General features: G+C 70.6%; 63 protein-coding genes and 1 pseudogene (2 of these 64 cut by a window edge). 57 read left to right on the top strand and 7 right to left on the bottom strand.

Features of this window, described 5'->3' with window-relative positions:
• A protein-coding gene (locus OG896_RS24735) for a hypothetical protein (RefSeq protein WP_329368811.1) crosses the window boundary here: on the bottom strand, positions 1 to 267 show its 5' portion. It extends 249 nt beyond the left edge of the window; 267 of the gene's 516 nt are visible here — the first part of the coding sequence; the start codon lies at positions 265 to 267; its stop codon lies off the left edge, out of view.
• 149 nt (positions 268 to 416) lie between these two features.
• On the opposite strand from OG896_RS24735, the gene OG896_RS24730 reads away from it, so the two are divergent.
• From OG896_RS24730 to OG896_RS24710, 5 genes are all read left to right on the top strand, one after another.
• On the top strand, positions 417 to 1,562 hold the full coding sequence (locus OG896_RS24730; RefSeq protein WP_329368810.1) for a hypothetical protein: 1,146 nt from the start codon (positions 417 to 419) through the stop codon (positions 1,560 to 1,562).
• Positions 1,563 to 1,762: 200 nt separating this feature from the next.
• On the top strand, positions 1,763 to 2,134 hold the full coding sequence (locus OG896_RS24725; RefSeq protein ID WP_329368808.1) for a hypothetical protein: 372 nt from the start codon (positions 1,763 to 1,765) through the stop codon (positions 2,132 to 2,134).
• Positions 2,135 to 2,198: 64 nt separating this feature from the next.
• On the top strand, positions 2,199 to 2,414 hold the full coding sequence (locus OG896_RS24720) for a hypothetical protein (protein WP_329368806.1): 216 nt from the start codon (positions 2,199 to 2,201) through the stop codon (positions 2,412 to 2,414).
• Positions 2,415 to 2,605: 191 nt separating this feature from the next.
• Positions 2,606 to 3,352, top strand: a complete 747-nt coding sequence (locus OG896_RS24715; RefSeq protein WP_329368804.1) for a PP2C family protein-serine/threonine phosphatase — start codon at positions 2,606 to 2,608, stop codon at positions 3,350 to 3,352.
• Positions 3,353 to 3,459: 107 nt separating this feature from the next.
• On the top strand, positions 3,460 to 4,170 hold the full coding sequence (locus tag OG896_RS24710) for an HNH endonuclease family protein (RefSeq protein ID WP_329368803.1): 711 nt from the start codon (positions 3,460 to 3,462) through the stop codon (positions 4,168 to 4,170).
• Positions 4,171 to 4,431: 261 nt separating this feature from the next.
• On the opposite strand, the gene OG896_RS24705 is transcribed toward OG896_RS24710, so the two are convergent.
• A complete protein-coding gene (locus OG896_RS24705) occupies positions 4,432 to 4,719 on the bottom strand; it encodes a hypothetical protein (protein WP_329368800.1) in 288 nt (95 codons plus the stop codon).
• 378 nt (positions 4,720 to 5,097) lie between these two features.
• Between OG896_RS24705 and OG896_RS24700 the strand changes: the two genes are divergently transcribed.
• Positions 5,098 to 5,403 carry a hypothetical protein gene (locus OG896_RS24700; protein WP_329368798.1) on the top strand — a complete coding sequence of 102 codons (306 nt, stop codon included), beginning with the start codon at positions 5,098 to 5,100 and terminating at the stop codon, positions 5,401 to 5,403.
• 198 nt (positions 5,404 to 5,601) lie between these two features.
• Here the strand turns inward: OG896_RS24700 and OG896_RS24695 are convergent, their stop codons facing one another.
• Positions 5,602 to 6,747, bottom strand: coding sequence for a hypothetical protein (locus tag OG896_RS24695; RefSeq protein WP_329368796.1), 1,146 nt, complete (start codon positions 6,745 to 6,747; stop codon positions 5,602 to 5,604).
• 110 nt (positions 6,748 to 6,857) lie between these two features.
• Positions 6,858 to 7,337 (bottom strand): GIY-YIG nuclease family protein, encoded by a 480-nt coding sequence (locus OG896_RS24690; RefSeq protein WP_329368794.1) that lies wholly within the window; start codon positions 7,335 to 7,337, stop codon positions 6,858 to 6,860.
• A gap of 931 nt (positions 7,338 to 8,268) precedes the next feature.
• On the opposite strand from OG896_RS24690, the gene OG896_RS24685 reads away from it, so the two are divergent.
• The 18 genes from OG896_RS24685 to OG896_RS24600 all read left to right on the top strand — a co-directional run bounded on the left by OG896_RS24685 (position 8,269) and on the right by OG896_RS24600 (position 22,211).
• A complete protein-coding gene (locus OG896_RS24685; protein WP_329368792.1) occupies positions 8,269 to 8,409 on the top strand; it encodes a hypothetical protein in 141 nt (46 codons plus the stop codon).
• Positions 8,409 to 8,543: a hypothetical protein gene (locus tag OG896_RS24680; protein ID WP_329368790.1), complete on the top strand. Its 135-nt coding sequence runs from the start codon at positions 8,409 to 8,411 to the stop codon at positions 8,541 to 8,543. Before OG896_RS24685 ends, OG896_RS24680 begins: the two co-directional genes overlap by 1 nt.
• 141 nt (positions 8,544 to 8,684) lie before the next feature.
• Complete coding sequence (locus OG896_RS24675) at positions 8,685 to 9,692, top strand: protein transporter Sec31 (protein ID WP_329368787.1); 1,008 nt, start codon at positions 8,685 to 8,687, stop codon at positions 9,690 to 9,692.
• Positions 9,689 to 9,832 carry a hypothetical protein gene (locus OG896_RS24670; RefSeq protein WP_329368785.1) on the top strand — a complete coding sequence of 48 codons (144 nt, stop codon included), beginning with the start codon at positions 9,689 to 9,691 and terminating at the stop codon, positions 9,830 to 9,832. The genes OG896_RS24675 and OG896_RS24670 overlap by 4 nt, the downstream gene beginning before the upstream one ends.
• Complete coding sequence (locus tag OG896_RS24665; protein WP_329368784.1) at positions 9,832 to 10,509, top strand: nuclease-related domain-containing protein; 678 nt, start codon at positions 9,832 to 9,834, stop codon at positions 10,507 to 10,509. Before OG896_RS24670 ends, OG896_RS24665 begins: the two co-directional genes overlap by 1 nt.
• Positions 10,510 to 10,562: 53 nt before the next feature.
• Positions 10,563 to 11,588, top strand: a complete 1,026-nt coding sequence (locus OG896_RS24660) for a hypothetical protein (RefSeq protein ID WP_329368782.1) — start codon at positions 10,563 to 10,565, stop codon at positions 11,586 to 11,588.
• A complete protein-coding gene (locus OG896_RS24655; protein ID WP_329368780.1) occupies positions 11,585 to 12,061 on the top strand; it encodes a hypothetical protein in 477 nt (158 codons plus the stop codon). The genes OG896_RS24660 and OG896_RS24655 overlap by 4 nt, the downstream gene beginning before the upstream one ends.
• Positions 12,061 to 12,966: a hypothetical protein gene (locus tag OG896_RS24650; RefSeq protein ID WP_329368778.1), complete on the top strand. Its 906-nt coding sequence runs from the start codon at positions 12,061 to 12,063 to the stop codon at positions 12,964 to 12,966. The genes OG896_RS24655 and OG896_RS24650 overlap by 1 nt, the downstream gene beginning before the upstream one ends.
• A 102-nt stretch (positions 12,967 to 13,068) precedes the next feature.
• The gene (locus OG896_RS24645) at positions 13,069 to 13,197 is read left to right on the top strand and encodes a hypothetical protein (RefSeq protein WP_329368776.1); all 129 of its coding nucleotides are present in this window, start codon (positions 13,069 to 13,071) and stop codon (positions 13,195 to 13,197) included.
• A gap of 273 nt (positions 13,198 to 13,470) precedes the next feature.
• Positions 13,471 to 14,394: a ParB/RepB/Spo0J family partition protein gene (locus OG896_RS24640; RefSeq protein WP_329368774.1), complete on the top strand. Its 924-nt coding sequence runs from the start codon at positions 13,471 to 13,473 to the stop codon at positions 14,392 to 14,394.
• Positions 14,391 to 15,206 carry a phosphoadenosine phosphosulfate reductase domain-containing protein gene (locus OG896_RS24635; RefSeq protein WP_329368773.1) on the top strand — a complete coding sequence of 272 codons (816 nt, stop codon included), beginning with the start codon at positions 14,391 to 14,393 and terminating at the stop codon, positions 15,204 to 15,206. Before OG896_RS24640 ends, OG896_RS24635 begins: the two co-directional genes overlap by 4 nt.
• 4 nt (positions 15,207 to 15,210) lie before the next feature.
• Positions 15,211 to 15,801 carry a hypothetical protein gene (locus tag OG896_RS24630; RefSeq protein ID WP_329368771.1) on the top strand — a complete coding sequence of 197 codons (591 nt, stop codon included), beginning with the start codon at positions 15,211 to 15,213 and terminating at the stop codon, positions 15,799 to 15,801.
• The gene (locus tag OG896_RS24625) at positions 15,798 to 17,123 is read left to right on the top strand and encodes a DUF3440 domain-containing protein (protein WP_329368769.1); all 1,326 of its coding nucleotides are present in this window, start codon (positions 15,798 to 15,800) and stop codon (positions 17,121 to 17,123) included. Before OG896_RS24630 ends, OG896_RS24625 begins: the two co-directional genes overlap by 4 nt.
• 59 nt (positions 17,124 to 17,182) lie before the next feature.
• A complete protein-coding gene (locus tag OG896_RS24620) occupies positions 17,183 to 17,698 on the top strand; it encodes a hypothetical protein (RefSeq protein WP_329368767.1) in 516 nt (171 codons plus the stop codon).
• Entirely contained in the window at positions 17,607 to 18,158 is a 552-nt protein-coding gene (locus OG896_RS24615) for a ParB N-terminal domain-containing protein (protein WP_329368765.1), read from the top strand. Before OG896_RS24620 ends, OG896_RS24615 begins: the two co-directional genes overlap by 92 nt.
• The gene (locus tag OG896_RS24610) at positions 18,155 to 18,991 is read left to right on the top strand and encodes a hypothetical protein (RefSeq protein WP_329368763.1); all 837 of its coding nucleotides are present in this window, start codon (positions 18,155 to 18,157) and stop codon (positions 18,989 to 18,991) included. Before OG896_RS24615 ends, OG896_RS24610 begins: the two co-directional genes overlap by 4 nt.
• A gap of 96 nt (positions 18,992 to 19,087) precedes the next feature.
• The gene (locus OG896_RS24605) at positions 19,088 to 19,510 is read left to right on the top strand and encodes a hypothetical protein (RefSeq protein WP_329368761.1); all 423 of its coding nucleotides are present in this window, start codon (positions 19,088 to 19,090) and stop codon (positions 19,508 to 19,510) included.
• Positions 19,488 to 22,211, top strand: a complete 2,724-nt coding sequence (locus OG896_RS24600) for an LAGLIDADG family homing endonuclease (protein WP_329368759.1) — start codon at positions 19,488 to 19,490, stop codon at positions 22,209 to 22,211. The genes OG896_RS24605 and OG896_RS24600 overlap by 23 nt, the downstream gene beginning before the upstream one ends.
• Positions 22,212 to 22,326: 115 nt before the next feature.
• Here the strand turns inward: OG896_RS24600 and OG896_RS24595 are convergent, their stop codons facing one another.
• Together OG896_RS24595 and OG896_RS24590 are read right to left on the bottom strand one after the other, a co-directional pair.
• Positions 22,327 to 22,965, bottom strand: a complete 639-nt coding sequence (locus OG896_RS24595) for a hypothetical protein (protein WP_329368757.1) — start codon at positions 22,963 to 22,965, stop codon at positions 22,327 to 22,329.
• A gap of 225 nt (positions 22,966 to 23,190) precedes the next feature.
• Positions 23,191 to 23,751 carry a hypothetical protein gene (locus OG896_RS24590; protein ID WP_329368756.1) on the bottom strand — a complete coding sequence of 187 codons (561 nt, stop codon included), beginning with the start codon at positions 23,749 to 23,751 and terminating at the stop codon, positions 23,191 to 23,193.
• A gap of 395 nt (positions 23,752 to 24,146) precedes the next feature.
• Between OG896_RS24590 and OG896_RS24585 the strand changes: the two genes are divergently transcribed.
• From OG896_RS24585 to OG896_RS24480, 22 genes are all read left to right on the top strand, one after another.
• Positions 24,147 to 24,386 (top strand): hypothetical protein, encoded by a 240-nt coding sequence (locus OG896_RS24585; protein WP_329368754.1) that lies wholly within the window; start codon positions 24,147 to 24,149, stop codon positions 24,384 to 24,386.
• A gap of 75 nt (positions 24,387 to 24,461) precedes the next feature.
• The gene (locus tag OG896_RS24580) at positions 24,462 to 25,181 is read left to right on the top strand and encodes a hypothetical protein (RefSeq protein ID WP_329368752.1); all 720 of its coding nucleotides are present in this window, start codon (positions 24,462 to 24,464) and stop codon (positions 25,179 to 25,181) included.
• 220 nt (positions 25,182 to 25,401) lie between these two features.
• On the top strand, positions 25,402 to 25,743 hold the full coding sequence (locus tag OG896_RS24575) for a DUF1360 domain-containing protein (RefSeq protein ID WP_329368750.1): 342 nt from the start codon (positions 25,402 to 25,404) through the stop codon (positions 25,741 to 25,743).
• On the top strand, positions 25,740 to 25,889 hold the full coding sequence (locus OG896_RS24570; RefSeq protein WP_329368748.1) for a hypothetical protein: 150 nt from the start codon (positions 25,740 to 25,742) through the stop codon (positions 25,887 to 25,889). Before OG896_RS24575 ends, OG896_RS24570 begins: the two co-directional genes overlap by 4 nt.
• On the top strand, positions 25,886 to 27,631 hold the full coding sequence (locus tag OG896_RS24565) for a hypothetical protein (protein WP_329368746.1): 1,746 nt from the start codon (positions 25,886 to 25,888) through the stop codon (positions 27,629 to 27,631). The genes OG896_RS24570 and OG896_RS24565 overlap by 4 nt, the downstream gene beginning before the upstream one ends.
• The gene (locus OG896_RS24560; protein WP_329368744.1) at positions 27,628 to 28,014 is read left to right on the top strand and encodes a hypothetical protein; all 387 of its coding nucleotides are present in this window, start codon (positions 27,628 to 27,630) and stop codon (positions 28,012 to 28,014) included. Before OG896_RS24565 ends, OG896_RS24560 begins: the two co-directional genes overlap by 4 nt.
• The gene (locus OG896_RS24555) at positions 28,007 to 28,216 is read left to right on the top strand and encodes a hypothetical protein (protein WP_329368743.1); all 210 of its coding nucleotides are present in this window, start codon (positions 28,007 to 28,009) and stop codon (positions 28,214 to 28,216) included. The genes OG896_RS24560 and OG896_RS24555 overlap by 8 nt, the downstream gene beginning before the upstream one ends.
• Complete coding sequence (locus OG896_RS24550; protein WP_329368741.1) at positions 28,209 to 32,225, top strand: phage minor head protein; 4,017 nt, start codon at positions 28,209 to 28,211, stop codon at positions 32,223 to 32,225. Before OG896_RS24555 ends, OG896_RS24550 begins: the two co-directional genes overlap by 8 nt.
• Positions 32,226 to 32,240: 15 nt before the next feature.
• Entirely contained in the window at positions 32,241 to 32,417 is a 177-nt protein-coding gene (locus OG896_RS24545; RefSeq protein ID WP_329368739.1) for a hypothetical protein, read from the top strand.
• Positions 32,418 to 32,486: 69 nt separating this feature from the next.
• A complete protein-coding gene (locus OG896_RS24540) occupies positions 32,487 to 32,876 on the top strand; it encodes a hypothetical protein (RefSeq protein WP_329368736.1) in 390 nt (129 codons plus the stop codon).
• 152 nt (positions 32,877 to 33,028) lie between these two features.
• Positions 33,029 to 34,660, top strand: a complete 1,632-nt coding sequence (locus tag OG896_RS24535) for a major capsid protein (RefSeq protein WP_329368734.1) — start codon at positions 33,029 to 33,031, stop codon at positions 34,658 to 34,660.
• Between the two features lie 78 nt (positions 34,661 to 34,738).
• The gene (locus OG896_RS24530; RefSeq protein ID WP_329368732.1) at positions 34,739 to 35,581 is read left to right on the top strand and encodes a cupin; all 843 of its coding nucleotides are present in this window, start codon (positions 34,739 to 34,741) and stop codon (positions 35,579 to 35,581) included.
• Positions 35,578 to 36,120, top strand: a complete 543-nt coding sequence (locus OG896_RS24525) for a hypothetical protein (RefSeq protein WP_329368729.1) — start codon at positions 35,578 to 35,580, stop codon at positions 36,118 to 36,120. The genes OG896_RS24530 and OG896_RS24525 overlap by 4 nt, the downstream gene beginning before the upstream one ends.
• A 4-nt stretch (positions 36,121 to 36,124) precedes the next feature.
• Positions 36,125 to 36,862 carry a hypothetical protein gene (locus OG896_RS24520; protein ID WP_329368727.1) on the top strand — a complete coding sequence of 246 codons (738 nt, stop codon included), beginning with the start codon at positions 36,125 to 36,127 and terminating at the stop codon, positions 36,860 to 36,862.
• Positions 36,863 to 36,912: 50 nt separating this feature from the next.
• On the top strand, positions 36,913 to 37,641 hold the full coding sequence (locus OG896_RS24515) for a hypothetical protein (RefSeq protein WP_329368724.1): 729 nt from the start codon (positions 36,913 to 36,915) through the stop codon (positions 37,639 to 37,641).
• A gap of 90 nt (positions 37,642 to 37,731) precedes the next feature.
• Positions 37,732 to 38,178 (top strand): hypothetical protein, encoded by a 447-nt coding sequence (locus OG896_RS24510; protein WP_329368722.1) that lies wholly within the window; start codon positions 37,732 to 37,734, stop codon positions 38,176 to 38,178.
• On the top strand, positions 38,175 to 38,633 hold the full coding sequence (locus tag OG896_RS24505) for a hypothetical protein (RefSeq protein WP_329368720.1): 459 nt from the start codon (positions 38,175 to 38,177) through the stop codon (positions 38,631 to 38,633). The genes OG896_RS24510 and OG896_RS24505 overlap by 4 nt, the downstream gene beginning before the upstream one ends.
• 179 nt (positions 38,634 to 38,812) lie before the next feature.
• Positions 38,813 to 44,521 carry a hypothetical protein gene (locus OG896_RS24500; protein ID WP_329368719.1) on the top strand — a complete coding sequence of 1,903 codons (5,709 nt, stop codon included), beginning with the start codon at positions 38,813 to 38,815 and terminating at the stop codon, positions 44,519 to 44,521.
• On the top strand, positions 44,518 to 44,889 hold the full coding sequence (locus OG896_RS24495; RefSeq protein WP_329368717.1) for a hypothetical protein: 372 nt from the start codon (positions 44,518 to 44,520) through the stop codon (positions 44,887 to 44,889). Before OG896_RS24500 ends, OG896_RS24495 begins: the two co-directional genes overlap by 4 nt.
• Entirely contained in the window at positions 44,886 to 45,962 is a 1,077-nt protein-coding gene (locus tag OG896_RS24490; protein ID WP_329368715.1) for a hypothetical protein, read from the top strand. The genes OG896_RS24495 and OG896_RS24490 overlap by 4 nt, the downstream gene beginning before the upstream one ends.
• Before the next feature lie 10 nt (positions 45,963 to 45,972).
• Positions 45,973 to 46,185, top strand: a complete 213-nt coding sequence (locus OG896_RS24485; RefSeq protein ID WP_329368713.1) for a hypothetical protein — start codon at positions 45,973 to 45,975, stop codon at positions 46,183 to 46,185.
• A 122-nt stretch (positions 46,186 to 46,307) separates the two neighbouring features.
• Positions 46,308 to 46,844 (top strand): hypothetical protein, encoded by a 537-nt coding sequence (locus OG896_RS24480; protein ID WP_329368711.1) that lies wholly within the window; start codon positions 46,308 to 46,310, stop codon positions 46,842 to 46,844.
• 69 nt (positions 46,845 to 46,913) lie between these two features.
• Here OG896_RS24480 and OG896_RS24475 read toward each other — a convergent pair whose 3' ends face one another.
• A complete protein-coding gene (locus OG896_RS24475) occupies positions 46,914 to 47,657 on the bottom strand; it encodes a hypothetical protein (protein ID WP_329368710.1) in 744 nt (247 codons plus the stop codon).
• Between the two features lie 172 nt (positions 47,658 to 47,829).
• On the opposite strand from OG896_RS24475, the gene OG896_RS24470 reads away from it, so the two are divergent.
• From OG896_RS24470 to OG896_RS24425, 11 genes and pseudogenes are all read left to right on the top strand, one after another.
• The gene (locus OG896_RS24470; protein WP_329368709.1) at positions 47,830 to 48,534 is read left to right on the top strand and encodes a hypothetical protein; all 705 of its coding nucleotides are present in this window, start codon (positions 47,830 to 47,832) and stop codon (positions 48,532 to 48,534) included.
• Between the two features lie 2 nt (positions 48,535 to 48,536).
• Positions 48,537 to 49,247, top strand: a complete 711-nt coding sequence (locus OG896_RS24465) for a hypothetical protein (RefSeq protein ID WP_329368707.1) — start codon at positions 48,537 to 48,539, stop codon at positions 49,245 to 49,247.
• Positions 49,244 to 50,086: a hypothetical protein gene (locus OG896_RS24460; protein ID WP_329368705.1), complete on the top strand. Its 843-nt coding sequence runs from the start codon at positions 49,244 to 49,246 to the stop codon at positions 50,084 to 50,086. Before OG896_RS24465 ends, OG896_RS24460 begins: the two co-directional genes overlap by 4 nt.
• Positions 50,077 to 50,661 carry a hypothetical protein gene (locus tag OG896_RS24455; RefSeq protein WP_329368703.1) on the top strand — a complete coding sequence of 195 codons (585 nt, stop codon included), beginning with the start codon at positions 50,077 to 50,079 and terminating at the stop codon, positions 50,659 to 50,661. Before OG896_RS24460 ends, OG896_RS24455 begins: the two co-directional genes overlap by 10 nt.
• A complete protein-coding gene (locus OG896_RS24450; RefSeq protein WP_329368700.1) occupies positions 50,658 to 51,035 on the top strand; it encodes a hypothetical protein in 378 nt (125 codons plus the stop codon). Before OG896_RS24455 ends, OG896_RS24450 begins: the two co-directional genes overlap by 4 nt.
• Before the next feature lie 358 nt (positions 51,036 to 51,393).
• Complete coding sequence (locus OG896_RS24445; RefSeq protein WP_329368698.1) at positions 51,394 to 51,768, top strand: hypothetical protein; 375 nt, start codon at positions 51,394 to 51,396, stop codon at positions 51,766 to 51,768.
• A complete protein-coding gene (locus tag OG896_RS40470; protein ID WP_443057149.1) occupies positions 51,761 to 52,126 on the top strand; it encodes a DUF2335 domain-containing protein in 366 nt (121 codons plus the stop codon). The genes OG896_RS24445 and OG896_RS40470 overlap by 8 nt, the downstream gene beginning before the upstream one ends.
• A 96-nt stretch (positions 52,127 to 52,222) precedes the next feature.
• Positions 52,223 to 53,181 (top strand): annotated as a pseudogene (locus OG896_RS24440) (ATP-dependent DNA ligase).
• 125 nt (positions 53,182 to 53,306) lie between these two features.
• Entirely contained in the window at positions 53,307 to 53,747 is a 441-nt protein-coding gene (locus OG896_RS24435; protein WP_329368696.1) for a hypothetical protein, read from the top strand.
• Positions 53,748 to 53,776: 29 nt separating this feature from the next.
• Positions 53,777 to 53,968: a hypothetical protein gene (locus tag OG896_RS24430; protein WP_329368694.1), complete on the top strand. Its 192-nt coding sequence runs from the start codon at positions 53,777 to 53,779 to the stop codon at positions 53,966 to 53,968.
• Positions 53,969 to 54,053: 85 nt separating this feature from the next.
• Positions 54,054 to 56,921, top strand: the 5' portion of a protein-coding gene (locus OG896_RS24425) for a hypothetical protein (protein ID WP_329368692.1). 1,236 nt of this gene lie beyond the right edge of the window; only the first 2,868 of its 4,104 coding nucleotides appear in the window; its start codon is at positions 54,054 to 54,056; its stop codon lies beyond the right edge, outside the window.

Raw genomic sequence — 56,921 nt, 5'->3', positions numbered from 1 at the left:
GTCGTAGACCGGCGGCGGACCGGCGGCGCCCTTGCCCTTGACGGGCGGAACACCCGCCGCTCTCCCCAGCGCGCCGACGTGATTCCGGTCGTACGGGGTGTGCTCGGCGATCACGCCGGGGCGAGCGCTGCGCTCACGCAGATGCCGGACGATCGCCTCGTGCAGAGGCCCGCGGGCTTTCTCGACTCGGTCCTGTGCGGTGTTGAAGGCTCTGGTCAGGCGGTCGAGTTCGGCCAGGGCCTGGGCAGTGGGGTCAGTGGTCGCCATCGCGCCAGTGTGACATATCGGTTTGCAATCAGACACCACGGCGACACGACCGCAACCCAGCCCCACATTGAAACTTGACTATGCAATCTCGTATTGCAAACATGAGTTGCAGATTGGGCGTAGCGCCCAACCCCGTCGAACGGAGACCCATGCCCGAGCACTTCATCGTCGACGCCCAGACGCGCCTCGCATCCCCCGGCTACCACGAGGACCGCCTCACCATCCGGCGCGCCGGCGACGCGTCCACGCTCCAGTACGTCGCGCTCCCGCACGACGCCCACCACAGCCTGAGCGCCGCACTCGGCGCACTCGGCTGGCAGCTCGTCACCGAACTGGAGTACTTCGCCCGCTCCAACGTGGAGCGGGCCCGAGTCGAACCGGTCGCACCCGAGACCACCCCCGAAGCCGACGCCATCCGCTCAGCGATTGTCCGCGAGGCCACCGCCCGACTCGTCGCCGACCGCCACGGCGTCCACTTCCACCCGGTACTCCCGGCCGACAGCCCATACCCGATCGGCTGGACCTACCGGACCGCACACGCGCCGTCGTGCCAGTACTCCTGGGTGACGGGACAAGGGCACGCCGCCGCCCGCCCCGGCTACACCACGCGCGAGGAAGCCGAACACGCGCTGCGCGAGAGCGCGCAGAACACGTCCGAGGCCCGCGCGCCCCACGGAGCAGTCGAGGCATTCTCAGCCGCCGAGCTCGGCACGCTGTCCGCCACCCTGCGCCAGACCGACCCGTCCTCCGCCCTCCCCCTGACCGACGACCACGCCCTCGAACTCCTCTCCTGCCACTGGGCGGGAGTGCAGGAGGTGCAGCCGGCGCGGGCGGCCGATCGGCTCCTCGGCTGGACTTTCCGGATCGACACCGGCTCCTCGGCTCAATACGGATGGATCACCTCCCGGGGCACGCGCGCCCGGGCGCTGGAGGACCAGCGGAGTGCGGCCAGTGCCACGCTCGCGTACGCCGTGCGCGACGAGGACCTCGCCGCCGGACGCCCCGTCGACGCCGACGCGGACACGGCTGCGATCGCGGCCACAGAGTCGATCAAGGACGCGCCCACGCCGCAGTGGCGCACGCTCAAGGGGCTGGCCACACCGTTCCTGCTGTGGGGCAGGGAGGACGGGGACCGGTTCCGCCCGGCACGGGACCGCAAGCAGGTGTCGGGCACGCCGGTGACGGTCGTTCGGACGTGGATGAGCGGCTCGATCCGGTACGGCGAGGACGAGAGCGGCCGCGAGATCCACCTGTGGGGGGCTGCCGCGAAGCACTGGGCGGCACCGAGCTCCTGAGTCGCATTTCCACAGGTCACAACCCCGCCTCACGCAACGCGAGGCGGGGTTTCGTACCGTCCGCGCCGGGGACCCCGTTCGGCCATTCGAGCCCATTCGACACGCACTTTCTCTTTGCAACTCGACATTGCAATGTGAGGATGCAATATTGGTCATGTCGAAACGGGCACCAGCCCGGACCAACCGGAGGGACGGACGCCATGAACACCACCACCCACACCGCGAAGGCCGCCGCGAAGCCCGTCATCGGCCACTGCCTCCGGTGCCGCCGGGCGCTCACCAACCCGTCCCCCGACGGCTACGGCCCCAAGTGCCGCACCATGATCCGCCGCGCCGCCCGCGCCGAGGTCGTCGCCCAGTACAAGCCCCACCAGATCGAGAAGGCGCAGGAGCTGATCGAGCAAGGCGGCCTGATCCCGCTCCGCGCGAACCGAGTCTTCCTCGCCGCCTCCTCCGACGGCTCGACCGCCTACCGCACCCACCGCGCCGCCTGCACCTGCCCCGCCGGAATCCGGGGCCTCCACCCCTGCAAGCACCGCATCGCCGCCCACCTGCTCTCGATCGCCGCCTGACCCTCCCCACCCCGGCCGGGCGCACCACCAGCGCCCGGCCCCGCCCCCCACGAACGGAGCAGCCATGATCGACCTCCCGCGCGCCGCCGACCTCGCCATCGGCGACGTCGTCGAACTGGCCGGCCGCCCGGAAACCATCGCGCACGTCGAGCTGGCGGCCAGCTGCGACGGTCGCGGCGCTTCGGTGCCGCTGGTCCACCTCTACGTGGAGAGCGAGCCCAGGAACGACCCGTTCGTCCTGCACCCCGACGACGCAGTCCGCCTGCTCAACCGCCCCTGATACTCCCGCGCGGCGCGCCGTCTGCCACCGACGGCGCCGCCCGCACCCAACGGCCGGGCCAGCACGCCACGACACACCCCTTATTGCAACTTGATATTGCAATGCGAGATTGCAACTATGGGGGTGTCGGGAGGTCGCCACGCCCCACCGGGCGACCACCCACCCCACCCCCACATCGAACGGAGACCACCGTGCGCACCTACGCCACCGCCCAGCTCATCGGCACCCGCAGCACCCAGTGCGACGCCACCGCCGTCTACACCACCCCCACTGGCGCCCGTGCGTACGCCCTCCTCGACGGCATCGGCAGCGACAAAAGCATTCGCGAGTGGACCCGCACCGCCGCTCGGCGCCTGGCCCGAACCGCCGCCCGCTGCGGCAACGCCGAAACCGGCCTCCGCCGCGTCTACGACCACTACGCCGCCGACCCGGAGCGCCAGGACGAATACATGCGCCAATACATGCCCTCCGCGGCCGCCGTCGTCGCAGTGACCGCGCCCGGCCAGCCGCTCACCCTGGCCTGGAGCGGCGACTCCCGCGCCTACCTCCTGGACCGCGGTATCGCCGCACGACTCACCGACGACCACAACCTCCGTCGGATCTTCCCCCCGACCGCAACCAACCCGCACAGCGGCAACCGCAACGTCATCACGTCGTACCTCGGCAACACCTTCACCGACGAGGAGGCCACGAACCACTACAACCACCCCGCGATCGAGACCAAAACGGTGCGGATCAAGCGGCCCGTCCGGCTTCTCCTCGCCTCCGACGGCGCCTACGAACCGCACGAGGACGCCAGGCACGACCTGTACGCCGAACTCGACCTGGACTCACCGGCCGAGGCCGCCCGCGACTTCGTCCGCCTGGCCGTCGACACCTCCCTCGACCTGGACGGCCGAGCCGACAACGCCACCGTTCTCCTCGCCGACCTCCACTGACCGCAGCCGCCCCGGGTGGCCGGAACACCATCACCGGCCCCGGGGCGGCGCCACCCTCCCCCCACCCCGCCCGTTGAACAACACCCCACCTCCCAAGAGGAGTTCCGATGCCCAACCGCCTCGCCGCCGTCGCCGCACTCGCCCTGGCCGCCGCGCTCGCCTCCTGCACTCCGACCACCACACCGGCCACGACCACCACCACGACCGCCCAGCACGCCGAAGGACCCGCCGCCGACACCACCACCGGAGCTGGCACCCCCCTCTCCGACGCCATCAACAGCATCCCCACCGCCGCCGAACACCGCACCGGCTACACCCGCGACGCATTCCATCTCTGGATCGACGCCGACCACAACGGGTGCAACACCCGCCAGGAAGTCCTCATCGCCCAAGCCGTCACTGCCCCCACCGTCGGCCCCCGCTGCTCCCTCACCGGCGGCAGCTGGCGCTCCTACTACGACGACACCACCGTCACCAGCGCGCACCAGCTCGACATCGACCACGTCGTGCCGCTCGCCGAAGCCTGGGACTCCGGGGCCTGGACGTGGACCGCCGACCGCCGCGAGCGGTACGCCAACGACCTCGCCGGCGGCCGATCCCTCATCGCCGTCACTGCCCACGCGAACCGCTCCAAGGGCGACGACGACCCCGCCGAGTGGATGCCGCCGGCCGCCGACGCGCAGTGCACCTACGCCGCCGACTGGGTCCGCATGAAGCTCCGCTGGAACCTCACCGCCGACACCGCCGAGAAGACCGCGCTCGCCCGGATCGCCGCGTCCTGCTCGACCACCACGGTCGCCTACACGCCCGCAAGCTGACCAACGCCCCCAACACGGCAGCGCCCCGCCCGGACAACTGGCGGACGGGGCGCTGCTTCGTGCACGCGTCACCCGCGCTGGCGACCCTCCCGCGCTCGGATCCGCGCGACCTCCACCCGCATCTTCGCCAAGATCCCCACCACGAGCACCACCGCCGACGCGAGCAGCACCCACACGAACGCCGTCGTTCCCGCCATCATTGACCACCTCCACCAAGATCAACGACGACGCGACCGGCCGGCCACGACCCCGGTCACCCCGTCACGCCGACGGCGTGCGATCCACCTCGGAGACCCGCACCGACGCGATATCGGCAATGGTCCCGTTCTCGATCTCCGCAGACAGGGGAGCGGTGTCGCCGGTCTTGGTCTTCCCGACGCCGAGCTGGTCGGCCGTGACCCCCGTCGCGCCGAGGTGATCACCGTCCGAGTCGAGGAACTCCAGCTGAGCAAAGTAGTCCGCCGCGGTGGACCCGTGGTTGGTGATCACGTAGTGCACGACGTACGCGCTCGGCCCCCACACCGGATCATCCGCCGTACCGGCCTTCACGATCCGCACGTCGCCCTTCCCGGCCGCAGCCGTCGACTCCCGGGGCGACGCCGGCACCGGAGCAGCAGTCGACGCCTGCGACGCCGTCCGACCCGCCTTAGCGTCCGACGACCCACCGGACGAACACCCGGTCAACGCGACCATCCCGGCAGCAGCCACCACGAGAGCAGCACGGGTACAGCTAAGCAACGAGTCCTCCAGATGCAGATATGAGCAACAGGACGACAGACCGTACGGCAACTCCCCCACCCGCAAAGCCACTTCACAAGCACTGCGCCCCCTCCCACGCCGGGGGCGCACAACCACCAACCACCGCACTACCACCACTAATCGCACAAAAAGCACAACAGGGCCCTGGCAACCACTACGCTGACGCCCGTGCGATACACCTACCGCTGCGACAACTGCCGCGCCTCCGCACCCGCCCGCCGGGACCGCCGCGAGTCCACCGGCGACCGCGCCGACCACCGACGCCGCGCACACCACGGCCTCGCACCAGCCGACCGCATCATGCCCATCCCCGGCCCCCTCGCCCAGCTCGCCCGCAACGCACGAGCCTCCTACGCCACCCAGCGCCCCGCCGGCACCCGACCCGGGCCACGCCAGATGACCCCCGCCGAACGCGTCGCCACGCTCCTCCTCCCCGTGCTGCTTCTCGTGCTGGGCATCCTCGCCCTGCACTGAACCCGCGACAGGCAGAGGCCCCGCCCGCGGCACCTTCGCCGACCTCGCGGCCGCCGGCCAGCGCCGCCACCCCACCAAGGCCCGCGCCACCTCGGCCGCCAACGCCCGAGCCGAGCGCCTCGCCACCATCGGCTTCTTCGTCGTGCTGGTCGTCTGCCTACTCGTCATCACCAAGTAGCCGCACCGCGCGCCCGCTGATCAGGTCGGGTCTGACTTCGGCACCGATCTCCACCAATTGAGAATTGCGCTTTGGGCGATGTGGGCGAAAGTCCAAAGGTGCATCGGCAAATCCTGCGGCGACCATCCCGCTGAGCCGGTGAGGTGAACCGTATCGCCGGGCTGCTCAGCCCATGCACCGTTGTCGAATCTTTCGGGTATTCCCGCCACCAGCATCGGAGGGAACGGGTGCCCTTCGTGCAGGAGCTTGGACCGGTGATCGTAGATCTTTTTCAACCTCGGCCCCAAGTTGTCGAAATCAACCTGGAACTCGACTGGTGGTCGCGGGTCATAGGCCCCTGGGGCGAAGCGCGTCGTGAACTCAGTGAACCGGGCGCCGGCGCCCAGCAGATTGTCGAACTCGCTCAGGACCTTGGGAGGGATCTCCCCATCGGCACCTTGTACGGCGTCAGCGGTGTGCGGGAACTGCTTTCGTATGAGATCAGGCAGCAGATTCGCCTCCGCCTGTACGTGCACAGCGACGCCTTCAAGGGCGGTCACGAGACGTAGCCACGCCAACTGCGGATCGCTGTCGACGACCCACAAGGCTTCGGCGTACTGGATCGCGGCACGGACCAACACGAACGCCTCGGTGGCCGAAACACGGGGAACCTCTTGGACCAATTTCCACGCCAGGGCGAAGGGTGTCTCGATCCCGCGGATGAAGTGGATCTGCACCAGGTGATCCGGTACGGCAGGCAGCACCGGCACGAGGTGGTTATGCCACTCAGGCGACCCCGCCGGATCTCCGCCAGCCGTGAACCGCCGGGTGATGCTCCCCGACCGCATACGGATGCCCATCCCCAGGCTCAGGAGCGCGGCCACCTCTTCATCGACGGCTTCACCCAGCCACCACTGCGCGGACTTCTGCATCACCGCGAGGAACTGCCGCTCACCGCCTTCGGTGAATGCCTCGCTCGCCCCAGGGTCGTCCACCGGGCTGGCCGGCCAAGCACGCAACACCAGCCGGGCGCCGAAGCCAAGGCCAGCGTCCGGCCCCGTGCTCCAAACCGTCAACGGACCTGCAGCGTGGGGTTCTCCGGGAGCAAGCAGCGGAACCGAGTCGCTGTAGAGGACGAACTCGAAGCCGTCGGCCTCCGCGTCAGGCTGCCGGAACAACTGCCACACCTGGGGCGCCTGGTACGGCGACGCCTCCTGCCGCCGTCTTCTGCGAGAACCCATCGGCTTACCCCCTCCGCGCGCGACGCTGCACATCCTTCCGCAGACGGCCCCGCCCGTCAGTCCGTCTTTGGCTCCTCGGCCTGCCGGTCGAAGTAGGGCACGATCACGACCTGCGGCACCCCGTAGCGGGTGACCACGACCGGCTGTTGCGTCTCCGCGATCTGGTCGAAGCACGCCTGCGGGTCCATCTTGAAGTCGCTCGTGTGCATCACACGGGCCGGAGCCTCGCCGAGCCGGTGGTGCGGCCACTGCACGCCTGCGTCGTTGTGGCGAGGCAGCTCCCGGATGATCGCCTGGGACTCGACGCGGAGCGCCTCCTCACGGGTGTCGAACCACTCGATCTCGCGCGTTGACACGCGCGGCCACCACGGCTTGTCGCGGGCGTGCTGCCGGAATCGCGCCTTCGGGTCGTTCGTGACCCCGACGTACAGCAGCTGGGCGTCCTCGTCGTGCAGTCGGTATAGGGCCGTTCGTTCGGATTTCCGCTCGGCGTCAGCCGGTCGGCGCGTCTCCACCACCGGGATCGTGCTGCTCATCGCTGGTTGCCTCCTGGGCCTGTCGCTTCAGGTCGGTCCGTTGGCCGGGGTGGAGCTCACGCCCTTCGTAGTAAGCACGTACAGCATTCAGGTCCCACACCTCCCGCGTGCTTCCCGTCAAGCGCTCCGACTGGGGGAAGTTGGGGTCTTTCACCCGCAGGGCGTGGAGCCATTGCCGTGTGACTCCTAGCGCACTGGCGAGCCCGGACATGTTCAACAGCTCTCGCCCTCCTTCCTCCCTCGACGGCTCGTTCCGCTCCGGCATGACACACCATCCTGCCTTACCTAATTGACACTGTAAAGTAGGTGACTTACAGTGCTCACATCAGCACAAAGCCCCGGCTTCGTGGTTGCACGCGAAGTCGGGGCTGCTGAGAACGACGCCGCCCGGTGGTTGCACACCGGGCGGCGCCTCAACCCCGGCATTCGTGGTTGCACACGAGGCCGGGTCAGCCAGTCACCTGCTACAGACAGGAGCCTGACCATGAAGCATCTTTCCACCTCGACGTCGCCGCAGTCCGGCGACTCCTCGCGTCGGACCGTGGCGATCGGCTCGGTCCTGCCGACGAGGAACGGTCGGCGGGTCGTCACGACGGTTACCGCGGCCGGTGCGTCCGGCCGTGTGATCACGAGCGGTGGTGCTCGATGAGTGCCGCGCCGCACGACCCGAAGACGTGCCGGTCGTGCTCGCAGCTGCGGCACCCGTCGCACGCCAGCGTCCGCGCGGGCCTCGTTGCCCATCCGCTGCCCGTGCAGAAGACGGGTGGCCGCTGATGTGGGGCGATGACGCCAACGACCGGGTGATCCCGATCATCCCGGGACCTCGTGCCGACTCCGACACGCCGAAGTGCTGCGGGCGTCCGATGCAGCGTGAAGGCGACCAGTTCGTTTGCTCGAAGTGCCGCGGCTTCTACCAGCCGGGGAGGTCCGCGTGAGCGCCCAGAACGAGCAGGACAAGGCCAAGGACGCGTACCGCGCTGGGGCTTCGCAGCGCACCGACGCGGCGCGGCCGGCGTCGGGCGCGGCTGCCGGAGCAGCGGAGTCCGCGCAGACGGATCGGAGGCGCAGCTGATGTTCCGTACCCGGCTCCGCGTCCAGCGGGTGCTGCTCGCCGCGACGACCCGCATGGCGCAGTGGCAGTGCAGCCAGTGCTCCGCCTGGTTCGAGTCCGACACGCCGTCGCAGACGTGCCCCGGCTGTTCCTGACCATCCCCTGACCGGCCGGGCCCGCACCCCTCCCGCGGGCCCGGCCACCTTCGGCCGCGCCACGGCGTGATGCCGCCGGATCGACTCCGGCCTCGGCCGCTCCCCAACCCACACCCCACTCCGTCGTCGGAGGACTTCGACATGACCGGATTCCCGGACACCCCGGCTCCTCAGCCCCAGATCCCCGGTGTCCGTTACCGCACCGAGCAGCGGGAACGCCGTGTGCCCATCACGGTGGGCGGCGAGACCCGGATGGTGCCCGAGACGTACACCGTCACGGTGCCCGTCCCGCCGAGGGACTGGGACCGTGCCGTGCTCCGGGGCGTCACCGCTGCGGCCTGCGTCGGCACGGGCCTGTCCGTCGCCTGGACCACGACCGGGATCGGCGCGCTCCTGGCCGCCACGGTGCCCGCCCCCGTCGCCTACGGAGTCGCCTCGATCTTCGACACCACCTGGTTGGCGTGCCTCGGCCTGGAGTGGCTGGAGCGCCACGACCCGGAGCGCGCGACCGCCGCCCGGGTCGGCGGGTGGATCGCTCTCACGATCGCCGTCACCGCGGTGGTCGTGCACGGCTACGTCACCGGGGCGATCTGGGCCGGCGGGGTCGGCGCTGCGGTGTCCGTGCTCGCCAAGGGCTTGTGGGTGATCGTGCTGCGCTACTACGCGGTTCCGCTCGGGCCGCGTATCGGCGGCTGGGTCATCGAGCGGCGCCGGGAGGTGGCCGCGGAGCGCGTGCTGGCGGCTGAGCTGCGGCGGGCGGACGGTCAAGAAGCGTACGCGGCCGCAGTGTACGGCCCTAGTGCTGCGCAGGCCCGCGCGGCAGTCTTCACTGCCAAGGCGGAGCTGCCCGACCCGGCCGAGCGGCCTCGGCCGGCTCCGGCCAACCCGTCGGCGCCCGCCCCCGCCGAGGCGTCGGTGCCCGACCCGGCCGACCCCGAACCCCCCGATGCCGCTGCCGCTGCCCAGGTGCACTCGCTGGACACCGACCAGCCGTCGATCGCGTCGACGATCCGCGACTGCCGCAGCCGAGGGATCACCGACCTCGCCGACATCGTCGACCGATGCCGTGACGTGCACGGCGACCGCCCGACGCTCGCGGCCACCGTCGCGCGCACCCTCCGGCGCGAGGAGAGGAGGACCGCGTCATGACCGCCGGTCTCTACGCACTGGTGGCGATCGGCGTCCTCGGCGCTGGCCTCACCTTCGCGAGCATCGCCCGCCGCATCCCCCTGTTCGTGATGTTCCTCGCGGGAATGACCGCGGGCGTAATCCTCCGGGAGCTCCTGTGATGCTCGCCCTCGTCCTGGTCGCCGCCGCCATCGCGGCATGGCTCTACCACCGCCGCACCACCCGGCCCGGCCCTGGCGCTTCGGCTGCCGCCCGCGCGCGGCAGCTCCGCACCCCGACCGTACGAATCGCGACTGCGCTCGGCATCCCCACCCAGCGCGGCCGCGAAGCCGACCGTTCCGAGGCCGGCGCCGTGGGCGAACAGCGAACCGCTGCTCGCCTGGCCCCCCTCGCCCGCGAGGGCTGGATCATCCTCCACGACCGTGCACTCCCGCACGGCCGAGCGAACGTCGACCACCTGGTGGTCTCGCCCACCGGCATCGTGATCATGCCGGACTCGAAACTGTGGACGTCGCGGTACCAGCTGCGCCTGGTGAACGGCCGCCTCCTGCACGGCACCTGGGACGTGACGCGCCGTCTGGACAGCGCCCGGTACGAAGCAGCCGCAGTGTCAGACGCGCTCGGCGTGCCCGTCATCCCGCTCATCTCCATGGACGGCCCGCCGATCCCGGCCGGCGAGCTGGTCGTCGACGGGCTCCTCATCGTCCCCGCCGACCGGCTGTGCGTGGTGCTCCGTGACCTCAACCGCACCCGCGGCCACCGGAGGGGCGCTGATCCTGCTGCGCTCGCTGACCGTGCGGAGCACCTGCTGCCGCCGTACACCCGCAGGCACCGGTGAAGCCCGTTGGCGCAGACGAACTGCGCCTTCGCTTCCTGCTGCGCCGTCGAGGCGTGGCTCCGGTCGGGGAGCAGGCCAGCACCCCCGACCCGAACGACACGGCTCCTGAACCTGCGGACACCGCAACGGACACCGAGGACACCCCGTCTCCGGACACCACGAATGCGGAAGACACCTCCGAGCGCGATGTCCGCAAGGCCAGCCCGCGTGACGACGGCACCATTCGCGGCGCCGCGCACCTCGCGGACTGGCGGAAAGGGCCGAGTCCCGAGTTCCCCGTCCCCGCGCCCAAAAGTCGGCCGGCCGATCAAGCTCCGGACACCCCGGACACCCCGGACACCCCGGACACCGAGGACACCGAGGACAAGGGCAGTGCGGACACCGCTCCGGACACCGAGGACGCTGCGGACAAGGACACCGCCACTTCTTCCGTCGGCGTCACGGAGCGGATGCGGCGAACCTTCTTCTCGCCCCCGTCGACGGCCGCTCCGGGCACCGAGGCCGAGCCTGCCGACGACGACCCCAAGGACACGGCGGACACCAACCCGGACAGCGCGGACACCGCGGGCACCGGGATCACCGCGGGGTTCACCGCCCTGCTCCCGAACCCGCGGCTGCGGTGGCTGGCATTCAACGGCTCTGCCGCCGCCGCGGGCTACCTCTTCCACCTCGTGCAGCGCTTCCAGCACACCCTGCCCGCCGGCCCACTCGGCCCCGGATCGACCAACGACATCGCCATCGTCCTCGCCGCCACGGGCGCCATCCTCGCGCTGAGCACCACCCGCAGCACCCGCATGTCCCTCGCCGGCCGGGTTGTGCTCGCCTTCGGCGCCGTCCTCCTCGGCTGCGCCATCGCCCCCACCACCACCGCTCACCTCGACCACCTCGGCACCCGGATCGGACTCGGCACCCACGACCTGACGCTCCTCACCACCCTCGCCGGGACCGGCGGGGTCCTGTGGTGGGCGATCGACCGCCGCACCCGGACCTGGTGGGTGGGAGTCCGCTGGGCAGCCCGCATCCCCCTCGCCTCCGTCGCCCTTGCCATGGCCCTCTACGCCCCCGGAGCCCCCCGATGAACCACACCCTCCTCACCACCGCCGCCGCGGTCAGCAAAGACGCCGGCTTCGGCCCGCACATGGCAGGCGCGATCACTCTGTCCGGCATCGCCCTCGCCACCAGCATCGTCATGCTGGCCGGCCTCCGCGGCAACCGCCGCGTCAAGTTCCTCCACAACAGCGAAACCGCCGCCGCCTGGGCCCTGTTCACCGGCACGTCCTGGATGGCCGCAGGCGGCTCGTGGGCCAACGCCGCCACCGGCATCGCCAGCCTCCCCACGAGCATCCTCGGCACCGGCGGCGGCAACTACGGCGCGGGCGGTATCGCGCTCGCCATCACCCTCATCTCGCTCGTGTTCGAGTGGAAGAAACGGATCATCCCGACCATCCTCGGGATCTCAGCAGCCGTCACCTACGCGTCCGCAGGCGGCATCTGGGGAACCCTCGTCAACGCGCTCCGCACCATGATCGCGCGAGTCACCGGTGCGGCCTGATGGACATCCGCGCCCTACGCGACCAGGTCCTCACCCCGCTGCACGGCGCCGCCGCCGTACGGAAGGACATCGCCACCGGGACCCGGATCATGCTGAGCGCCGCCACTCCCGCCGTGCGAGCAGCTGCTGACGCGTCCCGACGCGCAACGGCCCCGCCACCGAAGAACACCAAGAGCACCACAACCGACGAGCCGACCGACACCAAGAGCAAGGGCACCACGACCGCCCGCGCCGAGCACATCGGGATCGCCATCGTCACCGCCGCCATCGCCCTCGCGGTACTCGCAACGGCCGCCGCTCCCCTGGCACACCGCGCCACCCCCCGCAGCGTCGCCGGCATCCTCGGCTGGGCGACCCTCGCGTGGACCGTCACCGCGTGGACCGTCGCCCGCCGCCACGACTGGGCAGCCCTCGCACGCCCCGCCTGGCCACGCAACAAAAAGGCGCACGAGACCGAAGAGACCTCCTCCGAGGAAGCCCCCGAGCCACCCCTCGGCGACGCCCCCGAACCGGCCTCCGAGGCAACCCCGGAGGACCTCATCGAGCGCGACCGCCAGGCGCTGCTCGCACTGCTGGAAAAGGTCACCCGCAGGCGCAACGGAGTGCACCTGGACGAGCTGTTCCTGCACACCTCCCGACACCCCCTGTTCGCCACCGTCCCCCGGCCCCAGATCGGGGCCCTGGTGCGGGCGCTCGGGGTGCCCCTCCCACGCTCCATCACGGTGAACGGAATCAGCGGCCGTACGGGGGTCCGCCGGGCCGACGTCCTGGCCTGCCTCCCCACCACGGCCGAGGCCCCGCCAGAACCGGCCTCTCTCCCACTCTCTGACCCATCTGACCTGCACAAATCTCTGACCACTCTCGGCCACTCTCGGCCCGACTCTCGGCCGACCGAGAGCGACTGAACGGCGCACGCGACGCCCACAAGCCCCCGGAGCGGCCGACAGCGGCCAAGCACTCGACCGCCCCGGGCTCCCCATCCCACACACGAGACAGGACCGCCCAGCATGCCACTGCCCCCCATGCCCATCCGCGACGACCGGCCCGTCGACCAGCACTCCCGCGAGTACGACCCCAAGACCGGCGGATGGACCCGCCCCGTCACCCCGACAACCCCGCCGGCCTCCAAGCGCTGAACCCCACCACCTATCTGCCGTCACGCTCGGGCCGCCCTGAAGAACGGGGCGGCCCGAGCCCTTCGTGCAGGGGTCGAAGGCCGCGCTCGACGTCGGCGTCTCCGAGCGCTTGGCCGAGCAGCAAGGCACGCTCCCGGCCCGTACCGATCCGACCGGCCGTCATATCCCCGCGGCCACGCCCCTCCAAGTGGCCCACTACATCTCGAACGGAACCCAAGACCTAGTGGGCCAATCGCTTACCCTGAGCAACACGTCATCACAGGGAGGCACGAAATGACCGGCGCGGCCATCTATCTACGTACCGCCGACATCCCCCTGGACGACCTCGCGGAGTATCCGGGAAACGCCAAACGAGGTGACGTCGACGCGATCCGCGCCAGCCTTCGCCGAAACGGCCAATACCGATCGCTCGTGGTCCGCGACGCTGACGGCGCCCTGGTCATCCTCGCCGGACACCACACCCGCGACGCTCTAGCCGCTGAGGGGCACACCACCGCGCGGTGCGAAGTGATCACATGCGACGACGACACCGCCCGCACCATCAACCTCGCGGACAACCACATCCCCGAACTCGGCGGGTTCGACGACGACGCACTGGCCGCGCTCCTCGCCGCAGCCCAAGACGCCAACGACCTTGACGGCACCGGCTACGACAACGGCGACCTTGACGAACTGCTACGCGTGACCGGCCAGCTCGCGGACGAGACCAACGACTTCCTTGCCCCGTTCATCGCTGCCACCCCCGCGGGCGAGCCTGCCTCGCCGGCGACGCCGCCTCCCGTGTCCAACCCGTTCCCTGCTCCCGGCGCGCCCCAGACCCGGCCTGCCGCCGCAGCAGCGGACACCGAGGACACCGGCCCGGACAGCTCCGGACACCCGGACACGGACACCGCGGCGGACCCGGCGGACAACGCGGACACCGGCACGGACACGTCCGGCCCGCCCCCGAACCCCGTCCACACCGGCCCCGACCCGTACCAGGGCCCCGGCGCCCCGGCCCCGGCCGGCGAGCCCCCCGCGCTACCCGACGCTCCCCAGCTCGTGCCCGTGCAGTGGGTCGTGACGGTCGACCAGCGCACCGCGATCCGCGCCGCCCTCAAGCGCGCCCAACGCACCCATGACCTCGACAACGCCTCGGCCGCCCTCGCCACCATCGCCAGCCACTACCTCGACACCGTTGTCGAGCCCGCCGCATGACCGCCCCCACGCTCACCGCCGCCCGTGGGCTGGGCCGCAAGCAGAACCTCGCCGACCCCGCGGCCTGGCTCGCCGCCCGCGCCCGCGCCGCCGAGCTGTGGCCGGCCGCCGCCCTCGACGACCTGGTCGACCGCACCGTCACCGCGATCCGCGACACCACCCGCGGCAAGCGCGCCGCGTACGGGTGGTCCGGCGGCAAGGACTCCATCGCGCTGGGGTGGCTGTGCGAGCAGGCCGGCATCACCGACTGCGTGCTGGCGATCTCCGACCTCGAGTTCCCCGAGTTCCTGACCTGGGTCACCGACCACATGCCCGACGGCCTGACCGTCATCAACACCGGCCCCGATCTGGCGTGGCTCCGCAACCACCCCGGCATGCTCTTCCCCCAAGGCCCCAAGGGCCCGCGCTGGTTCACCCTGGTCAACCACAAAGGCCAGCGCCAGTACTACGACACCAACCGCCTGGACGTGCTCCTGCTCGGCCGCCGCCACGCCGACGGCAACTACACCGGCCCCCGCGGACAGACCCTCTACACCAACCGCCACGGCACCACCCGCTACAGCCCCCTGGCCCGCTGGTCCCACGAAGCGGTGTTCGCGCTGATCGACCGCGAGCAGCTGCCGATGCCGCCCTGCTACGACTGGCCGCGCGGCTACCAGGTCGGCACCGGCTCGTGGCCGGCCCGCCAATGGACCACCTCGATCGACCACGGCTTCGACGAAGTGTGGACGATCGACCCCGACGTCATCCGTGCCGCCGCCCCCGAGCTGCCCGCCGCCGCGGACTGGCTCGCCCGCACCGGCAGGAGCTGAGCCGATGTGTGGACTGTTCGCCTACCGGGGCCCCGGAGCTCCCGACCCCGACCTGCTCGTGGCCGCCGCCCGCGCTGCCGCCGCCCGCGGACCCCACGGCCACGGCTGGGCCATCCCCGGCGCCCCCGCGCACCGCGCACTCGGCCCCCTCGATCCCGAGCAGCTGCGGCCCGTCACCGCGGCCGCGGTGATCGGCCACGCCCGCTTGGCCACCCGCGGCGACTCCCGCGACCTGGCCGGCGTCCAACCGGCAGAGGCCGGCGGCCACCTGGTCGCCCACAACGGCACCATCCGCAACCACACCTCGTGGGACCCTGACGCCGCCTCCGACACCGTCGCCCTGGCCCGCGCCTACGCCGCCCACCGCGCCCCCACCACCGGCCCACCACAGGCCCTGAGCGCCGCGCTGGCACCCGCCGTCACCCGCGCATGGGCCTTGCTCGTCCTCGACGCCCAAGGGCCCCTCGTGGCGTGGCGGCACGACCTGCCGCTGTGGCACCTCGCCCACACCACCGGCACGTACTTCGCGTCGCGCCGCTTCCACCCCGACGCGCGCCCCCTGCCCGACAACACCCTGCACCTGGAGGCGACGTGACCGACACCCACGTCCGCACCACCCTCGACCGCATCCCCGTCGCCACCGACGTCTACACCCTGGCGTGCGAGCGCACCGCCTACCTGATGGACAACCACGACCGCGTGGCCGTCCTGTTCTCCGGCGGCAAGGACAGCACAGCCGTCGTGAACATCGCGCTGACCGTCGCGCACTCCGACCCCCGGTACGAGCGCCACCTGCCGCTGCGCGTCATCCACTACGACGAGGAAGCCATCCCGTACGAGACGGAGCAGTACGTCCGCCGCGTCTTCTCCCGCCCGGACATCGCCGGCGAGTGGCTGTGCCTCCCCGTCCAGCACCGCAACGCCTGCAGCCGCACTGCGCCGTACTGGTGGCCGTGGGCGCCCGAAGCCCGCGACCTGTGGTGCCGGCCGCTGCCGCCCGAAGCGATCACGGCCTTGCCGGGCTTCCCGATCGACCCGCCCGAGGCCCGCCTGACCATCCCCCAGATTTCCGGGCTCCTCGCCCCGCCCCCGCACACCACCGTGCTGCTCATGGGCATCCGCGCCCAAGAGTCCGTCACCCGCCTCCGGGCCGTCATCAAGAAGACGGTCGACAACTACCTCATCTACGACAACGGCAGCACGACGAACGCCGGGAACGTGTGGAAGGCGTACCCCATCTACGACTGGCGGACCGAAGACGTCTGGGCCGCGCCCGCCCTCCACGGCTGGGACTACAACCGGGCCTATGACCTGCTGGAAATGGCCGGCATCAGCCCCGGCATGCAGCGCTGCTCACCCGCCTTCGGCGAAGAGCCCTTGCAGAAGATCCACACCTACGCACAGTGCTTCCCCGACGTGTGGGCCCGCATGGTCGACCGCGTCCCCGGCGTCGGCTCCGCCGCCCGCTACGCCCTCACCGAGCTGTACGCCTACCGCGACCGCCCCACCAAGCCGGACGGCATGACGTGGCCCGAATGGTGCGCGCACTACCTCGCCATGTTCCGCCCCCGCGAACAGGCCAAGGTCGCCGACCGCCTGCGGACGCTGATCGAGACCCACTACGGCAAGACCTCCCACCCCATCGCGGTGAAGCGCCCGCACCCGCTGACCGGCATCAGCTGGTCGTTCCTGTTCACCATCGCCATGCGCGGCGACTTCAAGAACCGCAAGCAGCAGGGCACCTCGGTAGGCGGCCGGGAGCCCGCCACGCTGTGGCGCACGTACGCCGACGACCTGGCGGCCACCGTCGCGGCCGGCACCACCGCGGAACTCGGCTACCCCCGCTCGTTCCCCGAAGACCCGTACGCGCTCATCCCCGACCGGTACCGCGCCCCGGAGCCGCCGGTGGGCACGTAGGGGTGAACCTCCAGGTCAAGACCTAACACATATCGGTACAAGTAGTTAGGTTTCAGTGTATGACGCATGAAACGGACATCGCATGGCTTGCCGGCCTCTGGGACGGAGAAGGCTCCGTCGGCATCAGCAGGTACCAGCGCCCGGGAAACGTCAACGCGGTCATCACACCGCAGGTGCAGATCCAGATGACCCACGAACGAACCGTGGCGAAGACCGTCGAGGTTCTCCAGGCAATCGGGCTGACTACCGCCAAGCACACCTGGCACGAACGGAAGGCGCACCACAAAGACATCTGGGGCTACAACATCACCCGCACCGGCTACGTGCTGGCAATGGCCGATGCCCTGCTCCCGTACACCGTGACCAAGATCGAAAACTGGACTCTGATCAAGGAGTTCTGCGAGCTCCGGATCGCCCGCGTCGGGCTCGATGACCAAGGCCGCCTCAAGAAGGGCGGTCGTCAAGGATGGTGGACTCCCTACAGTGACCGCGAACTCGAACTCGCCGACCTCCTCAAAGGCCTCACCCGGCGCGGCACAGCAGCCAATCGCCTCGGTGAAGTGGCTCCAGCGTGACGCCGTCGTCGGCAACGATTACAACCCGAATAAGCAGGCCCCACCAGAGCAACGGCTGTTGAAAACGTCGATCATCGAGAACGGCTGGACCCAGCCGATCGTGGCCCGCGACCACGGCGACCGCCTGGAGATCGTGGACGGCTACCACCGATGGCTGACGTCCGCCGACCCGGAAGTAGCCGCGCTCACAGACGGCTTGGTCCCCGTCGTCGTGCTGCCGCCGACCGACGAGGCGACCGCCCGCATGGCGACCATCCGCCACAACCGCGCCCGCGGCACGCACCACGTGCTGGGCATGGCCGCAATCGTCGCCGAACTGGTCGAGCTGGGCATCACCCCCGACCAGATCCGCGCCCGCCTCGGCATGGACGCCGAGGAGGTATCCCGCCTCGCCGACCGCGGCGACATGCTCAAACGCCACGCCTCCGACACCTTCAACACCGGTTGGACGGTCGGATGACCGCCCCCCGGACCGCCTCCGCCCACGCCTTCCCCGACGAGCACGACCAGGAGCACCGCGCCATGGCCAAGGCTGCCACCGTCCCCGCCCAGACCACCGCGGCCGCCGACGCCGGCCGGATGAAGCACACCCCCGACGACGAGAACGAAGTCCACGACGTCCTCGCCCACACCGACGCCGGAAGCTGCCAGGTGACCCCGGTCGTCCAGTTCCCCGCCATGATCGCCCAAGCCGTCACCGACGCCCTCCGCGCCATCGTCCAGAACGCCCACCGCTCCACCCCAGCGACCACGCCCGACACCGACGGCATCACCCGGGCCCAGACCTTCGAGGAAGGCGATGTCTACATGCTCGGCGCCCCCTACGACGGGTACTTCGCCGACCGATACCTGATGGACTTCTACGACGTCACCGACCGGGACATCTGCTCACGCATGCACCTGCACACCGGCCTGCGCTTCGTCCGGATGATGACCGGCCCCGGCACCCGCATCCGCGTCTCGTCCCTCGCCCCGATCCACGTCACGGACGTCCCCGGCGTCACCCAGTGGACCCCCGAGACGTTCACCGACGACGCCCCCGACGTCCCCGCCGGCCACCGCCGCGACCGGTACAACGTCATCGTCCCCCCGAACTCGTGGGCCGATATGCAGATCCCCCGCGGCGTCAGCCACCAGTTCAACGCCCACGGGCCCCACGCCGTCATCGACTCCGTCCACCCCGAGGAGTCGATCGAGGCGTTCCGCGAACGCATTAACGGATACCGGATGATGGCCCAAACGATCTTCCTCGCCGACGAACAGCCCCCCTCAGGCTCCTGCCGGCTCGACTGACGCCCCCGCATCCCCTCACCGCCCACCGTCCCCCCGACGCTCACCAACTCGTTGAACGTCGAACGTGGACACATTCGTCAACCCCGTGAGGTGCCCATGCCCGCCTCCCCACGCCAGAGCAAGAGCGCCTCCGCGCGCCGCCGGCAAGCCCTGAGTCTGCGGCTCGCTGGCGTGGACCTGGCAACAATCGCCGACAAGGTCGGATACGCCGACGGGTCAGCGGCGAAGACAGCGATCGACCGGGCGCTCCAGGACTCGATCGCCCGGGACGAAGCGAGTATCGACGACCTGCGCCGCACGGCGCTGCTGCGGTATGACCGGCTCCAGACCGCGTTCTGGGGCCCCGCGATGAAGGGGGACATCAAGGCGGCCAAGATCGTTCTGGACGTGATGGCCCAACGCGCTCGCCTGCAGGGGACCGACGCCCCCACCAAGATCAATCTGGACGCGAAGCGCCTGGGAGACGAGATCTTGAGCCTGATCGGTGGCGCCGACGATGACCGTGAGCCCAGCTCCTGACCGCGATGCGCTGGAACAGCACATCCGCGATCTCGTCGCGTCCGGCGACGTCGCCGCGCTGCGGCAGATCCGCGACAGAGCGCGCGCCGCGAAGAACCGCCGCACCTCGCGGCGAGCGCTGCGCTACCTGAACAACCCGGTCGGGTGGGCCCGAGACGTCATCGACTGGCCGTCCGGGCAGTTCCTGACGGACTACCAAGCCGACGCCATGAACCACCTGCCCACGGAACACCGCGTGGCTGTGCGCGGCCCCCACGGGTTGGGCAAGGCGCTGCATTGCAATGTGCGCGTTCCTACTCCAACCGGGTGGTCCACTATCGGTGAACTGCAACCCGGCGACGAACTGTTCGACGAGCACGGCAAGCCGTGCCGCGTCGTGTCCAAGTCCCCCGTGTGGACCGACGACACATGGGAGGTGGAGTTCTCGGACGGGACTGTCATCACGACACACGGCGCCCACGAGTGGAACGCTATCGACGTCTACAACCGCCCGAAGACGCCGAAGCCGAACAGGCGGCCCGTACCTGTCGCGGACTGGCGTGACCACTGGTACGCCACCAAGCGCGTCACCACGGCCCACATGGCGGCCAACCTGCGCACCGCAGGCGGCATGCCCCGCTGGCGCATCCCGACAGCGCGCCCGCTGGACCTGTCTCCGGCCGACCTGCCGGTCGACCCGTACATGTTCGGCTACTGGCTCGGTGATGGGTCGTCGGACAGTGCCCGATTCACCGTGCACAGCAGGGACTGGCCGTGCCTCCGTGAACAGATCGAAGCCGCCGGATATCACCACGGCGAGCCCCGGGGCCACAAGGAAGCCCCGGAAACCTTCACCGTCACCGTCTCCACACAGCCCGTGGTGCTCGGAGGCGCGGTCGGCCGGGACTCCCTGCACACCCGTCTGCGGGCGCTGGGAGTCATCAGCAACAAGCACATCCCCATGGCGTACCTGCGGGCGTCCGTCGAGCAGCGGCGCGACCTGGTGCGCGGTCTGTGGGACGCGGACGGCTACCGGCAGGGGGGCGGGAGCGACGAACTGACTACGACCTCGAAGGCGCTCGCCGATGGCATCACCGAGCTGCTGCACTCACTCGGCATGGTGGTCCGTGTCAGGGAGAGCGACGCCAAACTGAACGGGCGCGTCGTCGGCCGCCGGTGGCGGATCGCCGCCCGGTTCGACTTCAACCCTTACCGGCTGCCGCGCTACGACTGGCAGCCCGCGGCGAACCAAGCCTCGCGGCACACCCAGCGAACCATCGTGGACATCAGGAAGGTGGACGACCAGCCCACCCAGTGCATCCAGGTCGACTCGGCCTCGCACCTGTTCCTCGCTAGCGACGCCATGGTGCCCACGCACAACAGCACGACGGCCGCGCTCACGGTGCTGTGGTTCGTGACGACGCGGGAGGCCGCGGGGCTGGACTGGAAGGTGATCACCACTGCCTCGGCGTGGCGTCACCTGTCGGTCTACTTGTGGCCGGAGATCCACAAGTGGGTCCGGCGCATCAAGTGGGACGTCCTTGGCCGGTTGCCGTTCACTATTCACGAGCTGCTGGCGCTGAACATCAAGTTGGACTACGGGGCTGCGTCGGCGGTCGCGTCTGCCAAGCCGGAGCTGATCGAGGGCGCGCACGCTGAGGAGCTGCTGTACCTGATCGACGAGGCCAAGGTCGTGCCTGACGGCACGTGGGACGCGATCGAGGGCGCGTTCTCCGGGGGCCGTACTGGCACCGGGGACGGCAGCGGACCGCGCGGGCCACAGGCGTTCGCCCTCGCGATCTCCACCCCCGGGTCACCGACGGGCCGGTTCTACGAGATCCACAAGCGCTCGCCCGGCCTGGAGGACTGGTGGACGAGGCACGTCACGCTGGACGAGGCGATCGCGGCCGGCCGGATCTCCCGCGAGTGGGCCGACCAGCGCCGCCGCCAGTGGGGCGCCCAGTCAGCGATGTTCGCCAACAGGGTGTTGGGCGAGTTCCACGCGTCCGACGAGGACTCGGTCATCCCGCTCGGCTGGGTGGAAGCCGCGGTAGAGCGGTGGCACGAGTGGGACACCGCAGGCCGGCCGCCGGCGCCCGGCCGCCAGGCCATCGGCGTCGACGTCGCGCGGACCGGCGGGGACTCCACCGTCTTCGCGCACGGCAGCGGCCCGATCGTCACCAACCTGGAGATCCACCACCTGGAAGACACGATGCAGACCACCGCGCGCGTCCAGGCCGCGCTCCACCTCCGCCAAGGGGCGGTGCCGGTCGTGGACTCCATCGGTGTCGGCGGCGGCGTCGTAGACCGCCTCCGAGAACTCCGGGTGCCGGTCCTGGCGTACACCGGCGCCGCCAAGACCCACGCCCGCACCCGGGAGGGCGAGTTCGGCTTCACCAACGTCCGGAGCGCCGCCTACTGGCACGTCCGCGAACTCCTCGACCCCGCCTACAGCCCGACGTTGGCGCTCCCGCCCGACGACCTGCTACACGCCGACCTGACCACCCCTACCTGGGACGTGACGACCGGCGTCCCGCCGCGCATCCAGGTCGAGCCCAAAGAAGCCGTGGTGAAACGCATGCGCCGCTCCCCGGACCGGGGCGACGCCGTGGCGATGCTGCTGTGGGCAGACCACCTTTCGGCGGTGTCCGTGCAGTCCCCGGCCACACCGCCGAAGGCCCGGCCGCAGACCGCGAGCCGCTACTCACGGCCGATCCGGTGAAGTCTGCGGGGCGCTCCACCGGTCCGTATGCCCTGGCCGCGTGTACCAACGTCGGCACCACTGCACGTCCTCGCCGCCCCCTGGGCCAGACGACAGCGGTAGCGGGCGAAGTTCGCTACTTCATCCTTTCGCGGTACTCCTGCAAGGCCCACTCCTGCAGGTGCTGGGGCAGCTGGATGATGCTCGCGTTCTCGTCGAAGCAGGTGCGGAGCTCGGCGACTCGTTCACGCTCGCCGTCCGTCCAGGCGAAAGTGCGTAGACACCCGTGGCAGAAGGTGGGTTCGGTGTCCCAGCGGTGGTGCTGCTGGGGCACCTGACACTGCTTGCAGATGAGAGCGCTGGGCGGGAAGTCCGGTACAAGGCAGCTCAAGGGCTGCTCGGGGATCTCCTTGCCTGCCAGCCCGTTGATCGTCTCAGCAAGGCTCCTCATTTCATGCCGGCCGCCGAACAGCGCGACGACGCCTAACGGCCCGGCGTTGAGGGTGAGAATCGACAGCCCGACGATCTTCGTGCGCACCTGCGCCCCGACGGTTGTCGGATGCGGGTACGAGGTGTCGTTGCGCGTTCCGCCGGCCTCGGCATGGATGACCCGCAGGTCGGTGACCCCGAGGATGCCGCTCGGCCCGGGACGAACCTGTCCGTCTCCACCTGGGTACATCGAACGCTCATAGCCGACAAGCCTCAGAAGCTCCTCGTCGGGACGCACCCGAGACTCCACCCTCTGCCGCGCCTTCTCATGCAGGATGCCGTTCATCTCCCCTGATATCTCCCCCGTCGCATCATGGGGCCCGTACCCTTCAGGGCGTCCCCCACGGCTCCGCCAGGTGCAGCGTAGGGCTTGGGCAAGAAGCCGGTCAGGACCCAGCACAACATCTGGCGGCAGTCGCCCCCATACCCGCGCCTCCGTTCACGCCGAGCACTCGATCACGAGCGGGGACGGTGCTCACTAAGTCGACATCGGGCGGTCAGCCTCCGTGGCTCATTCGTCCTCAGGGACCGGGGGTCTCGACAACTCGACCCACCCCGCGCCGAAAGGGGCCTCGATATCAGCGGGAGGCGGAGTTCCCACAGGTGCGGCGTACGCCCGTGCCGGCAGTTCCCACGTCGTAGAGGCCAGGACTACCTCTCGGTCGAACACCTGTGGGTCAAGATCCAAGTACCCGTCGTCCTGAAGTTCGCGCACAGAGCTCAGCACATCGATGGCGAACCACATCACGAAGGCCACCAGCGGCACGGCGGCTCGGTACCTTTCAAGCAGACCGAAGGGGTCGGCAGCTTGGCGCCGTTCGTGATCGTGGTGGACCACGTCTCCGTAGATCCAGGCCAGCGCCAGCCGCACCTGATCGAGGTGAGCTGTTCCTCCGGCACTATCGTCGACCGTCACCCAGTAGCCGGCTTCACCGGTCGATGACTCTGCTACACGGCGCTGCCATGCCTTGCGCACCTGCTTGATCCGCTCGGTCACGTCCGGTTGGGCACGGCAGAAATACTTGACTGCCGCCAGCGCCTTCAGGACATTGCAGTCCTCGTTCTCCAGCATCAACGGCCGAATCCGCGCGGCGGCTGACTCAACCAACTCCTCAGCGGGAAGCTCCTGCCCAATCCGAATCGTGCCACCCCGACTGGAGAGATTGATCGCTGCTGCCGACAGAGCTCGGAGGGCCTGCCTGTCCGCTGCGAGCGAGTGTGCTTCCACCCGACGGGCACGGAGTACGAACGCCTCAAGGTTGCCGCGGTGCCGTTCAGCTACCGGCCCGGCTATGCCCCCGTCAGTCTCCATGCGTTCTCCGATCCTCGTAGACACCAGGCACCGCTGGCCAGGTGCCGCCAGGATGCGCGCCAGGTCGTGCGCACGCTCCCCTTGTGCTTCCGAACCTCCGGCCATTTCAGCATATTCACCTGCACGCCACCCCTGCCTTGGCGACACTGGGCCCCATGCAGATGCCTCGTGTCAGGTGCGCGACGTGCGGCCGGCCGACCGCTGCCGGTCCCGTAGCCGGTCGGCCCGGCCGGGGTCGCCTGTGGCGCCACGACGACCCCAACGCCTCCCGTCGCTACAGCGGCCCGCTGGTGTCGTGCACCGGCTCGCTGGAGATAGTGGAGCTGCCCGCGTACGGCTACCAGCTGGAGATCGGGCTCGACGCCGAGCAGGAACTGATCACCCCGCTGTTCTGAGGTCGGCAAGGCGCACCTTCGCCCATACTCCGCAACCGGCTGCGGCGACTGCAATGAGCAGGTCAAGATGTGCGGGTGACCACGTTGGAGTTCATCGCCGCAGTCAAGTGGCCCGTAACCGTGCTGCTTCTCGCTCTGCTCCTCGTGGTTGCGCTGCGCAGTCCGAGCGTGCGCCGGGCCGTGGGCGCTTGGCTCAGAATGCGAAATCTCAGTGTGGGCGTCGGTCAAGCTCACATGGCTCTAAACCTTGTGCAAACGGAAGCTGCTCTGGGCATCGCGGCCGACGGCGACAGCGAACTGGCCCAAGTCGTCGCCGGCCCCGAGAGCCCCGACGAAGAGCCCCAGGCCCAGAGGCGCAACGACCTGTCGTCGGGACCCCAGGTGCTCGAGATCGCGCGTCGCCAGGCAGTCGAGGACGTGGCCCGCAGCGCTGCCGCGCTGGGATTCGAATGGGCGCAGGCTCATGACGGGCAGCCCGAGATCGCCGTGCAGTGGACCGGGGGCGTCCCTTCCATGTCCATCCGCGAACCTGCGTCCCGTTCCGCACGAAGCGACGCCGTCCCTCTTGACGTGATCCGGGCCTGCTTGCTCAGCGTCGTGCGGGTGCTGAACGCCAACAACCAGCAGATCCTCGACCAGCAGGCGGCGTTGCGACGCAACGTACACCAACGCCTACACCAGCGCGCAGACCAGGACTCCAACGATGCGGCAGAGGCCCCGCCTGGAGGCACGCGCTCCGGTCGGTCCGCCTCGACGCGGTCAGTGCACGCCGAGGGAGCGCACCGGGGACGGTGAGCTAGACCAACAAGCCGGAGCCACGGGCGCGAACCGTCCTGCGCTGTCCAGACGCTGACACCAGCCGAGCCCCGCCGTCCCTTCACGCACCAGCATCACTTCGACAGCAACTCCACGCTCGGGAGATTTTCCGGCTACAGACGGCATTTACGGGACGTTTTGCGGCATACGGCTACCATCGGGCGCAGATGTTTCAGATCGCCCGTTGGAGGCCGCCGCTGTGCTCCCCCTCGCCGTGCTCGCCCTACTCGCCCTGGCGGCCTACCGGGCAACCCACCTTGTCGTTCACGACTCGATCGGTGACCCGGTCCGCGACCGGTTGTTCACCTGGCACGCCGCCCGCCCCGACTCCCCCGCCCGCACCGCGCTGATCACGCTCATCTCGTGCACGTACTGCGCCGGCTGGTGGATCTCCGGGGCCGCCCTCGCCGCCTACCTCCTCGCCACCGACCAGTGGACCACCGCGCCTCTGGTGGTGCACGGCGTGCAGTGGCTCGCCGTCGCCGGCGGCCAAGCGCTGCTGAACCGCTGGAACGACACCCGCGACGAGGCGGGCTCGTGAGCATCACCAGCAACGCAGCCATCGCCGTCATCGCGATCACCGGACTCGGGCTCGGGGTCGGGGCAGAGTGGCTGACCCACCGCGTGGAGCGCCGCGCCGCGCGCCGCTGCCACAGCGCCGGTAACCAGTGCGGGGGCGCCGGGTGACCGAGCTCGTCGGGTCCGCCACCCGCTACACGACCACCACCGCGAAGACCACCGCCAAGACCAGCAGCATCGGCCGACAGCGCCAGGCGTGGGACTGCTACCGCGCCGTCCCCGAAGTCCGGTCGTACGCGAACTGGGTCGGCAACGCCATGTCCCACACCATCCTGCGGGCCGGGCGTGCTCGCGCCGACGGCACGATCGCCGCCGCACCCGCCTCCCATCCCGCCAGCGAGTACGTCGCGGCCATCGCCGGCGGACCCGACGGCCGCCGACAGCACCTGCGCGAGTACGGCAGGCACCTCGCGGTCGCCGGGGAGGGGTGGACGATCATCCAGCCCCGCACCACCGGCCTGGTGTGGCACGTCCGGTCCGTCCTGGAAGTCTCCAACCGCGGCGGAGCGCTGGAAGCCCAGGTCGACGGCGACAGCCTGCTCATCCCGGCCGCCGCGCCGGACGGACACCCCGTCGACCCGACCACGCCGGTCGCCATCCGGATCTGGGACCCCGACCCCGCCGACCACCTCCAAGCCGACTCCCCCATGCTCGGCTGCCTGGACATCCTGGAGGAGCTGCGGCTGCTGTCCGCGGCGGTCCGCGCCGTCGCCCTGTCCCGACTCACCGGCCGCGGCATCCTCTTCGTCCCCCAAGGCGCTCGCTTCCCCACGAAGGCCGGGCAGGAGGGCGCAGCCGAAGACGACCTCGTGGACGTGCTGATGGAGGTGTCGTCCACCGCGATCCGCGACCCCGAGTCCGCCGCCGCCACCGTCCCGATCATCGTGGAACTGCCCGCAGAGGCGATCGCCGCGATCCAGCACGTCACGATGGATAGCAGCTTCGACGAGCTGCTGATGAAGCTCCGAGAAGAAGCAATCAGCCGGATCGCGGTCGGCGCGGACATCCCCGCCGAGATCCTCCTCGGCCAGGGCGACGTCAACCACTGGACGAGCTGGTCACTCCAGGAGGAGGCGATCAAGCTCGGCGTCGAGCCCCGCCTCGACGTCGTCACCCACGCCTACACCACGCAATGGCTCCAACCCCTCCTGGAAACCGACGGCCTGCCCGACGCGGAGGAGTGGGTGGTCTGGGCCGACACCTCCCCGCTGCGTGTCCGCACCAACCGCGCCCAGACCGCCGTAGAGGTCTTCCAGGCCGGCGGCATCAGCGGGCGGGCGCTCCGCAGGGAGACCGGTTTCAGCGAGGACGACGCCCCCGACGCCGACGAACCCCGCGCCCGCCCCGCCGACGACGACCAGGAGCAGGAGGACACCATGCCCACCCCGCGCACACCGCTGCCCGTCGACGAGACCAACAGCCCGCCCACCGAACCAACCGCCCCGACCGGCGGCAACGTGACCGCCTCGGTGGCGGGCCCGAGCGACGCCCTGGTCGCCGCGGTCGACGGCGTGCTGTGGCACGCCCTCCACCAGGCCGGCGACAAGCTGCGCCGCTCCGGCGCCTGCCCTCGCGACCGCCGCGCCGAGGCCCGCTCGATCGTCGCCGCGGCTCGGCACATCACCTACCCGGTCACCCGCGACGACGTAGACGCCTACCGCCTCCTCGATGGCGTCCTGGACCGCGTCCCCGACATCGCGACCCGCTACGGCGCCGACCCGACCTGCCTCCGCCAGACCCTCCATGCCTACCTCCGCGAACTCATGGCCGCAGGGGTGGAGTACGACCCCGTTCACGTCCGCCCCGTCATCGCCGGATGCGCCCGCACGAGCGTCCTGGAGGCAGCATGAGCAGCGACCAGCCCCACACCGGCACCGAACCCGACATGCCGCCGCCGGGCCACAGCATCGCCGCGCACCGCGTACTCGGCTGGTGCGTGACGTGCCCCGGCCACACCTTCACCGACGAGGCACTGGCCTGGCGAGCAGCCGACACCCGCGCACAACGACTCCGCGAAGAAGCACTCCAGGCGAACCCACAGGCCGCGTCCTCCTGGATCTCAGTAACATCCGAGGACACACGCTGCCCCGAGTGCGGCGAGCAGACCCTGACGACCGTCTCCGTGCACCTCGTCCAGCCCGACGAGGGGCCGCCCCGCCACATCGGCGGGTGGGCCCTGTGTGCCGGCTGCGGAGCAACCCCGCACCCCCTGTGGGAGCCGGACCGTGGCTGACTGCCTGCACCGCATCGACCTGTGCCCCGACTGCGACGGCCTGAGCACCGTCACCCTCAACCGGGTCCCCGGAATCAGCAGCATCAGCATCGACGGCGCCACCGGCACTTCTTCCCTGCGATTCACCGGCCCGACCGCCGTCTACATCGGCCCGGCCGGGCCGGAGCCGTGCCCGAACCCGACCAGGAGGAACGGTGGCTGACGCCGCGGAAGACGCGCTCGCTACCGCCGAGCACGAGGTGGATGCCGCGGTCGACGCGCTGCTGGACGACGTCGCGCGGCAGTTCGCCGCCGCGCTCGCCGACGCGACCGACCTGGTCGCCGCGCGTTTCAGCGTGTCCCGGATCGCCGGCATGTGGCGCGCCGGCATCCCCGCGCTGCTGCGGCGTCTCCTCGGCACCGCACAGACCGCCGCCGCCCACGCCGCCGACCAGGTCGACGCGGAACTCCCGGACGGCTGGGACGACTTGCCCGGCCGCCACGAGCGGGGCGACGCTCTCCCGGCCGGGATCGGCCAGTACGTCACCACCACCGAGCACCTGCTGGGCGCGGTCGGCGACCGCCTGTCGGCCGCCGCGGTGCAGTCCCTCGCCGAAGGCGTCGATGCCGGCGAGGACATCGGCCCGCTCCGGGCCCGGCTCCGCTCGGTGTTCTCCCGGGACGCGGCCCAGCTCGGCGACGCCCGCGGCCACCGGATCGCCGCCACCGAAGCGAGTCGCGCCTGGAACACCGCGACCCTCGCCGCCGCACAGGCACTCACCGGCCCGGACCGGCCCATCGTCAAGCAGTGGCGCACCCGCAGGGACCTGAAGGTCCGTGAGGCCCACAAGGACGCGAACGGGCAGATCCAGCTCCTGGACGACCCGTTCACCGTGGGGGGCGTCTCCATGGCGCACCCGGGCGACCCCAGCGCCCCGCCGGAACTGGTCATCAACTGCCGCTGCGTGGTGCGTCTCCAGCTCCGGCCCGCAGAGTCCCGCCTGGCGGCCGCCCAGCGCGAGTACGCGAAGGGTTTGATCAAGGCGCCGACTCTCGCAGACGCAGCCCGCGCGCTCGACCTGCGCACCCTGGCCGACCGGCTGGAGAACGCAGACCGTCCGCCGGACCCCGTACAGCGCGAGGTGCAGCTCGGCGGGTGGCTCGCCGCCAACCAGTCGGCGCTACGCCCCTACAGCAGCCGAGCGGCGCGCCCCAGCAGCCCCACGGAGGTCGCCGCCGCGTTCGCGTCGTTCCGCGTCGACCCGGCCCGGGGCCGCCCGCCAGCCGATGATTCTCAGGGTGCCCAGCCGGCCGAATTTTCTGATCCAAGGAGAACAGCCACGATGGCCTCACAAACCGCTGCCGCCGATGGCAGTCACCTGCAAGGCGCGATGATCGCGCTCGTGCCGTCCGACGAGGACGCGCAGCGCCTGACCGTGCCCGGCGGCGAGGCGGCCGGCGAGCTGCACCTGACGCTGTACTACCTCGGCCCCGATGGCGACGCGTTCGGCGCCGAGGACCGCGCCAGCATCATCGCCAACCTGACGGCCTGGGCACAGGACCTCCTGCGTGGTCCCCTCACCGCGAACGCGTTCGGCGCCGCCCACTGGAACGCGGGCAGCGCCGAGCCGTCGTGGGTGTGGTCCGTCGGCGACCAGCGCGGCGACGACCGCCCGGACGACACCCCGTGTCTCGCGCAGCTCCACCAGACCGCGGCAGACGCCCTGCTCACCTCCAGTGTCGACAGCGACATGCTGCCGGAGCAGCACAGCCCGTGGGTCCCGCACATCTGCGCCGCCTACAGCGACGACCCCGGCCTGCTGCCCGAACTCGAAGCCCGCCTCGGCCCGGTCGTCTTCGACCGGCTCCGCGTCACCTTCGGAGGCGACACCACCGACATCCACCTCGGCCCGTCCCCCGCAGCGACCGCGGCCGCCGTACCCGAGCTGTACACACCGGTCCGCACCTGGTCCACCCCCGACGACACCGCCATCGCCTTCGAGGACCAGGAGACCGGCGACGGCCGGATCTTCGCGCCCGGCTCCCTGTACTGGGAGGACGGCCCATGGCCCCTCCAGTACGCCGACGAGATGCTGTCCGGCCACGACGGCGCCGAACTCGCCGGCGCGATCAAGACCGTCGCCAGGGACGGGAACCGCATCACCTCCACCGGTGACCTCTACCTCACCCGCTGGGCCGGCATGGAAGCCGCCGACCTCCTCGACCAAGAAGCGCCACTCGGCATCTCGGTTGACCTCGATGACGTGAGCGTCGAATTCGTCGACCGCCGACCGCCCGAAGAACTCGACGCCGAGAGCTACAGCGGCGCCCGGATGACCGCTCGCCTCGGCCAAACCAGCCTGCTGCAGCTACCCGACGGCGCATGGGTGATGCGCGCCTCCGCACCGGCCTCGGGATGGACGGCGAGCGGCGCCGCGCTGCTGCGCACCTCCCACGGCATCGAGTGGACCACCAGCCCGGACGGCACGATCCCCGCCGCCGCTGTACACGCCGCGCTCACCGCCGCCGGCATCACCCTGACCGCGGCCGCCGGTGACCCCGACCAGCCCGACCAAGGCGAAGTCGTCCACACCGAATCCGCCGGCGACATGCTGGTGCGGGTGACCCGGGCACGACTCCGCGGCGCCACCCTCGTCGCGATGCCCGCCTACAGCACCGCCCGGATCGTCCTGGACGCGCCCGAGGAGACCGCCGCCGCCCGGCCGGCCCCCGCTCTCGCCGCGTCCGGAGACGACCACGAGCGGGTCGTCGCCCACGTGTCCACCGCACCCATCGCGGTCAGTGCCCGCGAGGTCGCCGACGCTGTCGGCATCACCGTCGCCCAGGCCCGCAATTACCTGCGGCGTGCGACGAACTCCGGCCGCGTCGTCCGCCTCGCGCGCGGCCTGTACGTCGGCGCGAGCAGCCTGCCCGAGGACGAGGTGACCGCGGCGATGTCGGGCGACACTGACCTGCCGATCCTCAAGGACCGCGACCACGCCTGGGACGGGCCGGGCGCCGGGTCCCGCGTGCTGGCGTGGGCGACCGGCGACGACGACCAGGTCGACGCCGACAAGCTCGGCCGGGCGTTCCTGTGGAGGGACCCGGACGGCGACCCGGCCACGCTCGCCGCCTACAAGTTGGGCCACGCCGACGTCATCGACGGCGAGCTGCGGATCGTGCCGCGCGGGGTGTTCGCCGTCGCCGCCGTACTCCAAGGCGCCATGGGCGGCGCCGACATCCCGCAGGACGAGCAAGACCAGCTCCGCCACCGCGTCACCGCCCTGTACGCCCGCCTCGCCACCGCCCTGGACGACCCCGACCTTCATGCACCGTGGGACGACGACCAGACCGCGGCCGCCGCCGAGCTGGAGGCGTCCGCGTGGACCGCGCTACGGGACACCGACCCGCTCCCGGCCGCCTGGTTCGCCGAGCCCACCGAACAGGAGCTGCCGCCAGGATCCGGCGGCGTGCACTACGCGGGCGGCCGGATCTACGGATGGGTCGCCCAGAGCGGCGAGCCCCACGCCGGGTTCCCCGGCCGGAACCTCACGATCGAGTCCCTGGGCGCGATCGACACCACGCACTTCCTCCGCGCGAAGTTCCGGCTCGATGACGGCCGCACCGTCCGGGCCGGCGCGTTCACGATGAACGTCGGCCACCACCGCGATGGCGCCGAGTGCGAGACGAGCGCTTGCCAATTCGACGATACGAGGACCGTGGCCGGCATCGTCACCGTCGGCATGAACGCTCGCGGCATGTGGTTCTCCGGCGCCGCCGCGCCCTGGCTGTCCGAGTGGGACCGGCAGGTGTTCGCCGCGTGCCAGCCCAGCTACCACATGCGCCAGGGGGCCGGCGGAGCCTGGCAGCTCCGCGCGGTGCTGTCCGTCCCTGAGCCCGGACACTCCTCCCCGCTCCTCGCCTCCGCCGTCGCCGAACGCTCCAACCTCGCCCTCGCCGCATCCGCGTCCGCCGCTGTGACCAGCACGGACACCGTGTCCGGACACGCGGACACCCTTGTGCGGACACCGGACACCCCGCCTGCGGACACCGTCCCGGACATGTCCGGACTCGTCGCCGCGCTCACCGCGCCCGCGGTCCTGGACGCCTTCGCCGACGCCCTGAGCCGCCGCCAGGCCGAGCGGGACGAGGCAGCCCGCGCCGAGGTCGCACACCTCGCCCAGCAACTCGCGCCCGCCCGGGCGCAGCTCGCCGCCAGCACGGCGGCCTGACGATCGGAGGACACCGTGGCGTGCAGCTGCGCGAAGAACAAGACCACCTACAAGGTGACCAACACGGACGGCAAGGTCGTCTACTCCTCGACCAACAAGCCGACCGCTGACTCCGTGGCCCGCCGCTACCCCGGCAGCACCGTCACCGAGCACAAGCCCGGCGCCAAGACGACACCAGCACCGACTGCTTGACCCGCCCCCGGGGTGCACGCCGAGCCACATTCCCGGACGGCGTGCACCCCTCGCGACTACCATCAACCTGTGGCAACCACTCATTTACGAAGCGCCGTGATGATGATGGTCCTCATACTCGGCGTCGTCGGATGCGACCAGCAAACACCGTCCAAGGCACACCCGGCGCCCTCGCCCAGCGGCCCCATCTCGACCGCCTACGCAGCCGGGCGAGCCTTCGGACGCCAACACCAAGACGACGCCCGGATATCCGGCGACATCGCCGAGACCTCCGATCCTCAAGGCAGCGTCCACGACGCCGTGAACGCCGACATGGACAACGCCCGCTGGTGGTGTGAGCACAACATGCCGGCCGACCTGACGGCCGCGCACCAAGACCACAACGACGCACTGACCGCCGGATGCATCGGCGGGGTCCTCCCCATGTTCGACGTACCCGGGCTATGGACCGACTCATAGACACCGCGCCCGGCACGCCAGCACCGGCAACCCCTTGACACCACGGCAGGCAGCGCGATCTTCGCAGTCCTGCGCGCACCGCCCGCTACCATTCCCATAGATCGACTGTCTGGTTCCGGGCCGAGTCTCCTACGCAACACCAGGAGACTCGCGTGGCCGACGAGCCCGAGTTCACTCTCCCCGACGACCTCGCCGCGCTCAGCGCGGACGAACTCCAGGCAGCGCTCGACGGCGCAGTCCGCGCCTTCGACACCCTCAGCAACTCCGCGGCGTTCACCACGGACGACCTGGCGAACCTGCGCACCCTGGCCGCCGGCGTCGACGCGATCCGTACCGAGCAGGCCGCCCGCGTCGAAGCCGCCGAGCAGGCTGCTGCGGAGATCGACGCCCTCGCGGCGCAGGTCCGCGGCGACGCCCCGGAAGAGCCGGCCGAGCCGGCCGACGCCCCCGAGGCCGAGCCGGCCCCGGCGACCGCGGCCGAGGCGGAGCCGGACACCACCGCCTCGGCCGCGCAGCCGCGCCGCACCATCGACCTGTCCGGCGTCCGCCGCCGTCAGCCCTCCGTGCTGCCGCAGGACCCCAACCCCCGCCCGGAGATCACCGCCTCCGTCGATGTCCCCGGCTACTCCCCGGGCCAGGCCCTCGACATGGAGGGCGTCACCGAGGGCATCATCCGCCGCGCAAATGCACTCAAGACGGCCGGAGGCGGCGTCGGGTTGACCGCCAGCTACCGGCTGCCGTTCGCCCCGGAGCTGATCGTCAACGACTCCTCCTCCGGCACGGAGGGCACCCGTGCCGTCCTCCTCGCCGGGGAGCAGAACCGCCTCCAGGGCGGCAACCTCGTCGCGTCCGGCGGCTGGTGCGCGCCGTCCGAGACGGTGTACACGCTGACCGGGATGGCGTGCCCGGAGATGCTGTGGGACCTGCCCGAGATCCAGCTCGCCCGCGGCGGCCTGCGCTACTTCCCCATGCCGAGCCTGGACGTCTCCACTCTGACGTGGGTGCACACCGAGGCCGACGACATCGCCGGCAACCCCAAGCCCTGCTTCAAGATCCCCTGCCCGGACCCGGTCGAGGTCAGGTGCGAGGCCATCGGGGCGTGCCTGGAGGCCGGCATTCTGACCCAGCGTCATTTTCCGGAGCTGGTGGCGTTCTACCAGTCCCAGGCGATGATCGCGCACGAGATCCGCATCAAGCAGGAACTCTTCACGCAGGCTCTCGCCGCTTCGACGCCGGTCACCATCGCCGCCACGTTCGGCGCGTTCTCCGCGCTGTTCGCCGCCGTCGCGCTCCAGGCCAGCGACCTCACCGAGAAACTGTCGCTCTGCCAGAACATCAACATCGAGGTTGTGTTCCCCTGGTGGAGCAAGAACCTCATGCTCGCGGACATCGCCCGGCAGAACGGCGTCTCCGTCGCCGACATCAACGTCCAGGAGATCATCAGCGCGTTCGCGCAACTCGGCATCTCCATCCAGTGGGCCCGCGGCCTCACCCCCGCCGTTCCCACCCAGATCGGCGGCACCAACCCGGCTGCCACCTGGCCAGACAGCATCCCGTTCCTGATCTACCCGGCTGGCACATTCGAAGCCGGGCGCGGCGGAGAAATCAGCCTCGGCGTAATTCACGACAGCACGAAATTCCAGACAAATGATTACACGGCGCTTTTCACCGAGGAATGCACTGCGCTTATCGCGCGGAATTCCGAAGCGCGGGTCGTGACCGTCCCGGTCTGCCCGGACGGCCGCACCGGCGAGCAGCTCGGTATCGACTGCCCGATCGCCTGACACCCGCAACCGCCGGGGCCGCCCACTGTCCGCCAGGCCGGCCCCGGCACCCCCTGTCCCACGTGAGGAGGTCGGCCTGTGCCGTCACCTGGTCTGCGCGCCCGCGTCGAGGCGATCCCCGGCACGCCGCTGCCGCACGGCATCCTCGGCGGCTGCGCCTCCGTCTTGGACGTCACCGACGACGAGATCCACCAGCTCAACGGTGTCGAGTGGATGAGCCTGGGCTGCTGCCCCGTCCGTGACACCGACTGGTGCGCGGACGAGTCCCCGGGCGAGGAATCCCCCGGGCCGGCGCCGCAGAAGGAGTTCTGCTCGCCGCAGACGGAGCACGCGGTACCGCACACGATCTACGCCGGGGCGGTCTGCTCCACGATGGGCTGGTCGTACGCAGAGGCGGTCGAGCAGGTCAAGGCGACGCTGGAGCTGGGTGAACAGCGCGCGATCGAGGCCGCGTTCTGGCGGGACAACCTCGCGATGAACGCCGTCGACCTCACCCCAGCAGACGGGCCGGTGAACCTCGCGGCCGGCGTCGCCGCACTCGAAGGCTGCCTCGCCGAGACGTATGGCGGGATCGGTGTCCTCCACGTCCCCGCAGGCGCAGCCGCCCTGCTCGGGTGCTGCAACATCCTCTCCCTGGCGACCGGGACGCCGTCCACGCTGGCGGGGAACTGCGCGATCATCGGCGCCGGCTACAGCTACGAGAACTCCGGGCCCGGCGGTGTACCGGCCGAGCCAGGCACGGCGTGGCTGTACATCTCCGGCCCGGTCATCGTCCGCCGCGGCCCAGTCGACGTCATCCCCGACCGCGCCGGCCCAAGCATCGACCGCCGCTACAACGACCAGCGCGTGCTGGCGGAGCGCACGGTCGTCGTCAGCACGACCTGCTCCATCTGCGCGATCAACGTGGAGCTGTGCCCATGACCGCAACCTCGGGAGGGGCCGTGCGCCCGATGATCCATGTCCAGCCCGCCGCTGAGCTGCGCCGTCCCTTCGCGGTGTGGGCGACCGCCCAGCGGCCGAAGATCCGAACCGTCAGCACGAGCGCCTTCGCGGTGCCCGCCGGCCTCTTCGCTGGCATGCCGGAGGAGCTGCTGATCGGCGCGCTGATCGACGGCCACGGCTACGTGTCCCCGGTCGAGGACGCTACTCTCGGCCGCCCTGCACCCGGCGCCCCCGACCCCGGCGGTGAGGCGGACATCGCCCCCGCTGACACGGCTGCACTCGTGCCGGCCGCCCCCTCAGCCGCTGTGGGTGCTGTGATGACCGCCGCGGCAGTCGTCGCTGCGGCCGCCGAACCGCTCCCGCCCGGAGACGATCAGCGGCCGCCCACCCAGGCCGAGGAGGCCCCGGAGATCCCGGAGGGGGTGTTCCCGTGCCCGCACTGTGACAAGGAGCTGACGACGGCGCGCGGCCGGGATATGCACGCCCGCAAGGTCCACGGCATGGGCGTGGAGGAGTAACCCAGTGCCTGTACAGCCCTTGCCCTGCGGTCCCGCCGGAGGCGGTGAGTCTCCCGGCGAACCGGCCGTGTCCTGCTGCTCCCCGTCGATTACTTCGACCTCGCTGTGCCGACCGGACGGCTCCCCGGTGCTGCTGATGGTGCGCTCGCCCTGCGTCTGCGGCCCCACCCCGCCTGCCGACCCCGAAGTCGTCGGCTGGATCGACCCGGCCAGCGGCGTCTTCACCGCGGGCCCGGCACCGGCCGGGTCCGGTCCGTGCACGCAGGCCGGCGGATGCGGAAGCGTCGCCGTGGTCGAGCTGTGCGACGTCCATCCCGACGGGACAATCACCCGGTTCCTGCGGCACCTGATCCACGACTGCGGAGGCACGGTCACCGGCACCACCGACACCGCCACCGACGGCAGGACCGCCTACACGCCAACGGGCGAGGTCGGGGAGTGCCCGGAATGCGAGCCCGTCCCGATGTGCCCCCAACTACTCGGGATCACAGGCCCTGAGATGTGGACGGTCCCGGCCGGTACCGAATCGCTGGCGGTGTCGGTCACGTGCGGGCCGGTCACCATCACCGACTGCTCCGGCAACGCGACCGTGATCAACGAGTGCGGGGCGACCTTCAACTGGGCTGCCACCGGCACGCGGTGCGAACCGGGTCAGCTGTGCGGCCCCGTCACGGTCGATGTCGCCGAAGGGGCGACGGTCTACGTCCAGTGGCTCAGCCCTTGTGGAGGCGACGAGTCGTAACCCTGCTGCCCCTCTGACCAGTACAGACCTGACAGGCAAGGAGAAAGCCCATGGCCGGAAAGAGCTGCTGTGGTGGCGGTGGCGGCACCGTCACCGTCAACATCCCCGCTGACAACGAGATCGTCGTCCTCTGCGACGTAGCCGCCGACGGCACTGCCACGCCGTTCCTGCGCCGCTACAGCGTGGCGTCGGACGGCACGGTGACCACCACGGACACCGCGCTGGACGGCACCACCGCCTACACCCCGGCCGGCACCGTCACCACCTGCACCGGGGGCGAGGAAGAATCCCCCGGGCCGATCCCGTCGGGCAAGCAGATCCTCGAGCGCTGCGGCTGCGACGACACCGACGGCGACGGCATCGGCGACGTCACCTACACCGAGATCTGGGCGATCGACCCGGACGGCGTCGACGCCCCGGCGCTCCTGGGCACCTACCAGGACGGCGACCTGACTCAGCCGTACACGCCGGTGGCCCCGGTGGACTGCACGTCGTCTTCCGACCCGACGACGCCCACCACGCCGGTGACGGTGCACTCGGGCGGCGCGAACCTTGCCGCGTCCACGGCGGCCTCCTTGCCCACGTCGGGCCTTCAGTCCCTCACCGTCACCACGCTGACCGGGAACACGGTGGTCGTCACGGACTCTGGCTCGGTCACGATCCCCGCCGGGGCCACCCTCACCTGGTCGGTCACCCGCGACCAGGACCAGGCCCTCACCGTCACGTCCGTCACCACCGGCCCCGTGGCCACCGCCCTTGTGGCGTGGACCAACGTCTGACCCTCCCTTTGACCGCCTCGCGACCCGGCGCACTCCAGAACCGGGCCGCGGGGACCCATCTCTGACCACTGCAACACGGGAGCGGATCACATGAGCGGAACCTCGGGCGGCTACAGCATCCCCCACGACTACGACAGCACCGTCCTCGCAGACGACTTCGACCTGATGCCGACGGCGGTCAACGACTGGACGGGCGTGGGCATCAACGTCACGCTCCCCGCGGCGGGCACCTACCGCGTAGAGGCGGAGGTGAGGGCGGCCGTCGCGGGCGGCGGTTTCGTAACGTGCCGACTCTTCAACGTGACTGACTCGGTGGCGATCGGGCAGACGCTGCGCCTCGTGGAACAGCTGAACGGTGCCGCGGCCAACCAGGGCCAGAACAACACCGCGCCGATCACGACCCGCATGTCCGTCGACGGACCGACAGTGGTCCGGGTGGAGGGCATGCGCGGGGACGCAACCGGCGCCCAGACGCAGGCGCAGATCGTGACCGGCGCTGGCGGCCAGACGTGGATGGGCTGGGAGCGCATCGCGTGAGCGGCACCAGCGGCGCCTACACGCCGCCCCCGGTGTACGGGGAGACGACGGCCGGCGGGGTCGCGGACCTCCAAGCCGTCCCGTCGGTCACGTGGGTGACGACCGGGCTGGAAGTCACGCTGCCCACGGCCGGGACGTACACGGTGTCCGCTGACGTGTACTCGGACATCAACGGGACCACTCCGTGGGCGGTGGCTGTCAATGCCCGTCTGTTCGACGTGACGGCCGGCGCACCAGTGCCTGACGCCCTACGGCGCATCCAGTACGACAACGTCAACGACGGCGGCGGCAGCGTCTTGGAGTTCCAGAACGCAGGCGCGCTGAACGCCTTCATCGCCGTGACCGGGCCGACCACGATCCGCCTGGAGGGGATGCGCCAGCACGTCGGGTTCAACGACTCCACTCTGTCGTCCCTCACCGGTGAACGCCTCGCCTTCACCAAGATCAGCAACTAGGCACCCCAGGACCCTGCCCGCCTCATCGCTTCGCCTGACCATGCTCGACTTGAACGGAGAATCCCATGCCCGTCGGTGGAGGCTTCAGCTCGTGTGGCTGTGGCGGTAGCGACTGCGCATCGCCGACCACACCCATCGCGACGACCGGCCTGTGCCTGCCGGACGGCACACCCCTGGCCGTGATCGCCGAAAGGGACTGCGTCGGGACGGTCCAACAGACCGGATGGCTGAATCTGGCGACGGGCGCGTACACGACGGGGGTTCCGCCGGCCGGCGCCGGGGCGTGCGGCGACTCCCGGTCGATCCAGACCGCCGGGGTGTTCTGCGACCTCGCCCCGGACGGGACGGTGTTCGGGCTGGTGGTGGTCGAGTACCACTACGACGACACCGGGGCGATCGAGTCGGTGCGCCTCGTCTCGGCGGCGACGGGCGCCACGTACACGCTGCAAGGCACGCTGACGGTCTGTCCGGGTGCAGGCGGGGACGACGGCGACGAATCTCCCGGGGAGCTGCTGTGCGGCCGCCAGGTCGTCGTGCAGCAGCTGTGTGACGACGCGGACGGGGACGGTGTCGCCGACACGGCGTATGTCGAGCTGTGGTCCGTCGACCCGGGCGGGACGAGCGGGCCGGTGCTGGTGGGGACGTACCGGCCGGGCGACTTCGGCACGCCGTACGTGCCGCTCGCCCCGGTCGACTGCGCGCTCGTCACCGAGGACGAGTCGCCGGGTGAGCCCGAGCGGGTGTGCGCGCCGCAGATCGTGGAGCGGTGCGGGTGCGACGACACGGACGGCGACGGATTCGGAGACGTCGCGTACACGGAGCTGTGGGCCGTCGACCCGTGCACTCCCGGTGCGCCGCCGGTGCTGCTGGGGACATGGCAGGATGGCGACTTCGACCAGCCGTACACGCCCCTGGCCCCGGTGGACTGCGTCAGCGCCGACGGGGACGAGTCGCCCGGCGAGCTCCCGGCCGCGTTCGAAGTCGCGCCGATCCCGCTGTGCGTCGTGGACGACGCGACCGGCAACGTCCTGCAAAACATCCTGGCCGAGGTCGTGTACGACCAGGCGACGGGCGTCCGGTCCGGCGTGCGGTACGTCGATGCGGTGACCGGCGGCCCGGTGCCGGTCCCGGGCGGGGCGCACCTCGCAGTGTGCCCGCCCCCCGACTCCTGCTCGAACTGCGAGACGCTGACGCTGTGCGACATCGACAGGCTGCCGCTGTCGACGATCGCCGGCACCGCCGCGTCCGGGTCGCTCGCCAACGGGGTCCCCTGGACCGCGACCGGCAGTTCGGCGTTCCCGCCGAGCAGGCAGAGCGACGGCGCCGCCTGGTGGAACACGGCCCTGTTCCCGAACTCGACGACGTCGCCGGTGACGTGGACGTTCAACCGGTCCGTCAACGTCGAGTTCAGCGTGGTCATGGTGTGGCTGGCGGCCGCCGCGGCGGGCCAGAACACGGCGCAGATCCCCGTCGGGTCGATCCCGCTGCAACTGCCGTCGGGCTACAGCTACGACGCGGCCACCGGCATTGTCAGCATCGACTCGACGGTCACGGGGTGCACGCAGCAGACCCCGACCCGGGAGGCGGGCGCCCGGTTCCGGCTGTCCGGGGTGACGTCGGTGACCGTGCACTACCTCGGCACTCGCGCGATCGTGCAGGAATGCCAGGTGTTCGGGAACTACGCCTTCGGCGCCGTAGACGTCAGCCTGGGCGGGGAATTCTTGCGGACGGTGTGCCGGGACTGCGACGGCGCGGTGATCTCGACCACGGACACCGCCCTGGACGGCACGACCCCGTACACGCCGACCGGCGAGGTCGGCGTCTGCCACCCTCCGGAGGTCGAGCCGTGCGCGTCCACCGTGCAGATCCTGCGGCTGTGTGACCTCAACCCGGCCGTCGAACCCGGTGACGACGGCCTGCGCTGCTCGGTGCCGTTCCTGCGGCACCTGGTGCACGACTGCACCGGTGCCCTGGTCGAAAGCCACGACACGGCCATGGACGGGACCACCCCGTACACGCCCGTGACGGTGACGGACTGCGGCAACGGCGGAGTGCCCGCGCTGCGCGAACTGATCTGGCCTCAGTCCGGGATCGCCGAAGACCCCGCCGGCGTGGCGAGACAGGACTTCGTCATCACGGTCACGAACCCGGAGAACAGCGAGAACGCCGAGATCCGGCTGCACGCGTCGACCGCCGCCGGCGGCGCGTGCGGCGCGTACGACCCGGCCGCGCCGGTGTTCAACAACCCGACGGTGTACACGTACACCCTGGACGCGACCGCGCAGCAGATGAGCACGTTCCGCCTCGACCTGCTGGACTTCGACACGTTCGAGGGCGTCACCGCCCTCTCCCCGGTCCCTTCGCGGGTCGAAGGTGACGTCACCTGGAACGGCTCGACGATCACGGCGAACACGAGCAACGGCACCTGCTTCGTGTACTGGGATGCCCCGCCGGCGACGATCAGCTACCGGTACGGCAACACGGGCGGCGGGAACGCCTGCTCAGCCGTCGCCTTCCAGGGCGCGACGCTCGTCCCTGACGGCTGCTGCGGCTGCACAGGCGCGGGCGGTGACGGCTCGTCGGCGGCGACGGTCGAGCTGTGCGACACCGCGGCAGACGGCACGATCGTCGCGTTCCTGCGGCACATCACGTACGGGTCGGACGGCACGCCCGGCACCGTCACGGACACGGCGCTGGACGGCGTGACCCCCTACGTCCCGGCGGGGGCCGTGGGCCGCTGTGCCGGCACGTCCTCGTCGTCGGGGACGCCGGACGTGTGCACGTACACACTGCCGGACACGTTCACCGGGTTCGACATGGCGAACGCCGCGTTTCCGGGCTGCTGGGTCGGCGTGGGCGGCGCCACTCAGTACGCCTACGGGGACCGCGTCACCTCCTTCGAGATGACGGCATACCAGTCCGACGCGAACACGGCGTCGAACATCCAACTGGACACCACCGCGACGCTGGGCGCGCCGGTCGACTTCGCGACGTTCACGCCACCCGTCCCGGCTTTCCCCACGCTGACGGCGCCCGGCTACGTGGGCACGGCGACCGCGAACGGCGTCACGATCACCCTGACCGACACGGCCGGCCAGGGCCTGTCACACGTCGGCACGACGTCGCTACTGCGGCTGAACCCGGGCGCCACCGCGGGCGCCCCGGGCACCGGGTTCCGCGTCGAGTTCTCCGAACCCGTCCAGATGATCATCAAACCCAGCGGGTTCGCGGACCCGCCGGCCGACAACGAGCGGTTCTGCGGCGTCACCGCGACCACGGCGCCGTGGGACGCGGTGAAGGAGGCGGACGGCTCTTACACGGACGCGGACACCGGCGAACCGGTCCCGGACGACGCCACCGTGACCTGCGTGCCCGGCACCGGGAGCGGCGGCGCGGACATCGTGGCGTGCGACAACGGCGGCCGGGCGCTGCTGGTCAAACTATGCGACACCGGGGACGAGTCGCCGGGAGAGGCGCCGTGCCGCAACACCAACTCGACGCTCCTGTGCGACACCTCGGCCACCGACCTGATCACCGTCTTCGACCCGGCGAACCGGCCGGACGCGGACGACTGGCAGGTCATCAGTTTTGTCAGCGCGAAACCGGACGCGCAGCCCGAGGGCCCGTTGCCGTACCCGGCGATCTACGGGACGCCGTACGGGTACCCAGCACTCGGCGCCCGCACCGACCAGTCCGCCGGCTACGGAGGCGGCTCCTGGACCACTTACGATGCGGCCCCGTTCCGCTGGGTCATCCGCAAGACCTTCACCGCGCCCGAGGACGGCGTCGCGGTCGCCCAGTCCTCCGGGTTCCGAGGTGACGGTGGAGCCCGCGTTCGGATCAACGGCGTCGATGCCGGCATGTACGGGCAGTGGAACCAGCCCGCCACTTCGGGCACGGCGCAGATCCCGGTCACGGCCGGGGAGAACACCGTCGAGATCGAGGTTCGGGACGTCGGTGGCATCAACAACGTCGTCGGCCGCCTCGACATCGCGCTCCCGCGCACCGTTCAGTTCATGCGCCACCAGGTCACCGACTGCGCCACGGGCGAGGTCATCGCCACCACGGACACCGATCTCGACGGGCAGCCGTACGAGGTGACGGGTGAGGTCGGCCAGTGCCAGCCGGTGAGCGAGTGCTGCGAGCAGCCCCCGCCCGAGACCCGCGTGGACGTCGAGTCGGACGTGCTGTGCGTGATCGGCCCGGACGGCACGCCGACCGGCGCCCAGGTCCTCGTGGAGCGGGTCTACGACGACCAGTCCGGCGACCGGACCGCCCAGCGCCTGGTCGACCCGACCACGGGAGACGAGGTCGCGCTCCCCGACGGGGCGACCCTCGCCCTCTGCGCGGACCAGCCGACCGCGGACATCGAGATCGTCACCCTGTGCGACATCAGCGACGACGAGTCCGGCACCGCCACGCCTTTCCTGCGGCACCTGGCCTACCTGCCCGGTGCGATTGCCCCCACCGTCGTCGACACCGCCCTCGACGGCGTGACGCCATACGCCCCGGCCGGCACTGTCGGCTTGTGCCGACCGGCCGACGAGCCGTGTGGGGACACCGAAGTCGTCGAGCTGTGCGACCTGGTGTACTCGCCGCAGGCCCCGATTCCGACCGCGGCGGACACGTTCACGCTGACCGGGAACGTGGTGCTGACCGGCGGCAACGCCCTGTGGTTCGCGCAGGCCAACCAGGACGCGAACGGGATTGCCGAGCTGACCGTGGGCGGCCTGCTCCCGGCCGTGATGTACGAGTTCCGGTTCGAGTCTGCGTGGGTGGGGGCGGGATCTCCGGACCCGGCCAACAACAACGCGGTGTACCTGCTGGACATCCTTGACGGCACGAGCGTGATCGCCACGCGGACCCGCAACGTGTCCAACGGGTCGAGCGTGTCCCCGGGCGCTGTGCTGACGGAGGACCTGCCGGCGCTCGCGTTCATCGCCCCCACCTCCGGCTCGGTCACGATCCGCTTCACCGACCAGACCACCGGGGGCGGAGCCAACGACCGGGACCTGTTGATCAGCCCGATTGAGCTGCGGACGGCGGCGCTCACGGTCGCCTCCACGCAGTTCCTGCGGGCCATGACTTTCGACTGCTCCGGGCTGCTGACGGGCAGCCAGGACCTGGCGGTGGACGGCTCCGGCACCTACACGGTCCGGGGCGTCGTCGGTACCTGCTGTGGCTCCTCGGACGAGGACGGAACCACGGTGGCGCCGGGTCCGGACACGGAGGTTCTGACGCTGTGCGATGTCGCCGCCGACGGCACGACGACCGGCTTCCTGCGGTTCCTGACGATCGCGGCCGACGGCACAGTCACCACGGCCGACACCGAACTGGACGGCGTCACCGCGTATACGACGGCGGGCGCGGTCCACGTGTGCACCGTCGCCAACGAGGACGAGTCGCCCGGCGAGCCCGAGTGCGTCCAGCACCTCCGCGAGGAGTGCCGCTGGGACGACACCGACGGCGACGGCACCGGCGATACCCGGTACGTCGAGGTCATCGCGGTGGACGGCTGCACCGGAGCCCTCACCACGGTCGGGACCTACGAGCCGGGACTGACAGGCCCGTACACGCCCGTGGCGCCGGTGGCTGATGGCCCGGTAGCCGGGGCGCCGGCCGCCCGCGGCGTCCAGGCGCACAGGGTGATGGTCGCGCCCGGCGGTACGTGGGACGCCAGCACGGTGCCGCTGCTCCAGGCGGTGACCGTCGTCGCCCGGGGTACCGCCACGGTGACCACCGCGGACGGCGCGAGCGACCTGGTCGCGGGCGAGAGCATCGGCTGGTCCGTCGCCCGCGACTCCGACGCCGCTCTGACCGGGCCGCTGACCGTGACCGCGGGCGACGGCCCGGTGGCCGTGGCCTGGACCGCGAGCGTCGCCCTGTGAGCGGGACCAGCGGCACCCTCGCCATCCCCGGTCCGGCCGGGCCCGCTGGCGAACCGGGACCGGCCGGCGGGCCCGGCGTTCGGGTGGCCCGGGCGTCCGCCGTCACCGACAACGGCGGGCAGGCCGTCATCACCTGGTCGCCCCCGTTCTCCGCGCCCCCGGTCGTTGCCCTCGCCGTGCAGGTCAGCAGCAGCGGATTCCGGTCCGCCCGCATCACCGCCAACTCGGCCAGCTCCACGACCGTGCAGGCCGACGGCGCCGCCGTCGTGGAACTGCTCGGCATCTCCGTCCTGGCCGCCGCCCTGCCCGCAACAGGCGTCACCGTCCACCTGATCGCCACCGAACCCCAGGAGGGGGAACCGTCATGAGCTGCTGCGACGAGCGCTCCTGCGACTGCATCGTCACCGCCGGCCCCGGCGTCACCGTCGACGGCAACGGCTCCAGCACCGACCCGTACGTCATCGGCGCCGACGGCGGGGGCGGCGCTCCCGCCGCGCTCACTGTCACCGACTCGCCGACCGTGGACCTCACGCTCACCGGTGCCGGTACCGCTACGGACCCGTACGACGTGACCGCCGCGGTGATCGTCGACCCGGCACCGCCCGGCGGCGGCGACAACCTCGTCCATGCCGGGGACGATGGGCTGTACGTCGAGTGCGCCGACATCCGCAGCTGCATCTCTGCCGGCGACGGAGCCGCCTATGACCCCGACAGCGGAGAGGTCGACGCACGTCTGTCCACCGATGCCGGGAACCTCGTGCAGTTCGGCACGGACGGGGGCCTGCTCGTCCCGCCCCCGGCGGTCGCCTGCGGACTCACCGGCACCGGGACCGCCGCCGACCCCATCACGGCCAACCCCGTTGCTGGGCAAGCCGCATGGGCGGACACCTGGGCGTGCGACGCAGCCACGCACTCGACCCTCCACTGTGACCCCTCCGATGGCGCGCTGTGGACGCCACCGGAGCACTACAGCGCGGCGGACTCGATCTACGTCGAGCACTTCGAGGGCGGCTGGGCCGATCCCGTCACGGTGACCGACTGGCGCGTCTTCACCGACACCGGCGGCACCACCGCGCTCGTGCAGTTCACGGTCCCCGCGAACTTCCTCGGCAACGACTGCCGGGTCTGGGAGTACCTGAGCGTGTGCGCGGGCACCTTCGACATCTCCTGGACGGCCGACGCGACGTTCGAGGTCGGCTACGGCCTCAGCAAGGACGGCGGCACCGCCCAGATCCGGCCCGTCTGGGGCATCCTCACGCCGACCGGCGCCGCCCGCCGCGAACGCCACGCGGGCACCGCCCAGGCCGCCGGCTTCAACCTCGCCCCCGACGCCGCGGAGTCCGTCATCTTCTACGCGGTCGCCCGCGTGATGACCGGCAGCATCACGATCAACTCGTGGGAGTCCGACGCGACGATCCACACCACCACCTCCACCCTGTAAGGCGGTCCCGATGCACTACTACCTGACCCCCAGCGGCAAGCCAGGCGCGGTCACGGGCTCCGGCGGCCTGGCCTTGGTGCCCACCGGCTACCGCGAGGTCACCGAGGCCGAGTACAACGCGGCGGCGACGACGATCGCCGTGCCCCCGCCCGACAAGCCGCCCGTCGAGGCGGATGCAGCGCCCACCGTGCCGGCCCAGGCTCGGCGCGCGAAGGCCAGGTAGGGCCGAACTGACCGCCACCGGCTGACCACAACAGCCCGGCCGCCGCGACGAGCACCACGGCGGCCGGGACTGTGATCACCGAACCCCAGCCGCCTTGGGAACGGCTGATCCATACTTCGCCCGTGGATTCAACTCTCGTCAGCACACTCATAGGCGGCGGAATCGCCCTGGCCGGGTCATTCGTCACAAGCTGGTGGCAGACGTCCCGGCAAAGTCGGTTGGCCCGCGAGGAGCGACTCTGGGGGCGACGGGCCGAACTCTACGTTGATCTGCTCCGCGCCGACCTGAACGCGATGCTTCCCCGCGGCGAGTACTTTCCGGGCTTCGATCCGCTCTCGCCAGACACCCCGGAGATGAAGGCGCGTCGGCTTGAGCTCACGTCCCGTGTGGACGCCTTCGCCTCAACGGAGGTTCGTTCCTGCTGGCATGCCGTCCTGTCTCGTCAAGAGGACTTGGAGATTGCTGCCATGCAGGCAGATGAGGTCCTCGACCCTGAAGAGCACGCGGAGTACATGGGGTCTCCCGAACGGCTGCAACCGCTGGAGGGCGCGCAGGACGTCCTTCGGTCCCGTGTGAGGGCAGAGCTGGACCCGATCAGCGGCGGCGCCTCCCGGCTGTGGTTCCGCAGGCTTCGTCGCCCCACACGTGAGCTGACGTGATCCCGTCGTATCCGCCACGGTGTCCGTGCGCCGCGAACGCGTTGGAGAGAGCTGGGGCAGTGACACCGGTCAGCCGCTGGCCTCGGTCGGCATCGGGGTGTTGGTCGGCAGGTCGGGGGCGTCGATGTCCGGGTACAGCTCCCGGTAGACCGCCACGTGCTCGACGTAGTGGGCGCGGCCTGCGTCGGTGAGGTGGTAGTGCCGGTCGTCCCTGGTGCCGTAGTGCGGCGGGTCGTACAGGGCTCCGTTGTGGTCGCGGACCTTGTACTGGACGTAGGTGATGGTGACGTCGAGGTAGCCGCGGTTGCCCTGCATCAGCTCGTCTACGACGAGGTAGCGGTGGGCCGCGTTCCACAGCTCGCTGGTCGGCAGCCCTTCGGTGCCGGTCTCGGCGACCATGACCAGTGCGCGCCACATCCACTCGGACATCGCCCATGCCGGTCGGTCGGCCGCGGGTCCGATGCCGAGTCCGGAGCGGACGGCGGCCCGGCCGGCTCGGGTCATCCACGCGCACACCGATCCTCGGTCATCGCCGGTCTGGATCAGGGCCCGGTCGGTGAGGGCGGACAGCGTGGAGCCGAGCCCGGAGTCGTAGACGCCCTGCGTACGCAACCGCCCCGCTACGGACGAGTAGTAGCTGTTCACGTCGATCCGGCGCCATACGCGGGCCGGTGCGCTGCTCCACTGCCCGCGCGCGCCCTGGTCGTGGTGTTCCTCTTCGAGGGCCTGGTCCGCGTCGTACAGGATGCGGAGGTAGGTCTGCTGACGCTGGTTCAGGTCGTCCCAGGCACGTCGCGCCTTGCTCGTCGCCATGTACTCAGAGTAGGCGCGGCGGCGATGCAGCGAGGGAGGGTTGGTGAAGACGTACGCGATCGCGCGGCCCTGCCGCGCTGGTTACCGCCTGACGGGGAACTGGTCCGGGTAGGCTGGAAGCCGCCGTTCTGGTTTCGGGCCGGGCCTCACCATCGTTCTGGTGGAGGCCCCCATGTCGGCCCCTCTCATCTCCAATGCGGCCACCGTCCGGATCACGCGCGTGGACGGCTGTGGCCGCCCCGTCTGCGGCCCTGAAGGCTCCTACGTGACCGAGTGCTTCGCGTCCGTCGAGATGGCGGCGAACACCGACGACGGCACGGACATCACGTTCAAGGCCGCGAACGGGAGGCAGTGCGGCTACAAGAAGGGCTGCCCGACGTTCAATGGTTTCGACGTCACCTTCGACTTCTTCGAGGCGTCGCCCGAGCTCATCGAGCTGATGACCGCCTCGCCGGTGTTCTACGACTACTCAGGCGCGCCGATCGGCTTCGACAGCTGCTCGATCCCGTGTCGGGGCGGCTTCGCGATCGAGGTCTGGACGGACGTGCTCGGCCCGGACGTGTGCCCGGAGGAGGACACCGGCGACGGCGCGTGGGTGTACTTCCTGCTGCCGTGGGTCACCAACGGGCAGATCGGTGATCTGACGCTGGCGGACGAGGCGGTGACGCTGGAGTTGACCGGCGCCACCCGCGACGGCGGCCGGTGGGGCGTCGGCCCGTACGACGTGATGGCGCAGGACAAGGCCGGCACGCCGGGCCCCATGCTCACCCCCCTCGACAACTCTTGTCACCGGCGGATGTTCATCACGAACATCGCGCCGCCGGAGCCGTCCACCACGTACGTGCCGGTCACCGGCGCGATGTGCGAGGCGTCCTGAGCATGGCGCTGCCGGACATCGTCTACGCCGTGCGGCCCGGCGAGCACAACGAGGCGCTGCGGTACAGCCTGCGCAGCGTCGCCGCGCACGTGCCGCACCGCCGGGTGTGGATCGCCGGGTACTGCCCCCGCTGGGCCGCCGACGTCGGCGCCATCCCGGTGCCGAAGCGCGCCACGAAGTACGCCTCCAGCACGGCGAATCTGCGCGCCGCGGCCGAGCACGACGGCGTCTCCGGCGAGTTCCTGTACTTCAACGACGACTTCTTCGTCATGAAGCCGCTCGCTGGCGGAATGCCAGTGTTCCACCGCGGGCCGGTCGCGCGGGTGGAGGCGTACTACGCGACCCGCGGCCGCGGCCAGTACCTGCGCGGGCTGCGGGACACGAAGGCGTTGCTCGCCGGCCTCGGCCACCCGAACCCGCTGTCGTACGAGCTGCACGTACCCATGCCCATGACCAAGACGAGGCTGCTGGAGACACTGGACACCGGCGCGCACCTCCCGGTTCTCCACAAACGCACCCTCTACGGCAACCTCCACGGCCTGGGCGGCAACCAGATCCCCGACCCGAAGATCCTCACCCGCGGCCCGCGATTCCCGCGCAGCGCGACGTTCCTGTCCACGATGCCGGACACGTTCAACCACGGCGCGGTCGGCACCTACATCCGCGCCCGCTTCCCGACGCCGGGCCCGTACGAGACCGGCCGCCGCCGGTGACCAGCCCCAGCGTGTGCGATCCGTGGCCGCTCGACCTGGGCTGCTGCGACCTTCCCGAAGACCTCGACCCCGCGGTCCTCAAGCGGTGGCAGCGCATCGCCTCGGAGACCCTGTGGCGATTGTCGGGCAGACGCTGGGGCCCGTCCTGCCCGGTCACCGTCCGCCCGTGCGGCCGGAGCTGCATCGGGTCGCTGCTGCCGCTCGGCTCAGCCGGTGGGATGCAGTCCGGCGGGTGGGTGCCGTACATCGGTGCCGACGGGCAGTGGCGGAACGCGTCGGTCGGCTGCGGCTGCCGCACGTCGTGCTCCTGCTCGGAGTTGTGCGAGGCCCGGCTCGACGGGCCGGTGTACGACATCGTCGAGGTTCTGGTCGACGGCGAGGCGCTCGTGCCGGAGGCATACCGGGTCGACGTGCCCAACCTGCTGGTGCGCACGGATGGGGAGTGCTGGCCGGCGTGCCAGGACATGGCCGCGCCGTGCGGCGCCGAGGGCACCGTGTGCGTGACGTACCGGACGGGGCTGCGCCTGGACGCCTCGGCGACCGCCGCGGTCAGCGAGCTCACGTGCGAGCTGGTCAAGGCGTGCCTGCCCGCCGGGTCGTGCGGGCCGTGCCGCCTGCCGGGCAACGTCACCCGCCTTGCCCGGCAAGGCGTGTCCACCACGACCCGACAAGGCGTCACCGTCGACAGCTTCGACCCGACCATGGTGTTCGCGGCCGGCCGCACGGGGCTGCCGACCGTCGACCTGTGGCTCACGACGGTCAACCCCGACGGGCTGCCGTCCGCCAGCCGCGTCGTGAGCCCGGACTACCGACGCCCGCGGATGATGCAGTGGCCCTGAACCCCACCGCCGTGTTCGACATGGCCACGATGGTTCTGGAGTGCGTGTGCGCCGCCCTCGACCAGGTCGCCATCGAGCTGCCCGGCCAGCCCGGATGCCCGTGCCGGGCGTGCGTCGTGCCCGGCGCCCCTGCCTGGGACGGCTGCGACGACCCGTGCGGCCAAGACGGCGCCGGCGGGCAACTCTCCGTCCACGTCGCCCGCATCTACCCCTCCAGCACGTTCCCGGCCCAGGACCAGACCGTCTTGGGGCTGCGCGGCTGCATGCCCCCGCCGACCACTGCGGCCGAGCTGGTCGTCACGCTGCTGCGGTGCGCGCCCGTGGTCCACGAGAACGGGTGCCCGCCCGGCTGCGACGAGCTGACCGGCGCGGCCGCGATCACGTACACCGACCAGGCCACCATCTACAACGCCCTGACGTGCTGCCTGCCGCACACCGCCGGCCGCCGCGGCAGGCGGTTCGTCCTCGGCGCCTCGACCATCGTCGGCCCGCAGGGCGGCTGCGTCGGCGTCGAGCAGCGCGTCACCGTCGCGCTCCCCGGCTGCGGCCCGTGCCCCGGCGAGGAGTCACTGTGACCACCACCGTCACCATCGACACCGACAAGCTCCGCGCGTCCCTCCAGCGGCCGGGCGGCATCGGTGAGCGCATCCTCCAAGACCGCGCCGACCGCGTCGCGAACCGGGCCCGCGAGCTCGCGCCCGGCACGATGCCGGCCGGCATCACCACCCGGATCGAGGGCAGCGCGGCCGGCTTGGTCGCGTACGTCACCTCCGAGCATCCGGCCAGCGTGTACGTCATCTACGGCACCCGGCCGCACATCATCCGCCCCCGACGCGCACGAGCCCTTCGGTTCACCGCGGGCGGCCGGACGGTGTACGCCACAGTGGTGCACCATCCGGGCACTCAGGCGAACGACTTCCTCGGCCGGGCGCTCCACGAGGCGCTGTAGATCTCGTTCTTGCAAAGTTGTCGGATCGGGTGTTTTGTATCCCGTCGAGTGCCACACTGACGGGATGGGGAGGCTCTGGAGCGCGTTCGCGTCAGGATTCGGTGCCGTTTACGACCCAACGGGGTCGGCGGCGTTGCCGAATGCTCGGGCGCGACCTAATGCACAGGATCTAATGGCGTCCATTCTTCGCGAAGGCCGGTTTTCGCATACCGACGGCGTAAAAACTCGCCGCGCCACGTTGGAAAACTCTCATCCAAAGCGTCGCCCTCGACCCCTAGTTGCCGACATCCGCCGCGTCAGAAATCTGCCGGCCATAGGCCGGTCGCTAAGTGGCCAAACGTCGGGAGTCGAGAGAGCGGTGGAAAAATACCTCGAACGGTACGCAGCCACCACTGCGCAACTTGAGCAGCTTCAAAGGCATATCGCCATGGATCTCACATTCCCCCCCGAAGGCGTGAGCACAGAGATAATTCAGCAAGTCGTTGTGACCGTCGACAAATTCGACATAATCTCCGAGAGTCTTCACGAGCAGTACATGGCGGTAAATAAGCTGCTTCTAGGCGCCAAAATCCCCCCATTCCCAGCACTCGATCGACTCCTCGCAGAGTTTAGGAGCTCAACGGCCACTCAAATTCAGGTTCAAGAATCCATCTACGCCATGGTTCGCCGAATCTCAAGCCAGGGATCTCTCGCGATTAACGAAGAGCCCATAAGGGGAAGTGACAATGGCTGAGCGGAAGAGCTATTGGACCGGCTTTCCGGATGCGCAAGAGATTCGTGAACTGAATGCAGAAATGCCAGGGTTGGGGGAGCGCGCCTTCGCCATGGTGGAGCGCCAGCAACGACATGAGCATCATGCACGGTGGGCAGGAATATTCTTGTCTGCCATCACAAGCATCGGGACGCTGGCAGGGGCCAGTTACTTCATCGCGCACGGTCACGAGACCGGCGGTTCAGCACTCGCTGGGTCGGGCGCATTGGGTGTGGCTGCAACCTACGCGAGCCGTCTCCGGTCGGGACGGACTGGAAGTCACGATGATGCACCGTCACAAGCAACGCCAACGCTAACCGGTACAGCGGCTGCGGAATAGCCTGACCGGGAGAACCGCAAGCCTCCTGTGACCCTGTCCAGGCGAACTCAGCACACGGCGTGTGTAGGGACGGCCAACTCCGGCGACATGTCGTCCATGATTGCCTTGCCGCTGATCGCTCCCATGCTCGCCACTGCGGGTCGCCTTCCGTTGCCTGGCGATGATGAGCGGTGGGCAGTGGAGACCAAGCAGGACGGGCAGCGAGCCGTCAGCTACGCGCCCGGGGACGGTACGCTGACACTGCGGTCTCGCAGCGGGCAGGACATCACGGCGGCGTACCCGGAGCTGCACGGCCTGGCGGCCGCGCTCGGCGGAGTGCCTGCGATCCTGGACGGCGAGATCATCGCTCCGGACGAGCCGGGACGACCCGACTTTGAACGGCTTCAGTCTCGTATGGGTCTCGCTAGGTCCCCGGCCCGTGCCGCCGCGCTCGCGGTGCGGGTGCCGGCGCACCTAGTGCTCTTCGACGTTTTGCTGCTCGACGCCCGGGACCTGACGGGCCGTCCGTGGACGGAGCGGCGGGAGGCGCTGGTGTCGCTCGGGCTGGCCGGGCCGAACTGGTCGGTACCGACCGCGGTGGTCGACCACGCCGCCCAGGCCCTGGAGGCGACCCGGGCCGCGGGCCTTGAGGGAATCGTCTGCAAGCGGCTGCGAGCAACTACCAGCCGGGGGTGCGGTCCCGCGACTGGGTGAAGATCCGCAACACGCTCACTGCGGATGCGATCGTGGGCGGCTGGGTGCCGGGCGGCGGGCGCCTGGCCGACGTGCCGGGCGCGCTGCTGCTCGGCGAGCACCACGACGGTGCGCTGCGGTACATCGGATCAGTGGGCACAGGGTGGACGGACCGTCAGCGCGGCGAGCTGGCCGAGCTGCTGCACGTCGCGTCGGTCTCCGAGTGCCCGTTCCGGCCGGTGCCCCGGATCGCGGGCGCGCGCTGGGTGTTGCTGCGGCTTGTGGGAGAGGTTCGGTACACCACCCGGACGCGGGCCGGGTACTTGCGGCACCCGTCGTGGTACCGGCTCCGGCCGGACCTCGCGCCTGGCGACCTCAGCTGAAGGGCTCCCAGGTGCCCCTGGGTCGGGTGGTCGGCGCGGGCTGGGCTGACGCCCCGCCGGGTACCCTCGTGGTGCCGATCTGGTTTCGGGCCGGGCACTGACCACGTCACGCGTGGAGGTGCCCCATGGCGACCAGGAAATTCGCTCTTCACACCAAGCCGCACATCGCCGAGATCGGCGACGACATCACCTTCGAGTTCCAGCCCGAGGTCATGGGCGACCAGTACCTGGACCAGTACGAGGCGATGAAGGAGCGTCTGGCGGCCGTTGGGCTGGTCGGCGGGACCGAGGAGAGTCAGGACGTCGAGTCGCTGCGTGAGGCGATCGCGGCGACCCGCGATTTCCTCGCGGGCCTGATGCTCCCGGAGTCCGCGGAGCGGTTCGGCGCGACGCCCCTTCCGAACCGGGTGGTGACCGGCCTTTTCGAGTGGACGATGGAGCTGTACGGAGGAGGGGAGCGCCCTACTGGGTCGTCCTCCGCCTCCTCCACGCCGTCGGCGAGGGCTGGGACGCGTGGGACGGCCAACTCGCGCTCCAAGGCATCGACCCGCGCGCGTGGCCGCTGAGGCGCCTGCTCGCCGCGGCCGAGGCCGCGATGGATCAGACCGCCGAGGACGACGCCGAGCGCGCCCGCAACCGGGCCAAGCTCTACGCCCCGCCTGCTGGGACGGTGCGTGCACCTCGTACGGCGCCGGCCGGCGGCGGCATGCAGTCTGCGATGGCTCTGGTCGCGCAACTGGAGGCGGAGGACGCCGCACTGCGCGGGACGCGGAGCGCGCGCGGATAGTCTGAGAAGTACACCGCCCGACGAGGTCGGGTAGCCGTCTGGTTCCGGGCCGGGCAACCACCACCGCACAGCGGGGGGTTGCCCGATGCCCGGCGACGTCGACGGTTCCGCGCGCATCCGGATCGAGCTGGACGACAGCGGCGTCACAGCCGAGGCCCGTGCGCTCGGCGACCGGATCGCTGCCGCGATCGACCGCAGCACCCGGAACATCGGCCGGGACATCCAGCGGCAAATCCGCCAGGCGTCCGCGGCCGTCACCGTCACCCCGGACACGGCACGGTTCGAGACCGCACTCCGGCGGCAGACCCGCGGCCTAACGATCCCGGTCAAGGTCGCCCCGGACACAGCGCGGTTCGAGACCGCACTCCGGGCGCAGACCCGGGGGTTGACCGTTTCGGTCAAGGTCGCCCCGGACACCGCTCGGTTCGAGGCCGCGCTGCGCCGACAGGTCCGCTCCGTGAGCGCGCTGTCGCTGCCGGTCGCTCCGGACCTGGCGGGCTTCGACCAGGCGCTCGTCCACGGCCTGGGCCACATCGGCTCGATCGACATCCCGGTCACGCCGGATGTGGCCGGGTTCGAGCGGGCGCTCACGGACGGCCTCCCGCAGGCGAGCGGGATCAAGGTGCCAGTCGCCCCGGATCTCGCGGGGTTCGACCGCGGCCTGGTTGATGGCCTGGCGCACATCGACGCGCTCCGGGTCCCGGTCGAGCCGGACCTGCGCGGCTTCGACCGGGCGTTGGTCCGTGGGCTGGCGCACATCGATTCAATCAACATCAAGGTCAGGCCGGACCTGCGCGGCTTCGACACCGCGCTCGTCCGCGAACTGGGGCACATCGACTCGATCAACATCAAGGTCAGGCCGGACCTGCGCGGGTTCGACACCGCGCTCGTCCGTGACCTGAGGAGCATCGACTACCTCAGCATCCCGGTGCGGCCGGACGTCACGCGGTTCATGGCGTTGCTGCGGGCGGCGCTGCGCGGTGAGTCGATCGCGATCCGGGTCACCCCTGATTTCGCACAGTTCGACGCGCAGGTTAGAGCCCATCACGCGCCGCCCGTAAACGTTTCCGTTAACGGGAACACCGCCGGATTGCAGCGGTCGCTGTCACAGGCGGACAGCAGCGGCGGCAGCCTGCTGAAGAAGCTCCGGACGGGGCTCGGGATCGGGTCCCTGGTCCAGGCGGCGGTCGAGGCGGCGCCGTCGGTCGCGTCGCTGGTCACGTCGCTCAAGCCGCTGCTGGGGATCGCGGCTGCGGGGCCGGCTGTGATCCTCGGGCTGGTCTCGTCGGTCGCCGCCCTCAAGATCGGGCTGTCCGGGGTCGGGGACGCGTTCTCGGCCGCGCTAGGTGGGGATGCCCAGAAGTTCCAGGAGTCCTTGAAGGGCCTGGCGCCTGCCGCGGCCAGCGTCGCGAAGGAGCTGGCGGCGCTCAAGCCGCAGTTGGACGGCCTGGAGGCGACGGTCCAGCAGGCTCTGTTCGCGCCGCTGGTCGGTCAGCTCACCGCGCTTGCGGCGGCGTTGGGCGGGCCCGTGACGAAGGGCCTCGCCGGGATCGCGGCGAACTTCGGTGTGGCGGCTGGCGGCGTCACGCGCTTCCTGGCGTCGGCCCAGGGCATCGCTGCCGTTACCCAGGTCCTCCAGGGAACTCAGGCAGCGACCTCCGGCCTGGCCAAGGCGATCGCGCCGGTCGTCGCCGGGTTCGTCCAGCTCGGTGGTGCGGTCGCTGCCGCGTTCGGTGCACAGACCGGCACGGCGATCGCCAAGCTTGGGGCGGAGTTCGGCGGCTTCATGTCCCGGATCGCCATGTCGGGGCAAGCCGTCACGTGGGTGTCCGGCGCTCTGGCCACGTTCCAACAGCTCGGCGTCGTCGTCGTCCAGTTCGGCAAGCTGTTCGGCTCGGTCTTCTCGGCGATCTCGGCCGGCGGCGGGACGACGGTTGGGTCCCTGGGAGTGGTGCTGACCTCGCTGAACAGCGCGATCGGGCCGCTGCTGCCGGTCCTGACGCAGCTCAGCGCGCTTTTCACGGAGCACCTGAGCGTCTCGATCGCTCTGGTGACTGCGGCGATCACGCCGTTGCTGTCGGTTCTGCCGCCGCTGCTGGCGCAGGTGACGGGCGCGATGTCGTCTCTTTCTGCGGGGCTGACGCCGGTCCTGTCGACGTTGGGAACTGCCGTCGCGGGCGCCGTCCGGGCGCTGCTCCCGGCCATCAGTCAGCTCCTGCCGATCCTGGTCGGTGCGCTGGTGCCCGCGTTCGCTCAACTCGTCACCGCCGCGGCGCCGTTCATCCAGCTGTTGGGTGTCACGCTGGCTCCGGTCCTGGTGCAGGTCGGGCGCCTGCTCGCAGTGACGCTGGGCGCCGGACTCAAGATCATCATCCCGTTGATCGCTCCGGTCGTCGAGTTCGCTGCCGACCTTGTCGACGCGCTGCTGCCCCTGGTCCCCGTTCTGACCACGGTGGTGGCCGCGCTCGGCGCCGGCCTCGGCAGCGCGATGACCGCCTTGGTACCGCTCCTCAACTCGGCGGGTGGTGCGTTCACCGACATCGTCGCCGCGCTGGCGCCGTTCGTGGGGCTGATCGTCGCGTCGTTGCTGCCGGCGCTGCCGCCGGTCGTGCAGGTCTTCAACGCGCTGGTGGCAGCGCTGGTGCCGCTGCTGCCGCCCGTCGCGGACCTGGTCGCCGCGATGGTGCCGCTGGTCTCGCTGATGGTGAAGGTCGCGGCGCCGATCCTCGCGATCGCGGCGGCGTTCACGGCGTGGCTGATCCTCAAGTCGGTCGTGCCGCTCCTTGAGGGCGCGGTCGCCGTGATCGACGCCGTGGTGATTGCGGTGACCGACGTGCTGCGGGTCATCGCGGCCGCGCCACAGGCCCTCGCCGCGTTCGGTGGCGCAGTCGGCCGGTTCTTCACCGCCGCGTGGGACGGCGCCGTGCAGGGGGTCACGTCGGCCGGGTCGGTG

Source organism: Streptomyces sp. NBC_00669, from assembly GCF_036226785.1.
GTDB lineage: Bacteria > Actinomycetota > Actinomycetes > Streptomycetales > Streptomycetaceae > Actinacidiphila.
This window is presented reverse-complemented; position numbering and strand designations above follow the sequence as displayed.

Bases quoted from the DNA above. Each gene is read 5' to 3' on its own strand.
- OG896_RS24710 (WP_329368803.1), top strand. From the start codon at position 3,460: ATGCCCAACCGCCTCGCCGCCGTCGCCGCACTCGCCCTGGCCGCCGCG.
- OG896_RS24630 (WP_329368771.1), top strand. From the start codon at position 15,211: ATGTGTGGACTGTTCGCCTACCGGGGCCCCGGAGCTCCCGACCCCGAC.
- OG896_RS24610 (WP_329368763.1), top strand. From the start codon at position 18,155: ATGACCGCCCCCCGGACCGCCTCCGCCCACGCCTTCCCCGACGAGCAC.
- OG896_RS24585 (WP_329368754.1), top strand. From the start codon at position 24,147: ATGCAGATGCCTCGTGTCAGGTGCGCGACGTGCGGCCGGCCGACCGCT.
- OG896_RS24435 (WP_329368696.1), top strand. From the start codon at position 53,307: ATGGCGACCAGGAAATTCGCTCTTCACACCAAGCCGCACATCGCCGAG.
- OG896_RS24605 (WP_329368761.1), top strand. From the start codon at position 19,088: ATGCCCGCCTCCCCACGCCAGAGCAAGAGCGCCTCCGCGCGCCGCCGG.
- OG896_RS24525 (WP_329368729.1), top strand. From the start codon at position 35,578: ATGACCGCAACCTCGGGAGGGGCCGTGCGCCCGATGATCCATGTCCAG.
- OG896_RS24720 (WP_329368806.1), top strand. From the start codon at position 2,199: ATGATCGACCTCCCGCGCGCCGCCGACCTCGCCATCGGCGACGTCGTC.
- OG896_RS24675 (WP_329368787.1), top strand. From the start codon at position 8,685: ATGACCGGATTCCCGGACACCCCGGCTCCTCAGCCCCAGATCCCCGGT.
- OG896_RS24730 (WP_329368810.1), top strand. From the start codon at position 417: ATGCCCGAGCACTTCATCGTCGACGCCCAGACGCGCCTCGCATCCCCC.
- OG896_RS24640 (WP_329368774.1), top strand. From the start codon at position 13,471: ATGACCGGCGCGGCCATCTATCTACGTACCGCCGACATCCCCCTGGAC.
- OG896_RS24690 (WP_329368794.1), bottom strand. From the start codon at position 7,337: ATGAGCAGCACGATCCCGGTGGTGGAGACGCGCCGACCGGCTGACGCC.
- OG896_RS40470 (WP_443057149.1), top strand. From the start codon at position 51,761: ATGGCTGAGCGGAAGAGCTATTGGACCGGCTTTCCGGATGCGCAAGAG.
- OG896_RS24665 (WP_329368784.1), top strand. From the start codon at position 9,832: ATGCTCGCCCTCGTCCTGGTCGCCGCCGCCATCGCGGCATGGCTCTAC.
- OG896_RS24465 (WP_329368707.1), top strand. From the start codon at position 48,537: ATGGCGCTGCCGGACATCGTCTACGCCGTGCGGCCCGGCGAGCACAAC.
- OG896_RS24635 (WP_329368773.1), top strand. From the start codon at position 14,391: ATGACCGCCCCCACGCTCACCGCCGCCCGTGGGCTGGGCCGCAAGCAG.
- OG896_RS24655 (WP_329368780.1), top strand. From the start codon at position 11,585: ATGAACCACACCCTCCTCACCACCGCCGCCGCGGTCAGCAAAGACGCC.
- OG896_RS24430 (WP_329368694.1), top strand. From the start codon at position 53,777: ATGGATCAGACCGCCGAGGACGACGCCGAGCGCGCCCGCAACCGGGCC.
- OG896_RS24595 (WP_329368757.1), bottom strand. From the start codon at position 22,965: ATGAACGGCATCCTGCATGAGAAGGCGCGGCAGAGGGTGGAGTCTCGG.
- OG896_RS24620 (WP_329368767.1), top strand. From the start codon at position 17,183: ATGACGCATGAAACGGACATCGCATGGCTTGCCGGCCTCTGGGACGGA.
- OG896_RS24490 (WP_329368715.1), top strand. From the start codon at position 44,886: ATGAGCTGCTGCGACGAGCGCTCCTGCGACTGCATCGTCACCGCCGGC.
- OG896_RS24470 (WP_329368709.1), top strand. From the start codon at position 47,830: ATGTCGGCCCCTCTCATCTCCAATGCGGCCACCGTCCGGATCACGCGC.
- OG896_RS24725 (WP_329368808.1), top strand. From the start codon at position 1,763: ATGAACACCACCACCCACACCGCGAAGGCCGCCGCGAAGCCCGTCATC.
- OG896_RS24650 (WP_329368778.1), top strand. From the start codon at position 12,061: ATGGACATCCGCGCCCTACGCGACCAGGTCCTCACCCCGCTGCACGGC.
- OG896_RS24680 (WP_329368790.1), top strand. From the start codon at position 8,409: ATGTTCCGTACCCGGCTCCGCGTCCAGCGGGTGCTGCTCGCCGCGACG.
- OG896_RS24510 (WP_329368722.1), top strand. From the start codon at position 37,732: ATGAGCGGAACCTCGGGCGGCTACAGCATCCCCCACGACTACGACAGC.
- OG896_RS24560 (WP_329368744.1), top strand. From the start codon at position 27,628: ATGAGCAGCGACCAGCCCCACACCGGCACCGAACCCGACATGCCGCCG.
- OG896_RS24590 (WP_329368756.1), bottom strand. From the start codon at position 23,751: ATGCTGGAGAACGAGGACTGCAATGTCCTGAAGGCGCTGGCGGCAGTC.
- OG896_RS24515 (WP_329368724.1), top strand. From the start codon at position 36,913: ATGGCCGGAAAGAGCTGCTGTGGTGGCGGTGGCGGCACCGTCACCGTC.
- OG896_RS24670 (WP_329368785.1), top strand. From the start codon at position 9,689: ATGACCGCCGGTCTCTACGCACTGGTGGCGATCGGCGTCCTCGGCGCT.
- OG896_RS24600 (WP_329368759.1), top strand. From the start codon at position 19,488: ATGACCGTGAGCCCAGCTCCTGACCGCGATGCGCTGGAACAGCACATC.
- OG896_RS24645 (WP_329368776.1), top strand. From the start codon at position 13,069: ATGCCACTGCCCCCCATGCCCATCCGCGACGACCGGCCCGTCGACCAG.
- OG896_RS24485 (WP_329368713.1), top strand. From the start codon at position 45,973: ATGCACTACTACCTGACCCCCAGCGGCAAGCCAGGCGCGGTCACGGGC.
- OG896_RS24475 (WP_329368710.1), bottom strand. From the start codon at position 47,657: ATGGCGACGAGCAAGGCGCGACGTGCCTGGGACGACCTGAACCAGCGT.